48 protein-coding genes, 1 tRNA gene and 1 pseudogene are annotated in these 51,685 nt (G+C 62.1%); 14 read left to right on the forward strand and 36 right to left on the reverse strand.

Annotated features, from left to right (window positions below):
- Together APH42_RS14550 and APH42_RS14555 are read right to left on the reverse strand one after the other, a co-directional pair.
- Positions 1-1,197 (reverse strand): aryl-sulfate sulfotransferase (locus APH42_RS14550; protein ID WP_060493598.1); only part of this gene is annotated, 1,197 nt, incomplete at its 3' end.
- 17 nt (positions 1,198-1,214) lie between these two features.
- Entirely contained in the window at positions 1,215-3,551 is a 2,337-nt protein-coding gene (locus APH42_RS14555; RefSeq protein ID WP_060493599.1) for a TonB-dependent receptor, read from the reverse strand.
- Positions 3,552-3,743: 192 nt separating this feature from the next.
- On the opposite strand from APH42_RS14555, the gene APH42_RS14560 reads away from it, so the two are divergent.
- Positions 3,744-4,658, forward strand: coding sequence for a LysR family transcriptional regulator (locus APH42_RS14560; protein ID WP_060493600.1), 915 nt, complete (start codon positions 3,744-3,746; stop codon positions 4,656-4,658).
- A gap of 117 nt (positions 4,659-4,775) precedes the next feature.
- Here the strand turns inward: APH42_RS14560 and APH42_RS14565 are convergent, their stop codons facing one another.
- Together APH42_RS14565 and APH42_RS14570 are read right to left on the reverse strand one after the other, a co-directional pair.
- Complete coding sequence (locus tag APH42_RS14565) at positions 4,776-5,681, reverse strand: TauD/TfdA family dioxygenase (RefSeq protein WP_012270016.1); 906 nt, start codon at positions 5,679-5,681, stop codon at positions 4,776-4,778.
- Between the two features lie 40 nt (positions 5,682-5,721).
- Complete coding sequence (locus tag APH42_RS14570; protein WP_060493601.1) at positions 5,722-6,759, reverse strand: ABC transporter substrate-binding protein; 1,038 nt, start codon at positions 6,757-6,759, stop codon at positions 5,722-5,724.
- Positions 6,760-7,056: 297 nt separating this feature from the next.
- Here APH42_RS14570 and APH42_RS14575 point away from each other — a divergent pair, with 297 nt between their 5' ends.
- The 5 genes from APH42_RS14575 to APH42_RS14595 all read left to right on the forward strand — a co-directional run bounded on the left by APH42_RS14575 (position 7,057) and on the right by APH42_RS14595 (position 12,210).
- Complete coding sequence (locus APH42_RS14575) at positions 7,057-8,661, forward strand: ABC transporter permease (RefSeq protein ID WP_012270014.1); 1,605 nt, start codon at positions 7,057-7,059, stop codon at positions 8,659-8,661.
- Positions 8,658-9,521, forward strand: a complete 864-nt coding sequence (locus tag APH42_RS14580) for an ABC transporter ATP-binding protein (RefSeq protein WP_060493602.1) — start codon at positions 8,658-8,660, stop codon at positions 9,519-9,521. Before APH42_RS14575 ends, APH42_RS14580 begins: the two co-directional genes overlap by 4 nt.
- A gap of 112 nt (positions 9,522-9,633) precedes the next feature.
- Positions 9,634-9,710: transfer RNA gene (locus APH42_RS14585), tRNA-Arg, on the forward strand.
- A gap of 161 nt (positions 9,711-9,871) precedes the next feature.
- The gene (locus APH42_RS14590; protein WP_060493603.1) at positions 9,872-11,602 is read left to right on the forward strand and encodes a dipeptidase; all 1,731 of its coding nucleotides are present in this window, start codon (positions 9,872-9,874) and stop codon (positions 11,600-11,602) included.
- Positions 11,603-11,772: 170 nt separating this feature from the next.
- A complete protein-coding gene (locus APH42_RS14595; protein ID WP_012270011.1) occupies positions 11,773-12,210 on the forward strand; it encodes a CBS domain-containing protein in 438 nt (145 codons plus the stop codon).
- Positions 12,211-12,216: 6 nt separating this feature from the next.
- Here the strand turns inward: APH42_RS14595 and APH42_RS14600 are convergent, their stop codons facing one another.
- From APH42_RS14600 to APH42_RS14610, 3 genes are all read right to left on the reverse strand, one after another.
- Positions 12,217-12,855 (reverse strand): hypothetical protein, encoded by a 639-nt coding sequence (locus APH42_RS14600; protein WP_012270010.1) that lies wholly within the window; start codon positions 12,853-12,855, stop codon positions 12,217-12,219.
- A 69-nt stretch (positions 12,856-12,924) separates the two neighbouring features.
- Positions 12,925-13,167 carry a DUF2789 domain-containing protein gene (locus APH42_RS14605; protein ID WP_012270009.1) on the reverse strand — a complete coding sequence of 81 codons (243 nt, stop codon included), beginning with the start codon at positions 13,165-13,167 and terminating at the stop codon, positions 12,925-12,927.
- A 61-nt stretch (positions 13,168-13,228) separates the two neighbouring features.
- On the reverse strand, positions 13,229-13,687 hold the full coding sequence (locus APH42_RS14610; protein WP_012270008.1) for an aminoacyl-tRNA deacylase: 459 nt from the start codon (positions 13,685-13,687) through the stop codon (positions 13,229-13,231).
- Between the two features lie 98 nt (positions 13,688-13,785).
- On the opposite strand from APH42_RS14610, the gene APH42_RS14615 reads away from it, so the two are divergent.
- The gene (locus APH42_RS14615; protein WP_060493604.1) at positions 13,786-15,129 is read left to right on the forward strand and encodes a nodulation protein NfeD; all 1,344 of its coding nucleotides are present in this window, start codon (positions 13,786-13,788) and stop codon (positions 15,127-15,129) included.
- Positions 15,130-15,131: 2 nt separating this feature from the next.
- The gene (locus APH42_RS14620) at positions 15,132-15,887 is read left to right on the forward strand and encodes a slipin family protein (RefSeq protein WP_012270006.1); all 756 of its coding nucleotides are present in this window, start codon (positions 15,132-15,134) and stop codon (positions 15,885-15,887) included.
- Positions 15,888-15,958: 71 nt separating this feature from the next.
- Here the strand turns inward: APH42_RS14620 and APH42_RS14625 are convergent, their stop codons facing one another.
- The 3 genes from APH42_RS14625 to APH42_RS14635 form a co-directional block, all read right to left on the reverse strand.
- Positions 15,959-16,591 (reverse strand): LysE family transporter, encoded by a 633-nt coding sequence (locus tag APH42_RS14625; RefSeq protein WP_060493605.1) that lies wholly within the window; start codon positions 16,589-16,591, stop codon positions 15,959-15,961.
- Positions 16,592-16,725: 134 nt separating this feature from the next.
- Positions 16,726-17,313, reverse strand: coding sequence for a mechanosensitive ion channel family protein (locus tag APH42_RS14630; RefSeq protein ID WP_060493606.1), 588 nt, complete (start codon positions 17,311-17,313; stop codon positions 16,726-16,728).
- Positions 17,313-19,223 carry an ATP-binding cassette domain-containing protein gene (locus APH42_RS14635; protein WP_041166349.1) on the reverse strand — a complete coding sequence of 637 codons (1,911 nt, stop codon included), beginning with the start codon at positions 19,221-19,223 and terminating at the stop codon, positions 17,313-17,315. Before APH42_RS14635 ends, APH42_RS14630 begins: the two co-directional genes overlap by 1 nt.
- Positions 19,224-19,273: 50 nt before the next feature.
- Between APH42_RS14635 and APH42_RS14640 the strand changes: the two genes are divergently transcribed.
- Positions 19,274-19,756: a TIGR02444 family protein gene (locus APH42_RS14640; RefSeq protein ID WP_060493607.1), complete on the forward strand. Its 483-nt coding sequence runs from the start codon at positions 19,274-19,276 to the stop codon at positions 19,754-19,756.
- Here APH42_RS14640 and APH42_RS14645 read toward each other — a convergent pair.
- Positions 19,732-20,841 (reverse strand): AlgP family protein, encoded by a 1,110-nt coding sequence (locus tag APH42_RS14645; RefSeq protein WP_060493608.1) that lies wholly within the window; start codon positions 20,839-20,841, stop codon positions 19,732-19,734. The two genes, APH42_RS14640 and APH42_RS14645, sit on opposite strands and share 25 nt — an antisense overlap.
- Before the next feature lie 178 nt (positions 20,842-21,019).
- On the opposite strand from APH42_RS14645, the gene APH42_RS14650 reads away from it, so the two are divergent.
- Positions 21,020-21,658 (forward strand): FKBP-type peptidyl-prolyl cis-trans isomerase, encoded by a 639-nt coding sequence (locus APH42_RS14650; RefSeq protein ID WP_012270000.1) that lies wholly within the window; start codon positions 21,020-21,022, stop codon positions 21,656-21,658.
- A gap of 9 nt (positions 21,659-21,667) precedes the next feature.
- Here the strand turns inward: APH42_RS14650 and APH42_RS14655 are convergent, their stop codons facing one another.
- The 7 genes from APH42_RS14655 to APH42_RS14685 all read right to left on the reverse strand — a co-directional run bounded on the left by APH42_RS14655 (position 21,668) and on the right by APH42_RS14685 (position 28,103).
- Positions 21,668-22,138, reverse strand: coding sequence for an Rsd/AlgQ family anti-sigma factor (locus APH42_RS14655; RefSeq protein WP_012269999.1), 471 nt, complete (start codon positions 22,136-22,138; stop codon positions 21,668-21,670).
- 231 nt (positions 22,139-22,369) lie between these two features.
- A complete protein-coding gene (locus tag APH42_RS14660) occupies positions 22,370-22,876 on the reverse strand; it encodes a disulfide bond formation protein B (RefSeq protein WP_012269998.1) in 507 nt (168 codons plus the stop codon).
- Positions 22,877-23,097: 221 nt separating this feature from the next.
- Positions 23,098-24,336 (reverse strand): heme biosynthesis protein HemY, encoded by a 1,239-nt coding sequence (locus APH42_RS14665; RefSeq protein WP_012269997.1) that lies wholly within the window; start codon positions 24,334-24,336, stop codon positions 23,098-23,100.
- The gene (locus tag APH42_RS30460) at positions 24,333-25,433 is read right to left on the reverse strand and encodes a uroporphyrinogen-III C-methyltransferase (protein ID WP_012269996.1); all 1,101 of its coding nucleotides are present in this window, start codon (positions 25,431-25,433) and stop codon (positions 24,333-24,335) included. Before APH42_RS30460 ends, APH42_RS14665 begins: the two co-directional genes overlap by 4 nt.
- Before the next feature lie 45 nt (positions 25,434-25,478).
- The gene (locus APH42_RS30465; protein WP_060493609.1) at positions 25,479-26,246 is read right to left on the reverse strand and encodes a uroporphyrinogen-III synthase; all 768 of its coding nucleotides are present in this window, start codon (positions 26,244-26,246) and stop codon (positions 25,479-25,481) included.
- Entirely contained in the window at positions 26,243-27,184 is a 942-nt protein-coding gene (gene hemC / locus APH42_RS14680; protein WP_060493610.1) for a hydroxymethylbilane synthase, read from the reverse strand. The genes APH42_RS30465 and hemC overlap by 4 nt, the downstream gene beginning before the upstream one ends.
- Positions 27,185-27,359: 175 nt before the next feature.
- Complete coding sequence (locus tag APH42_RS14685; protein WP_012269993.1) at positions 27,360-28,103, reverse strand: LytTR family DNA-binding domain-containing protein; 744 nt, start codon at positions 28,101-28,103, stop codon at positions 27,360-27,362.
- Between the two features lie 296 nt (positions 28,104-28,399).
- Here APH42_RS14685 and argH point away from each other — a divergent pair, with 296 nt between their 5' ends.
- Positions 28,400-29,794, forward strand: coding sequence for an argininosuccinate lyase (gene argH, locus APH42_RS14690; RefSeq protein WP_012269992.1), 1,395 nt, complete (start codon positions 28,400-28,402; stop codon positions 29,792-29,794).
- Between the two features lie 34 nt (positions 29,795-29,828).
- Here the strand turns inward: argH and APH42_RS14695 are convergent, their stop codons facing one another.
- Positions 29,829-30,491, reverse strand: a complete 663-nt coding sequence (locus tag APH42_RS14695; RefSeq protein WP_060493611.1) for a glutathione S-transferase — start codon at positions 30,489-30,491, stop codon at positions 29,829-29,831.
- 148 nt (positions 30,492-30,639) lie between these two features.
- Between APH42_RS14695 and APH42_RS14700 the strand changes: the two genes are divergently transcribed.
- A complete protein-coding gene (locus tag APH42_RS14700; protein WP_012269990.1) occupies positions 30,640-30,939 on the forward strand; it encodes a hypothetical protein in 300 nt (99 codons plus the stop codon).
- A gap of 69 nt (positions 30,940-31,008) precedes the next feature.
- Entirely contained in the window at positions 31,009-31,254 is a 246-nt protein-coding gene (locus APH42_RS14705) for a TIGR02647 family protein (protein WP_012269989.1), read from the forward strand.
- Between the two features lie 37 nt (positions 31,255-31,291).
- Here the strand turns inward: APH42_RS14705 and APH42_RS14710 are convergent, their stop codons facing one another.
- From APH42_RS14710 to APH42_RS14740, 7 genes are all read right to left on the reverse strand, one after another.
- Positions 31,292-33,235, reverse strand: coding sequence for a cytochrome c/FTR1 family iron permease (locus APH42_RS14710; RefSeq protein WP_060493612.1), 1,944 nt, complete (start codon positions 33,233-33,235; stop codon positions 31,292-31,294).
- A gap of 108 nt (positions 33,236-33,343) precedes the next feature.
- Positions 33,344-34,762 (reverse strand): efflux transporter outer membrane subunit, encoded by a 1,419-nt coding sequence (locus APH42_RS14715; protein ID WP_060493613.1) that lies wholly within the window; start codon positions 34,760-34,762, stop codon positions 33,344-33,346.
- The gene (locus APH42_RS14720; RefSeq protein ID WP_012269986.1) at positions 34,759-35,634 is read right to left on the reverse strand and encodes an HlyD family secretion protein; all 876 of its coding nucleotides are present in this window, start codon (positions 35,632-35,634) and stop codon (positions 34,759-34,761) included. The genes APH42_RS14715 and APH42_RS14720 overlap by 4 nt, the downstream gene beginning before the upstream one ends.
- Positions 35,631-35,843, reverse strand: a complete 213-nt coding sequence (locus APH42_RS14725; protein ID WP_003255905.1) for a DUF1656 domain-containing protein — start codon at positions 35,841-35,843, stop codon at positions 35,631-35,633. Before APH42_RS14725 ends, APH42_RS14720 begins: the two co-directional genes overlap by 4 nt.
- On the reverse strand, positions 35,840-37,927 hold the full coding sequence (locus APH42_RS14730) for an FUSC family protein (RefSeq protein WP_012269985.1): 2,088 nt from the start codon (positions 37,925-37,927) through the stop codon (positions 35,840-35,842). Before APH42_RS14730 ends, APH42_RS14725 begins: the two co-directional genes overlap by 4 nt.
- Positions 37,924-38,376 (reverse strand): MarR family winged helix-turn-helix transcriptional regulator, encoded by a 453-nt coding sequence (locus tag APH42_RS14735; RefSeq protein ID WP_060493614.1) that lies wholly within the window; start codon positions 38,374-38,376, stop codon positions 37,924-37,926. The genes APH42_RS14730 and APH42_RS14735 overlap by 4 nt, the downstream gene beginning before the upstream one ends.
- A gap of 144 nt (positions 38,377-38,520) precedes the next feature.
- Positions 38,521-39,315, reverse strand: a complete 795-nt coding sequence (locus APH42_RS14740) for a tetratricopeptide repeat protein (RefSeq protein WP_012269983.1) — start codon at positions 39,313-39,315, stop codon at positions 38,521-38,523.
- A 206-nt stretch (positions 39,316-39,521) separates the two neighbouring features.
- On the opposite strand from APH42_RS14740, the gene APH42_RS14745 reads away from it, so the two are divergent.
- Positions 39,522-40,085 (forward strand): WYL domain-containing protein, encoded by a 564-nt coding sequence (locus APH42_RS14745; protein WP_012269982.1) that lies wholly within the window; start codon positions 39,522-39,524, stop codon positions 40,083-40,085.
- 291 nt (positions 40,086-40,376) lie between these two features.
- On the opposite strand, the gene APH42_RS14750 is transcribed toward APH42_RS14745, so the two are convergent.
- The 10 genes and pseudogenes from APH42_RS14750 to APH42_RS14800 all read right to left on the reverse strand — a co-directional run.
- The gene (locus APH42_RS14750) at positions 40,377-40,736 is read right to left on the reverse strand and encodes a hypothetical protein (protein ID WP_223296394.1); all 360 of its coding nucleotides are present in this window, start codon (positions 40,734-40,736) and stop codon (positions 40,377-40,379) included.
- Positions 40,733-41,356, reverse strand: coding sequence for a hypothetical protein (locus APH42_RS14755; protein ID WP_012269980.1), 624 nt, complete (start codon positions 41,354-41,356; stop codon positions 40,733-40,735). The genes APH42_RS14750 and APH42_RS14755 overlap by 4 nt, the downstream gene beginning before the upstream one ends.
- Positions 41,357-41,804: 448 nt before the next feature.
- Positions 41,805-42,788 carry a hypothetical protein gene (locus APH42_RS14765; protein ID WP_060493615.1) on the reverse strand — a complete coding sequence of 328 codons (984 nt, stop codon included), beginning with the start codon at positions 42,786-42,788 and terminating at the stop codon, positions 41,805-41,807.
- Positions 42,789-42,797: 9 nt separating this feature from the next.
- A pseudogene (locus APH42_RS14770) lies at positions 42,798-43,284 on the reverse strand (Hcp family type VI secretion system effector).
- A gap of 210 nt (positions 43,285-43,494) precedes the next feature.
- On the reverse strand, positions 43,495-44,358 hold the full coding sequence (locus APH42_RS14775; protein ID WP_012269977.1) for an ABC transporter permease: 864 nt from the start codon (positions 44,356-44,358) through the stop codon (positions 43,495-43,497).
- 14 nt (positions 44,359-44,372) lie between these two features.
- On the reverse strand, positions 44,373-45,236 hold the full coding sequence (locus APH42_RS14780) for an ABC transporter ATP-binding protein (protein WP_012269976.1): 864 nt from the start codon (positions 45,234-45,236) through the stop codon (positions 44,373-44,375).
- Between the two features lie 6 nt (positions 45,237-45,242).
- Entirely contained in the window at positions 45,243-46,262 is a 1,020-nt protein-coding gene (locus tag APH42_RS14785; RefSeq protein WP_060493616.1) for an ABC transporter substrate-binding protein, read from the reverse strand.
- Positions 46,263-46,280: 18 nt separating this feature from the next.
- Positions 46,281-47,180: a TauD/TfdA family dioxygenase gene (locus APH42_RS14790; RefSeq protein WP_012269974.1), complete on the reverse strand. Its 900-nt coding sequence runs from the start codon at positions 47,178-47,180 to the stop codon at positions 46,281-46,283.
- Between the two features lie 198 nt (positions 47,181-47,378).
- Positions 47,379-47,720, reverse strand: a complete 342-nt coding sequence (locus APH42_RS14795) for a hypothetical protein (protein ID WP_012269973.1) — start codon at positions 47,718-47,720, stop codon at positions 47,379-47,381.
- A gap of 144 nt (positions 47,721-47,864) precedes the next feature.
- Positions 47,865-51,685, reverse strand: a 3,821-nt coding sequence (locus tag APH42_RS14800) for an immunoglobulin-like domain-containing protein (protein WP_256217829.1), incomplete at its 5' end; no start/stop codon positions are given.

The following is a 51,685-nucleotide window of genomic DNA, read 5'->3' on the forward strand; positions in this document are numbered from 1 at the left end:
TTGGGGGGAGGCGAGAATCCATTTCACCTGCTTGTCACGGCCGATCTTCACCACGCCCTGGTGACGTGCTGAAACGATGATGCTGTCGTCATCGGCGTCGTAATCAATGGCATTGACGTGTGCCCAGTTACGCCCGGTGCCCACCCCCGGCGTGTCACCAAAGGGCAAGTCGCCCTCGGCCAATTCGTTGGCCAACCGCTCGTCCTGTTTCTGCACCCCAGGCGGCAGTTGGATCGCCGCCTTGCCGAGGGTTTCCAGCAGATCGCCTCGGTAGGGGTCGAGGATTTGGTTGAGGTCCCAGAAATCGAGCACATCCCCGGCCTCGCTGACCTCGATGATATGGTCACGGATCGAGCGCACGCGCTTGCCGTCAGGGCGGCGGTAGTCGCTGGTGCCAACCCGTAGCAAGTAGGTGCCATTGCTGGTTTCGCGGATTTCATGGGAAAAGTCGGCGAACTTGTCGGGCAGGCTGCGCTGCCAGATGCCTCGGCCCAGCAGGTCATACTTGGAATAGGTCTGGCCCTGGCCCCAGATCAGCTTGCCGTCGCGGGTCTGCTGGAAGCCCATGGTGCCGCCCAGGCTATCGCGGCGGTTGGAGTCGTGGATCTGTTCGATATCCAGGTACCAGCGCACATCGCCATTGCTGTCGGCAATCCAGTTGTTGCCCACCTGGTCCCATTCCGCCGCACCACCCAGGGCATTCCACTTGAAGGCGCGGCCGCCCGGAATGTCGCCCTGCAGATGGTTGAACAGGTACAGGCGCTTTTCGAAGCCCGGCGCCACTTTGACCGGTTCCACCTCTGGCAACGCAGCAGTCTGCTTCGCCACCACGGGCAGACGCACGGCGGGGGCGTAGATCTGGTACTGCTCGCGAATGCGCTCGCCATCGAGCTTGTAGGTCACTTCCACCTGGTTGACGTGGTCCGGGTACAGGCCAAATACCGGGATACCGCCGTAGGTCCACAGCGAACGGTCGGACACGTCATAGACGATGTCCACGCCCCGCTCACCGCGCCCCAGCACACGGACATGCGCGTCACTCAGGCTGCGCCCGCCGTCGCGGATGATCGCGGTCAGCGGCGCCAGGCGGTACGGGTTGACCACCACGTCGCCGAGCAGCGCTTCGTCGCGCTCCGGGACTTTTGCGGTCAGGCAGGCGCCTTCAGGCAGTGCAGGGGTTTGGGTCTTGGCATTCATGGCATAGCTCCTTGTGCTCAGAAGTCGTAACGGGCGGTTGCGCCGAAGGTGCGTGGGGTGCCGAGCACGCCGGCATAACCACCGTTGGCGGAATTCCACAGGCTGGTGAAGTAGGTTTTGTCGCCGGCGTTTTTCACCCACAGCGACAGGTCGACCACGCCGTCGCCCTGGTCCAGGCGCACACCGGCGGAAAGGTTGACCAGCGCGTAGCTGGGGATCTGGCCGAAATCGGAATCGTCAATGGTGCCCACGGCCTTCGAGCGGAAGGCGTAGCTGGCAGTGACGTAGGGCTCGACATGCTCGGTGGCTTGCCACTTGTATTGGGTGTTGAGGTTGGCGATGTACTTGGAGGCGCCGACCACCTGGTGGCCGGACAGATCGCAGGTGGCAGTGGCATTGGCCAGGCTCACCTCCGGCGGGCATGGGGCGTCCTTGTACTCGGTGTAGCGCACGTCGTTCCACGAACCGTTGAAGTTGACCGTGAGGCCACGAATCGGCAGCGCCGTGGCCTCGAACTCCAGGCCGCGCGAGCGCACGCGCCCGGCGTTGGCCAGGTACTGCACGCGGTTGATCTGGTCGTAGACGTTGGCCTGGTAACCATGCACTTCAGCCCAGAACAGATTGCTGTTGAGTTGCAGGCGGCCGTCGAACAAGGTGCTTTTCAAGCCCAGTTCGGCGTTGTTGACCCGCTCGGTGCCCACCAGCAGCGAATCGGTGCCCAGCCGTGGCGCGGCGCCTACAGTCAGGTTTACACCGCCAGATTTCTCACCGTGAGTCAGGGTGGCGTAGCCCAGCAGTTGCTCGCTGAAGCGGTAGCTCAGGCCCAACAGGCCGGAAGGGCTGAAGCTGTATTGGTTGAGGTCGCCCGAATCATAGGCACCTATCCGGGCCTGGCGCGCAGCGGCAGCGGCCCCATCTACCGCGGCACCGCCGCTGGGCGCATCGCGAGTCACCCAGGCGCTCTTTTCTTCGTAGGTTCCGCGAATACCGGCGGTGAAGTCCAGGCGATCGGTGACATGCCAGGTGCCCTGGGCGAACAGCGCGTAGCTGTCGGTATCGATGTGCCCATCACCAATTGTGTTGACGTTGTTCAGCGCACCGGCCGGGGTCAGGTTCCAGATATCCGCCTGCGGCCCGTAATAGGTGAAGGACTTGTTGTCCAGGTCCTGCTTGAAGTAGTAGGCACCCAGCACATAGTCGAATGCACCACCGGTGGGCGATGCCAGGCGGATTTCCTGCGAGTACTGCTTGTCACGCACCGATACACCGGCACTGTAGAACACCGGCACGTTCAGGCCGTCGTCGTTGCGCGGGGTGAAGTCCCACCAGCGGTAGGCGGTGATCGAAGTCAGGGTGAAGTCGTTGGGCAAGGTCCAGTTGGCCTCCACCGAAGTACCGCCCTGGAACACCGTCACCTGTTGGTCGGCGTCGAAATTGACCTTGCGGTCCTTGCCCGACACCAGCGTCGCGCCCGCCTGGGCGGCCAGGCTTTCGTAGCGATTGACGCCATTGATGGTCGGCCCGGTGCTGTACAGGCTGAGAATGCCGTTGTTGGAGTCTTCTTCGTTGTACTCGCCTATCCAGCGCAGGTTGAAGGTGTCGCTGGGCTTGAACAGCAGTTGGGTGCGAAAGCCCTGGCGCTTGCCGCCGTTGAGGTCGTCACCGTTGTGGATGTTCTTCACATAGCCATCGTCTTCGGTGCGATAGGCGCTGATGCGCCCGGCCAGCGTCTCGCTGATCGGCCCCGAGAAACTGCCCTGGGTTTGCAGGTAGCCGTCTTCGCCGAACGACTGCTGGATGCTGCCTTCGCGGTGGAAGGTGGGCTTGCGCGTGGTGATGTTCAGCACACCAGCGGTGGTGTTCTTGCCGAACAACGTGCCCTGCGGGCCGCGCAGCACTTCCAGCTGCTCGACATCCAGCAGGTCGAATACCGCCATGCCGGGGCGGCCGAGGTAGACGTTGTCCAGGTAGATACCAACGCTGCCTTCCAAGCCGTCGCTGGCCGGGTTGTTACCCAGGCCACGGATCGAGATGCTCGACTGGCGCGCATGCACATAAGCGACGTTGGTGCTGGGCACCAACTGTTGCAAATCCTGCACGCGGTAGATGCGCTGAGTTTCCAGGGTTTCGCTGTCCAACACGCTGATCGGCGTGGGCACGCTTTGCGCGGTTTCTTCCCGGCGACGAGCATTGACCGTGACGGTGCCGAGCTTGGCTTCCTGTTCCACCGCCGGGGTGGCACTGACCGGCGCTTCGGCAAAGCTTCCGGAGGACGCCGCCAGCAGCACGCCAGCGGCCAAGGGTTGCAAGGTGAAACGCGACGCGCGCGCAGGCCAACGGGAAAGTCCGGACATGCAAATGCTCCTTGAGGCATGGGCCCTGGCGAGCATTTCCGTTGGCGGAACCGAGTCGCGGTCAGACGGGCTTATATTCTTTTAAGTGATATAAATATTTGTAATTCATATTTAGTGGAATAAGTAACACCCTTTATAAGGGGACTCACCCTTGTCAGCAATTGCATTTGACCGAAGGTTTTAATGTAGAAAATGCATATCGATCTGCGTCAACTGCGCCACTACATTGCCCTTGTCGAGCACCGCAGTTTCGTGGCGGCAGCGGCGGCGGTTAACCTGTCGCAATCGGCTTTCAGCCGCAGCATCCAGACCCTGGAGCACAACATCGGCTGCCGCCTGGTGGACCGCGCCAGCAAGGAACTGGCGCCAACCCGCCAGGGGTTGCTGGTGCTGGAGCATTCGCGGCGGCTGGTGCATGGGGCGCACAACCTGGTCAACGAAATTCACCAATTCAACGGCGCAACCACCGGGGTGGTGCGCTTTGGCTCCGGCCCCGCGCCAGCCGGTGGTTTGGTGCCGCGTGCGGTGGCGCGCTTCGTGGCCGAATTCCCGGCGGCGCGCACCTGCTTCCAGGTGGACAACTGGCAGGCGCTGAACCGCAAGCTGGTAGCCGAGGAGATCGAGTTTTTCGTTGCCGACACCCGCCAGTTCGAGTCTGACCCGGATTACCAAGTGCACAAGCTGACGCCGCAACGCTGGCATTTTTGCTGCCGCGCCGGGCACCCGCTGACCAAGCGGCAGAGCGTGCTGGCACGAGACCTGTTCGACTATCCGATGGCCACCACTTTTCGCCCGCCGAATATCCGCAAGATCCTCAGTGACCTTAGTGGGCGGCAGGACTTCTTGCCTGCGGTGGAGTGCGAGCATGGGTACGCGCTGCTGAATGTGGTGATGCACTCGGACACCATCGGCATTGCCTGCAATGCCAATTTGCGGCCTTATCAACGCGACGGCGGGCTGGTGAAGTTGCAGCTGGCGGACCTGACGCCGGAGCAGGAAGAAGCGTGCCATACACGCTATGGAGTGGTGAGCCGGGTGGGGTATGGCTTGTCGCCGTTGGCGCAAGGGCTGGTGAGGCAGTTGATTGCCTGTGATACCGAGATGTAGCTGGGGGCTTCGCCCCGGATCGCAACACAAGGCCGCTACACATTGGCTCGGCGTGCGCCGTGCTTTTGTGGAAGCGGCCTTGTGTCGCGACAGGGCCGCAAAGCGGCCCCGGCACTCTCAACCTTTACGCGTAGTCCGGCTCAGTTGACCATCCACACCCACCGGCACTTCTCCCGCCAATGTGACCCGGCGCACAACCCGCGGCTGGGTCCCATAATCATCCACCGCATAATGCTGCGTCGCGCGGTTATCCCAAATCGCCACATCCCCCACCTGCCAGCGCCAGCGCACAGTGTTCTCCAGGCGCGTCACATGCCCTTGCAGCACAGCGAACAGGTGCTGCGAATCTGCCAGCGAATAGCCCTTGATGCGTTTAACGAAGTGCCCCAATTGCAGTGCCCGCTCACCACTGATCGGATGCACGCGTACCACCGGGTGCTCGGTTTCGTACACGGTCGATGTGAATACCTTGCGATAACGCTCAAGCTTGGCCGGGTCTACATCTGGCTTGATGCTGGCGTAGTCGTATTCGTTGCTGTGCACCGCCCACAGCTTGTCGGCCAGCTCGCGCAGCGGCTCAGGCAATTCCTGGTAGGCCGCAGCCGTGTTGGCCCACACGGTATCGCCACCGGATGTCGGCGCCACCACGCTGCGCAGGATCGAGGCTTTGGGGTAGGCATCGACGAAGGTCACGTCGGTGTGCCAGGAGTTGGCTCGCTGACCTTCGGCGCCATCCAGTTGCAGCAGGTAGCTGGTGCCATCGACCACCGGTACGGTCGGGTGGGCCACCGGCTCGCCGAGCAGTTTGGCAAAACCTTCCTGGCTCTGGTCATCCAGGTGGGTCTGCTCACGGAAGAAGATCACTTTGTGTTGTACCAGGGCCGCCTGAATAGCCTCGACGGTAGCTGCGTCGAGGTCGGCGGACAGTCTTACCCCGCGGATTTCGGCGCCGATACGGCCGGCAACCGGGTGAATGTCGAGTTCAAGGGCTTGTGGCGCGGTGGCCAGGGCAGCATTGCTCATGGTCGTGGTCCTTGCGGTCATTGTCGGGGTTTTTGAAGGTTCAGCGGGCGGCCTGCACGGCCTGCTCCTGTTTCAGCGCAGCATCGAGGAAACGCGGTTCGATCCAGTCGGCCACCTGAAAGCCACGGCGAATCAAACGCTCCTTGGCAGCCAGGTCGACGCCTTGCTGCAGTTGGCCGACGAATCCGGCGTCCAGGCGTGGGTCGAAGTAGTGGGCGAGGTCTTCCTTGGCCAGGTCATCGCTGAGGATGCTGCGCGGCCAATTGGCGTTGCTGGCCACCAGATCGATGTAGGCCTGACGGTTGTGTTCATCGCGCAGCCAGGCACTGGCCTGCTCCTGGGCATTGACCAGGCGCTGCACCAGCTCGGGGTATTGACGGATGAAATCGCCGGTGCCCAGCAGCACTGCCTGGGTGCTGCCGGCGCCTTCGAGGTCACGCGAATTGACCGGTAGCTCGACCAGCCCGCGCTCACGCAGCGATAGCAGGTTGGACAGGCCCCAGGTGGCATCGATCTGCTTGGCCGCCAGCGCAGCGTTGGCGGCGTTGAAATCGAGGTTTATCACCTTCAGCTCACGCTCGCTCAGCCCCTGGCTGGCCAGGGCGCTGGCGAACGACAACTGGTTGGCAGTGCCGCGGAACACCGCCACACGCTTGCCCTTGAGGTCGTGCAGGGTCTTGATGCCAGAGCCCGGTACCACGCCCAGGTAGCTCTTCACCCCGCGCACGCCCGCCGACAGCACGCGGGTATCCAGGCCATTGGCCTTGCCGACGATTGCCGCCAGGTCGCCGAGGTACGCGAAATCAGCCTGGCCGTTGGCCAATGCCTCGTTCACCACCGGCCCGGCACCCTTGAAAAAGCGCCAGTCGATGCGGATGCCGTCCTTGGCGAATTCCTTCTCCAGCAATTGCTGGTCACGCAGTACATCGACCACACCACCGGCGCTGGCCTTGCTGCCGGCGCTCAGGTCGGGGACGGCGATGCGGATGCTTGCTGGCTTGGCCGGTTCAGCCGCGTGGGCACTTAGGGTGAACGCCAGCCCAAGGGCGGTAATCAGGTGACGCAACGGGATTTTCATGGCAAGGCTCCTTGGCAGGCTGCCACCGGCGATGGCCGGCGCTTTGGCCAGAAGCTAGGCAGGTCTGGTTAGAACCCACAAAGATCAAAACTTCATTTTTTAGTAACTGAAAGGCATAAATCAGGCTGCATGCGGGCCTGAGCGGAGCTTGCGGAAAACGCATGGAAAATATGAGGAAAACGCAACGGCAAGGGGCTTCCCCATGCAGAGGACGCATGCTCTTATCTCTTGAATGCTGATTAAGTTAATTTTTAATTCCATAAGTGAATAACTTAACAACGCTTCGGGAAATGGCCTATGAATGGAGTGCTGAGCAGGAATCGGGGGGGGCCGCTACGCGGCCCATTCGCGGCGCAAGGCCGCTCCCACAGGGACCGCATTCTCTCTGTGGAGCGGGTTCTGCCGTGGTTGCTGCCTGTGCTGATTGCGCTGCTATGGGGGGTGGCCAGCCGGCAGCACTGGATGAGCGAGCAGATACTGCCGGCACCAGCGCTGGTGTGGCAAAGCGCGCTGGAGTTTGGCGCCGGCGAGCTTTGGGGACACCTGTGGATAAGCTTGCAGCGGTTGTTCTGGGGGCTGGCGGTAGGTATCGGCAGCGGCTTGCTGCTGGGTGTATGGCTGGGCGCTTCGCGTCAGGCGCAGACATTGGTGCTGCCAACCTTCGTGGCGCTGGCGCAGATTCCGACCCTGGCCTGGATCCCGTTGTTCATGCTGTTCTTCGGCATCGGCGAGTTGCTCAAGCTGGTGGTGCTGGTGAAAGCCGTGGTGGTCCCCGTCACCTTGCACACGCTGGTCGGTGTGCGCGATGCCCAGCCCAAGCTGCGCGAGGCCGCCGCGGCGCTGCGCCTGCCTCGCCATCTGCTGTTTCTGCGCCTGTTGCTACCGGCGGCCCTGCCCGCCTTTCTGACTGGCGTACGCCTGGCACTGGCCACCGGCTGGACCTCACTGCTGGCGGTCGAGTTGCTGGCTTCCAGCGAGGGGATCGGTTACCTGATGGTCTGGGGGCGGCAGCTGTTCATGCTCGACCTGGTGCTGCTGTGCATCCTGGTGATCGGCCTGGTCGGTGCCGTGCTGGAGCGCAGTTTTTCGGCCCTGGAACATCGCCTGCTTTACTGGCCGCAACCGGCCACCGGGGAACACCAGCGCGGTGCTGTGCCGCGTGGCTGGCAAAGCCTGCTGCTTCCCTTGGCGATACTGGCGTTGTGGCAGGCCAGCAGCAGCTTCGGTTGGGTCGACCCGAATATCTTGACCTCGCCACTGGAGGTACTGCGCACGCTGCTGGTCGGCCTGGCTGATGGTTCGCTACCACAAGCCTTGCTGCTCAGCCTGCAACGCACCCTGACCGGCTTGCTGCTGGGTGGCGGCGCTGGCCTGCTGGCCGGCTTGGTGCTAGGGCTGTCCCGTAATGCCGAGCGCCTGTTCGGGCCGAGCCTGACAGCCTTGCGCCAGGTGGCGCTGTTCGCCTGGGTGCCGCTGCTCACCGCCTGGTTCGGCCTGGGCGAAGGGGCCAAGCATGTATTCGTCGGGCTGGCCGCGTTCTTCCCGTTGCTGATCGCTACCCAGCGCGGTATCGCCGGCCTCTCACCACAGTTGGGCGAAGCCGCCCGCACCCTGCGTCTGGGTCTGTGGCAACGCTTGCGCCTGCTGGTACTGCCCGGTGCGGCCCCGGGCATTTTCGCGGGCCTGCGCCTGTCGCTGATCTATGCCTGGCTGGGCACCATCGGTGCCGAATACTTCATGCCCTCGGACGGCGGCATCGCCAGCCTGATGATCGGTGCCCAGCAGCTGTTCCGTATGGACCAGGTGATGGCCGCCATGCTGTTGATCGGCCTGGTCGGCGCCCTGCTCGGCACCCTTGGACAACGCCTTGAATCGCGCGCCACGCGCTGGAGAACCGCATGAACGCCTTCAACACTTCGCACCTGCACGCGGCCAACCAGCCCGACGCAACCCCGCCCCTGGTCAGTTTCGAAGGGGTGGGCAAAGTGTTCAGCGTCGATGGCCAACCGCTCGAGGCCATCCGCAACTTCAACCTTTCGATCAACCAGGGCGAGTTCATCGCCATCGTCGGCGCTTCCGGCTGCGGCAAGTCCACCCTGCTGCGCCTGCTGGTGGGGTTGGATACCGACTACAGCGGCAGCATTCGCATCGACGGCCACGCCGTCAGCGGTATTGGTGGCGAACGTGGCATCGTGTTCCAGGAGCATCGGCTGTTTCCCTGGTTGAACGTGGAACAGAACATTGCGCTGGGCCTGGCCAACGAGTCGCTCACCCAAGGTGAGCGCGCCCGGCGGGTACATGAATTCGTACAACTGGTGGGGCTGGTCGGCTTCGAGTCGGCCTATCCACACCAGCTGTCCGGTGGTATGGCCCAGCGTGTGGCGATAGCCCGTGGCCTGGTAGCCAGCCCGCGCATCCTGCTGCTCGACGAGCCGTTCGGCGCACTGGATGCGCTGACCCGCCAGCAACTGCAGGACGAATTGCTGGCCATTCGCGAGCGGGCGGGCATCACCACCTTGCTGGTGACCCACGATGCCGAAGAGGCGACGTACCTGGCGGATCGGGTTGTGGTGCTGGAGCCACGGCCGGGTCGCATCAAATCGGTGGTGGGCATAGACCTGCCGCACCCGCGCTTGCGCTCCGGCGTAGCGCTGCACGGCCTGCGCGAAAAGGTGCTGCACCAGATCACCGGCGACGGCGGCTACCTGCCGCCACCGTCACGCCGTGTAGAGGACCTGAGGCCCGAGTTGATCGCCCTCTGAGAAGTCGGCATGCATCCGGCCTGTAGGGATCTGCACAACCAACAAGGTAAAAACAGCTACAGATCAAGGCGATGGACGTCACCGATTCAGATGGGTATCATGCGTGCGCGTTGCACTCGTAGCTCAGCTGGATAGAGTACTGCCCTCCGAAGGCAGGGGTCGTGGGTTCGAATCCCGCCGAGTGCGCCATATCAAAAAAGCCCTGGGCCTGAGCCCGGGGCTTTTTCGTTTGTGCGACAAGTCGCGTTTCTGGCACTCCCGTGCCACGGGTCATTGGTGTTAGCGTGGGCGTCTTCCCGTTTCCGGACGGGTAACCCATAACAATGATTGGCGAAGGAATGCGCGCAACCATGCACCTGAAAAAACTCACCGCCACCACCCTGCTGCTGGCCAGCATCGGCTTGTTCACTCAGCCAGCCCAGGCCAACCTCACCCAGCAGCAGTCCGCTGCCATCGTCAAAGCCTTCGACGGCAGCGACCCAAGCGACTTCAAGCAGTTCCTCGGCAAGCTCAAAGGCAGCGACTTGGCCAAGGCCGATAACCTCGAGGCAACCCTCGACGCCTACCTGGCCAACACACCATTGGCCGCCGAGCAACAGGACGAAATCAACCGCCTGCTCGGCCTGTATACCCGCATCAAGTACGGCAAGGCTGCAACCGAAACCCTGCGCGAACTGGTGGCCATTCCCACCTTCAACGTCGAGGGCACGCCGCAGTACGAAAACCCTGAGTTCCTCAAGATCGCCGACAAGATCAAGGCCCTGGCCGACAGCTTCGGCCTGGCCTTCCGCAACATCGACAACCGGGTGTACGAAATTTCGCTGGGTAGCGGCAAGGAAGTGATCGGCATCCATGCCCACGCCGACGTGGTACCGGTCAACCCGGACAACTGGAAGCTGGCCGACGGTACGCGCTTGGACCCGTTCAAGGTCACCCTGGTCGGTGACCGCATGTACGGCCGCGGCACCGAAGACGACAAGAACGGCATCGTAGTGGCGATGTATGCACTGAAGGTAGCCAAGGATGAAAACTTGCCGCTCGCCCGGCAGTTCAAGCTGCTGATCGACACCACCGAAGAAACCAGCGGTGATGCCATCCCCTACTATTTCGAGCGCAACCCTACACCTGACTACAACCTGGCCCTCGACGGCGGCTACCCAGTGGTCATCGCCGAAAAAGGCTACGGCACGGTCATGGCCAGCTTCAGCAAGCGCCCGGCCACGGGCAAGGGTGCCGAAATCGTCAACCTGACCGGTGGCCTGGCCACCAACCAGATCCCGACCACATCGGTGGCGACCCTGGTGTCCGACAACCCGGCACAGCTGGCCAAACACCTGCAGCAAGCCGGCAGCAAGTATGTGAAGCAGCACGGAAGCGACTTCAGCATCGATGCCAAGGCCGACGGCAAACAGGTGTTGCTCACCGTGACCGGTGTTTCCGCCCACTCTTCGGAGCCGGAGTCCGGGGTGAACCCGGTTGCTCGCATGCTCGACTTCATCAACGGCCTTGGCCAGCAGGTACCACTCAAGCACAACCAGTTCACCGATGCGGCCCGCTACGCGGCCGACAACTGGGGCCTGGACTACCTTGGCAACAAGCTCGGCGTGGCCTTCAAGGACCCGTTCATGGGCCCGCTGACCGCCTCGCTGACCTTTGTCGGCGTGGATGACAAGGGCCTGAAATTGGCGGTGAACCTGCGCATCCCCAAAGGCAAACCCATTGCCACGATCAAGGATGAACTGGCCGACAAACTGGGCAAGTGGACCCGGCAAAGCCACACCTCGGTGGCGTTCGACTATAGCCTGGACGAACCGATGTACCGCAACCCCGAAGGCGAATGGGTGAAAGCTTTGCTTGCTGTGGCCTCCGAGAACCTGGGCATGAAGCATGAGTTCGGCACCTCGGCCGGCGCGACCTCGGTGCACGACTTGCCCAATGGCGTACAGTTCGGCCTGGCCATGCCGGACGTGAAATACACCGGGCACAACGACAACGAGTTCAAGACCGTGGACCAGTTCATGCTGGACCTGCAGGTAGAAAGCGAGATGGTGGCACGGCTCGGGCAAATGCCGAAGCTTTGATTGGCAGTACCGGCCTCTTCGCGGCTAAAGCCACGAGGAGGCCGGCCCAGGCAAACACCCATGCCGTTTTTCAATCGACTCCATGCCGTTTCCTGCATTGCCGTGCAGAGCGCCGTACCGGATGCTTTAGTTACACCGAGACAGCGCTTTTTTCACCCGCAGAGGCCCGTATGAAGACCGTCGAACAAATCCTCAAGACCAAGTCCCAGCACCAGACCGTTTACACCATCGGCCCGGATGACTCGGTGCTCGACGCCCTGAAAATGCTGGCGGAGAAAAACGTCGGTGCGCTGCCCGTGGTCGAGGGCAACCAAGTGGTGGGTATCGTCAGTGAACGGGACTATGCGCGCAAACTCGTACTCAAAGGCCGCTCTTCCGCCGCCACACCGGTGCGCGAAATCATGAGTGCACCGGTGGTCACCGTGGAGCCCAAGCAAAAGCTCGACTTCTGCATGAACCTGATGACCGACCGTCACCTGCGTCATCTGCCGGTGGTCGACAACGGCAAACTGCTCGGCCTGCTGTCGATCGGCGACCTGGTGAAGGAAACCATCGCCGAACAGGCCAGCCTGATTCAACAAATGGAACAGTACATCCGCGGCGAGTGAGCCCCTTCAATGGTAGGCGCGCTCCAGCTCGTCCAGCTGATGGTCGAAGCTGCGCAGGCGCGCCGACCAGGTGTACACCAGCACTTCCAGGTCACGGTTCAGTACTGCCGTATTGCCGTGGCCGCTGTGCGTGGGTTCGCCCAGGTCCAGCTGGTAGCGCTCACGGGCCATGGCCTGGGCCACGCTGGACAGGTCGCGGGCGTTGGCCAGCCAGTGGTGATGATGGTCATGGATTTCGCGATCGAGCACCCGGCACTGGCGCTTCAGCGCATCCAGGCTCTGCTCCAGCGGTGTGCCCTTGAGCTCGCCCATGACTTCTTCGAAGGTGCGCCCCGAATGCCAGTAGCTGCCCCAGAAATACCGGTCGAATACGGTTTCGACGCGGCGCAGCGCCACCTTGGTGTTCCAGATGGTCAGCAACGTTCGCCCCTGGATCACTTCGCGCTTGTTCAGGTGCAACTGCTGCCAGGCGATCCAGGTCAGCGCCACCAGTACAACCGCCACGGTGACTGCGGCAGCGGCATACAGGAAATGCACCGCCTGGTTCATCTGTTGCGTCTGCCTGATGCCATAGAAGTAACTGGCCGTCAGGGTGCCCAGGATCGTCACGGAACACCAGAAACCTGGTGCGTAGGGATCTTTCATCGCGCTATCCCCTTATTGTTTTCCTGAGCATAGCAACGGCCGATCACTCGTCAGGTGCCGCTCGGCGCTTTATTTTCGGGGGCGGCGCAACGCTTCGTTGAGTTGATCGAACGGCACCGCCCAATCGGCATCTTCAATGATGCTCTCCTTGAGAAAAGCACGCTGAGAGTCGGTCCAGAACGGCGCATCCACCAGCTTGGTTTCATTCTTCAGCGGCGAATGGCTGGTGATGAACTGATCGATGCTCTTGGGATCGTCGGGCAAGCCCAACTGCTTGAACAGGTCGGCAAAGGGATGGGTCGGCGCTTCCATGGTTCCTCCTAAGCGCCAGGTAGGCCGTCCACGACGCCCGCCTGGCAGTGGTGTGAAAACATCAGCACAGCTCGCGCACTTCGGCGTGCGGCACCAGCTTCATGTACTGCTCCATGCTCATGTGGATCAAGTGATCGTGATCACCCGCCTCCAGGTAGACATCACCCTGGCGGGTTAGGCTCGGGTCGAGCAGCATTTTTATCTGGTAAGCATCGCCAAGGGCCGGCACTGCGCCGCGCTCGCAGTCATTGAACAAGCTTGGCAGGCCACTTTCACGGGTCAGTTGCCAAGCCCCGGACATGCGAACCTTGCTCATGTCCAGATGCCGGTTGGCCGGCAGCACGGCCATGATGTAGTTGCCATGACGGTCATCGAGCATCACCGACTTGGCGACCCGCTCGGCGGGCACGCCGGCCGTGCGGGCCGACTCCAGGCTGGTGGCCGAATGTGGGTGGGGAATGATGTCGTAGTCGCAGTTGGCCTTGTCCAGGCGGGCCTGCAGGGTCTTTGCCATACGCATGATGCACCTCCGGTTTCGCCCCCCAATCTCCAATTTTAGGCCGGGCCGCGGCAGGCAGGGCTAAACTTGTGTAATACAGGCAAACGAGGTGACGACAGGTGATCGCCCGCAGCTGGTGCTGGGTGTTGCTGCTGTTGTTGCTTGGCATCACGCCAGGTGGCCAGGCAGCGCCTGGTGCAGTGTGGGTGCTGGGCATCGATGACGCCATCGGCCCGGCCAGCGCCGACTACCTGGTGCGCAGCCTCGCTCAGGCTCAGGCGCAGCGCGCGCAACTGGTGGTTATCCGCATGGATACCCCTGGCGGGCTGGACAGCGCCATGCGCCAGATGATCAAGGCGATTCTCGCCAGCCCCGTGCCGGTCGCCACCTACGTCGCACCCAGTGGAGCCCGAGCCGCCAGCGCGGGTACCTACATTCTCTACGCCAGCCACGTCGCCGCGATGGCTCCTGGCACCAACCTGGGCGCCGCCACACCGGTGCAAATCGGCGGTCCGCCAGGCCCGGGCAAGGACGACAAGGGCAAAAACGGCGAAGAGGAAACCCTGGCACGCAAGCAGGTCAATGATGCCGCGGCCTACATCCGCGGCCTTGCCCAGCTGCGAGGGCGCAATGCCGAGTGGGCGGAGAAGGCTGTGCGCGAGGCCGTCAGCCTGTCGGCCAGCGAGGCGTTGCGGCTGAACGTTATCGACCAGGTTGCCGATGACCTGCCCGACCTGTTGCGCAAACTCGACGGCAAAACGTTCATGGTCGCCGGCCAGCCTCAGCAACTGCACACCACAGACGCAAGCCTGGTCGAACACCTGCCGGACTGGCGCACACGGGTACTGGCGGTGATCACCAATCCCAGCGTGGCGCTGATCCTGATCATGATTGGCGTGTACGGCCTGCTGTTCGAATTCATGAACCCTGGCTCTGCGGTGGGCGGCGTAGTCGGCGGCGTCTGCCTGCTGATGGCGCTGTACGCCCTGCAGCTATTGCCGGTGAGTTTCGCCGGCGTGGCACTTATCCTGCTCGGCATTGCCTTCATGATCGCCGAAGCCTTCTTGCCCAGTTTCGGCGTGGTCGGCTTTGGCGGCATCGTTGCCTTCGTGGTCGGCGCATTGATCCTGATCGATACAGACGCCCCCGGTTTTGGCATCCCGCTGGCCTTGATCGGCACCCTGGCACTGCTCTCGGCATTACTGATCGGCGGCGTACTAGGCATGGCCCTCAAGGCCCGCCGACGGGCACTGGTCAGCGGGGACGCCGGCCTGGTCGGCAGCCTGGTCACCGTTACCCAGGTAATGCCAGACAATCCGTTCTGTGGCCTTGTGCTGGCCCAGGGCGAGCAATGGCAAGCGCAGTGCGCAACAGTGCTGCAAGCCGGCCAGAACGTGCGGGTAACCGCGCGCCATGGCGTCATGCTGCAAGTGAGCGCTGCCGCCGCCGCGCAAGGAGAATGACCATGTTCATGCAAATGGGTTTCGGCGCCGTGCTGATCGTGCTGGTGATGCTGTTGCTGTCGGCGTTTCGCATCCTGCGCGAATACGAACGCGGTGTAGTGTTCCAGCTGGGGCGCTTCTGGCAGGTCAAGGGGCCGGGGCTGATCCTGCTGATCCCGGTGATCCAGCAAATGGTGCGGGTCGACCTGCGCACGGTGGTGCTGGATGTGCCGCCGCAGGACGTGATCACCCGCGACAACGTCTCGGTCAAGGTCAACGCGGTGTTGTACTTTCGCGTGCTCGACCCCCAGAAAGCGATCATCCAGGTCGAGGACTTTTTGGTAGCGACCAGCCAGTTGGCCCAGACCACACTGCGTGCGGTACTGGGCAAGCACGAACTGGATGAGCTGCTGGCCGAACGTGAGCAACTGAACGCGGACATTCGCCAGGTGCTGGACGCGCAAACCGATGCCTGGGGCATCAAGGTGGCCAACGTCGAGATCAAGCATGTCGACCTCAACGAATCGATGGTCCGCGCCATCGCCCGGCAGGCCGAGGCCGAACGCGAACGGCGGGCCAAGGTGATCCATGCCGAGGGGGAATTGCAGGCGTCGGAGAAGTTGATGCAGGCAGCACAGATGTTGGGCAAGGAGCCTGGGGCGATGCAGTTGCGCTATATGCAGACGCTGGGGGCGATTGCGGGGGACAGGACCTCGACCATTGTCTTCCCGATGCCGGTGGACTTGCTGACGGGGCTGGTAGACAAGCAGAAACAATAAAGGCCGCTATGCAATTACTGTAGGAGCGGCCTTGTGTCGCGATGGGCTGCAAAGCAGCCCCCGTGGCCCGATCAGAGAGGTGCGCGGCGCAGGGTCGCCAGGAAGGTCGCCGCCCCAATGAACAACCCGGCAAAAGTCCGGTTCAAACGCTTCTGCTGTTTAGGCGTACGCAGCAAGCGCAACACACGCGAAGCCAACCCGGTGTACCCGGCCATCACCAGCATGTCCACAGTGATCATGGTCACGGTGATCGCCACATACTGCGGCAGCAGCGGCGCATGCGGGTTGAGGAACTGCGGCAGCACCGCCAGCATGAACACCAGCGCCTTGGGGTTGCTGACGTTGACCAAGAAGCCACGCAAGACCAGGCTCAGCGGTTTGCCGATCGGGCGCACGCCGGATTCATCGGTCATGTCCATCGGCAAGGCACGCCACTGCTTGTACGCCAGGTACACCAGGTAGGCGACGCCAAACCATTTGATGACCTGAAACGCCGTGGCCGAGGCAGCCAGGATGGCACCGACGCCGGCAGCGATGATGGCGATCTGCAGGATCAGGCCTAGCTGCAGGCCCAGGGCATTCCAGTAACCACGCCAGAAACCATATTGCAGGCCACTGGACATCGAGGCAATCGCCCCGGCACCGGGTGAAAGGCTGATCACCCAACAGGCGGCAAAGAAGCCCAACCATACTTCCATCGACATCACACACCTCGCTCGAACATTTGTTGCAAAACGTTAAGCTAAGGTTTTGGTGAAAAAATAACCAGCGATTTTTGATGGATTTCTATCGCCTGTACCGACCTCTTCGCGGGCAAGCACGCTCCACAAGTACAGGTTCAGTCCGCTTCGCCAGCCGGCTCTTTGTGCATCGTCTGCGCCTCGGCCCCGCGCCAGCGCCGCACCGACTTCTGGAAGAACTGGCTATTGGGCACCTGCACCAAGGCCCCACCCGCTTCGGGCATTTCCAGCAGGGTGGTAAACAGCAGGTTGATGGCGATCACCCGGCCTTTCACGCCCGGCTTGTCCAGGGTGTCGACCAGTTCGACCACATCACCGATGCGAAACGGCCCGACCGTGAAGATCAGCACCGCGCACAGCAGGTTGGACAGCACGCTCCACATGGCGAAAAAGGCCACCGCCGCCACCGCGACAAAGCCGGACAATGCCGTCCACAGCACGGTCGCCGAAACACCCAGGCGCTCCAGCACGAACAGCAGTGCGCTGCCCATGATCAGCCAGCGCAGGCCGCCACGCACCGGGACCAGCAGTTCTGGCGGCAGCGGGTAACGCTGGCCCAGGCGGCTCAACCCGCGAGCAACGATGCGCTGCAGGAGGAAGGCTGCCACCAGGATCAACAGAATCTGCAAGCCCAGCCAGAAGGTGTCCATCCATTGTCCTGGCAGCAGCGACCGCAGTTCTTCCATCAGGACAACGCCTCGAGCTCGGCCTGCATGCTTTCGAGGGTTTCCAGCGCTTCCATCCAGGCCTCTTCCAGCTCACCTTCGCGTTGCTTGAGCTTGGTCTGGCGCGCCAGCAGGTCACGCAATTCGTCCTTGCGCGCCGCTTCGTAGAGGCCACCATCACCCAGCGCGGTCTCGATCTCGGCCAATTGCACGTGCACCTGGTTGAGCTCGGTTTCCAGCTTGTCGGCTGCCTTCTTGTGCGGTGCCAGTTGCTGGCGCAAGGCTGCGGCAGCCTGACGCTGGGCTTTCTTGTCGGTCTTGTCCGGGTTGACCGGGGCGGTACTGGCCGGCGCGCTGCGCTGGCGGTACTCAACCAGCCAGCGGCTGTAATCTTCCAGGTCACCGTCGAAGGTATCGACCTTGCCGTCGGCCACCAGCAGGAAATCGTCGGTGGTGCTCTTGAGCAAATGCCGGTCGTGGGACACCACCACCACGGCACCGGCAAACTCCTGCAGGGCCATGGTCAGCGCCAGGCGCATTTCCAGGTCGAGGTGGTTGGTCGGTTCGTCAAGCAGCAGCAGGTTTGGCCGCTCCCAGGCGATCAGCGCCAACGCCAGGCGGGCCTTTTCACCACCGGAGAAGTTCACCACTGGCTCGTCGCAACGGGCGCCATGGAAGTCGAAGCCGCCAAGGAAGTCGCGCAGGGTCTGCTCACGCTCGGTGGGGGCGATGCGCTGCAGGTGCAGCAGCGGGCTGGCCTTGTCATCCAGCGAGTCCAGCTGGTGCTGGGCGAAGTAGCCTACCGCGAGGTTTTCGCCACGGACCAAACGGCCCGACAAAGGCTCCAGCTCACCGGCGAGGTTCTTGATCAGGGTGGACTTGCCGGCGCCGTTGGGGCCGAGCAGGCCAATACGAGCACCCGGGGTGAGCTGCAGCTTGACCTTTTCAAGGATGGCCTTGTCGCCATAGCCAAGGCAGCCTTCGGACAGGCTCAGCAACGGGCTGGAAATTTTCTGCGATTCGCGGAAGACAAAGTCGAACGGCGAATCGACATGCGCCGCCGACAACTCCTCCATGCGCTCAAGGGCCTTGATCCGGCTTTGCGCCTGGCGGGCCTTGGTGGCCTGAGCCTTGAAGCGGGCGATGTACTTTTCCATGTGCGCGCGCTGCGCCTGCTGCTTTTCGTAGGCCTGCTGCTGCTGCGCCAGGCGTTCGGCACGGGTGCGCTCGAAGGCGGTGTAGCCGCCTTTGTACAGGTTCAACTTGCGCTGCTCGACGTGCAGCACATGGTCGACCACGGCATCGAGGAAGTCACGGTCGTGGGAGATCAGCAACAGCGTACCGGGGTAGCCCTTGAGCCAGTCTTCCAGCCACAGGATGGCGTCCAGGTCGAGGTGGTTGGTGGGTTCGTCGAGCAACAGCAGGTCGGACGGGCACATCAGTGCCTGGGCCAGGTTCAGGCGCATCCGCCAGCCACCGGAGAAGTCGCCGACGCGGCGGTCCATCTGTTCGTTGGTGAAGCCCAGGCCGGCCAGCAACTTGCGCGCGCGGGCGTCGGCGGTGTAGCCGTCGGCGCTTTCCAGTTCACTGTGCAGGCGCGCCAGGGCGGTGCCGTCGTGGGCCTGCTCGGCCGCGGCCAGTTCGGCTTGGACCTTGCGCAGGCGCACGTCGCCGTCGAGCACATAGTCCACGGCCAGGCGGTCGAGGGTGTCGACCTCCTGGCGCATATGGGCGATGCGCCAGTCACCGGGCAGTTGGCAGTCACCGGCATCGGGCGACAGCTCACCGCGCAGCAGGGCGAACAGGCTGGATTTTCCGGCGCCGTTGGCGCCGATCAGGCCGGCCTTGTGACCGGCGTGCAGGGTCATCTCGGCGCCTTCTAGCAAGCGCTGCGGACCACGCTGTAAAGTGAGGTTGGATAGTCTGATCATGATGGTCGCGGAGTCTACCAGCTTCCTCGGCCCATAGCGCGAGTGGAACCATGCACAACGACCTGTGGAGTTACGCCCTGGCCCTGTATGCCAGGCCTGGCGTGGAAGCCGCGTGCCTTGAGCTGCAAGCGCAAGGTAGCGATGTCTGCCTGCTGTTGTGCGCAACCTGGCTGCAGGCACGTGGCGTGGTCATGCTGGACGAGCGCGCGCAAGCGCTGCAGGAAGTTGTCGAGCCCTGGCAGCGTGAAGTGGTGGCCCCGTTACGCAGCCTGCGCCAACAATGGCGGGCGGCAGCGTCGCATGATGCGCAACTGGCTGCGTTGCGTGAGCAGGTGAAGGGGTTGGAGTTGCAGGCAGAAAAAACGTTGCTGGAGCGCTTGCAGGAACGCTCGCGACAGTGGCCCGGGGGCTCCCATGAGCCCTCGGACGACTGGCTGGCCCGGCTGGCGCCGGCCCCTGCCCGGCACCACGACGCGCTGGATCAACTGCGCGTCGCGGCGGCTGCGCTTCAGGACGCCGAAGACGGCGCCTGAGCCGGGGTGCTGGCGGGTGTCGACGCGGCTGCCGAAGTGGCCGGGGTCGCCGAGTTGGTTGTAACGGCCGGGGTGCTGCCGGCTGGCGTAGCGGGTTTGGCTTCGGCTGGCTTGCTGGCAACAGGCTTGGCGGCTGGCTTGGTGGCTGTGCGTGCAGGTGCCTTGGCGGTAGCTGGCTTGGCAGCTGGGGCTTTGGCGGCGGGCTTGGCTGCAGGTTTGGCAGCAGCAGTCACTTTGGCAGCTGGCTTGGCTGCAGGTTTGGCGGCAGCGGTCGCTTTGGCGGCGGGCTTGGCTGCAGGTTTGGCAGCAGCGGTCGCTTTGGCGGCTGGCTTGGCTGCAGGTTTGGCGGCAGCGGTCGCTTTGGCGGCTGGCTTGGCTGCAGGTTTGGCGGCAGCCGTCGCTTTGGCGGCGGGCTTGGCTGCAGGTTTAGCAGCGGCGGTCGCTTTGGCGGCTGGCTTGGCTGCAGGTTTAGCAGCGGCGGTCGCTTTGGCGGCGGGCTTGGCTGCAGGTTTCGCAGCAGCGGTCGCTTTGGCGGCGGGCTTGGTTGCAGGTTTCGCAGCAGCGGTCGCTTTGACGGCTGGCTTGGCCGCAGGTTTGGCAGCAGTAGTCGCTTTGGCAGCGGGCTTGGCCGCAGGTTTGGCAGCAGTAGTCGCTTTGGCAGCGGGCTTGGCCGCAGGTTTGGTAGCACGCAGGTCAAGAGCCTTGGCTGCGGCCTCGCGAACTTTACCTACACCTTGGGCCAGTTTGAGGCTGTCCTGGGCGTCGCGCTTGAGTTGCTGAATGTAAGAACGAGTCTGGGTTTGACGTTCCTTGAGGGCGTCGAGCAACTGTTCAAGTTCGCCAATGGCTTTTTGCGCCTTGGTTTGCGCCTTGGCTTTACCCGCCTTGGCCGCGTCTTGCAGTTTCAGGCGACCGTTGTGCAGTTTTTCCTGCGCCTTGCCACGCTGTTTTTCCAACTTGGCCAACAGTTTTTCCGCATCAGCCAGCGCTTGCGAGCAGGCTTCTTCCAAGTGTTCGAGCAAGCTGCCCGAAAGTTGCTGGAGCAGGTGTAACGGCGTACTTACTGGCTTCTTTTTGGCCGACATGGTTTACCTCCTGGCTGACGAGATTGCGGCTCATACTATGCTTCTGCTGCTACCGCCGCTAGGGCATGTTGACCGTAATATTTACGCCGCGTTGCATGCCTGGGCAAAGTTGTTATCTTGCAGCTGCGTGAAAGTGTAGTTGCTGAATTAATCACTGCTGGTATTTGGGAGTCAGGCGTTGCCTCGATATCTTGTTTTAGGTTTATGCCTGCTGGCCCCCATCGCCTTGGCCGACAGCGACGACCATGACCTGGCCTACAGCCTGGGCGCCAGCCTGGGTGAGCGGCTGCGTCAGGAGATGCCGGGCTTGCAGCTGGATGCACTGGTCGAAGGCCTGAAGCAGTCCTATCAGGGGCAACCCCTCAAGCTCGACAAGGCACGCATGCAGGCGGTGCTCCAGCAGCATGAAGCGCAGGAAGGTGACGCCTCGGTGCAAAAGCTGCAGGCCGCAGAAACACGCTTCATGGCCAACGAGCGTGGGCGTTACGGGGTACACGAACTAGCGGAAGGTGTGCTCTACAGCGAACTGCAAGCAGGTACGGGTGCGCAGCCAAAAGCAGGCGGCAAGGTGCAGGTGCGTTATGTGGGCAGGTTGCCTGATGGTTCGGTGTTCGACCAGAACCAGACGCCCCAGTGGTTCAACCTGGATTCTGTAATCGAGGGCTGGCAGGTGGCCTTGCCGAAGATGCACGCGGGCGCCAAATGGCGCCTGGTGATTCCTTCAGCGCAAGCCTATGGCGCCGAGGGGGCGGGTGATTTGATTGCCCCCTACACCCCCCTGGTGTTCGAGATCGAACTGCTGGCGGTTGGCGACTGACGCCAACCTTCAGGCCTGCACCGCGCCTTCTTCCTTGTGCGCGTTGTGCAGCACCTCGATCAGGCAATCCTCAAGTTCGAAGCGCTCATGCAACAGCCCGCCCAACTTGGCCAGTTTTTCGGCAAAGCGCTCGGTGTCCTTGCACTCACCCTTGGCGCAATGGTCATTGAAGGCCAGTGCGATCTGTGTGCTGTCGTTGATCCGTGGGTTGATTTCTTCGGCCAGCTTCAGCGCCTTCTCGTCCCCGAAAGCCTTGGCCTCGCTGGCCAATTGCTCGCAGACTTCGAAGTGCCACGCCGAAACGTAATCGACCAGGAGCGCGCAAAAGTCCCCGTTGGTGTCCTTGTCGGCAAAGGCTGGCTTCACATCGCGCAGGGCGCGAAAAGCCTGCACCAGTTCCTGGCGCTCCTCCAGCCAACGGTCGATCAGCTTGTGAACCCCACCCCAGCGTTCCTGGGCGTTCTGACAACTATCGAGCATGGCGATCTCTTCCCTTCTGGGTAGATGCCGCTGCACCTCGCACCACGACCGCGCAGCACAAAGGTGTCATCAGCAGGACGGCATCGAGCAGTTGTGTTTTCGGTATGCGTGCTGGGAGATTATTCCCGCGCGTGCTGGCCTTCAAGGTACGCAGCACACAAAGTTCATACAAGTGTTTAATACACTGTTATATCGCCATTGGTCGCGCTAATGGCGCAACCTTGCGCCAAGTCATGTTCTTGCCAGGGTGCGGAAACGATACGCCAGCAGGCAACTCAAGGGCAGCACCGCCAGCAGCAGGAAGGCCAACAGGCTCCACTCCGGAAGTGTCAGGTCGAGAAAGCTCCAGGTAAGCGAGCTGCAATCGGGCCCCCCCAGCAACAGTTGCCGCGCCGCCTCGGCCCAGGAGTGCTCGAACACCCGCCCGATCGGCGCCGGGCACATATGGATGACCCCATGAGCACCCTGCAACCAGACATGCCGCGCGGCCAGCACCGCGCCGGCCAGCGAGCAGCCCAGCGCCACCCGCGCATAACGAAGGGTGCCCCGCGTGCCCGGTGCCTGCAGCACCGCCGCGAGGCACAGCAGCGCGTAAAGGCCAAGCAGTAACCGCTGGCTGAAGCACAAGGGGCAAGGCACCAACCCCAGTGTGTTTTCCAGGTGGAATGAAACAACCAGTACCGCCATTGCAGCCAGGCAGGCAGGAAGAAAAAGGGTGCGCAAATGGGCCGGAAGCATGGGCTGGGTAAGTCCCGGGGAGATGTTGTGGTTTGAAACGGTAGAGGAAAGACACGCTTTGTTTCAAGGCACGACAGCAGCGACAAGTCGCTGAATCGCGTAGGAAATTTCCAGCGATGGAGTGGGAAGCGCCGGAAGGAATGGACTACGGGTCTAACTGACAGCAATCGATAAATTACCCGCTCCCGAAGCCCGCACCTTGGCGCGGGCCTTGGGGTGGGTCAGGCGCGTACACCTTCGGGCAAAGGCAGCGCCAGCAGGCGTTCGTCCAGCAGGCCAAGGCCCTCCTGGAACAGCTGGTTGCTGCGCTCGGTCTCGCCCAGCCCCGCGAGCAAGCGAGCCAGCTCGGCACAGGCCTCGGGGTTGCGCTCCATGCGCAGGCTGCTTTCCAGGTAATCACGCGCCTTGCCCCACAGGCGGTTCTGCAGGCTCAGACGGCCCAAGGTCAGCAGCAGGCTGGCGTCTTGCGGGTGGGCCTTGAGCCAACCTTCTGCGGTTTGCAGCTGACGCGCCGGATCATCACCGCGCACCAAGCCATAAAGGCGGGCCAGGTGGCTTTCGTATTCGCGCTTGAGGGCAGTGCGCAGCACGTGCTCGGCCTCGCTCTGGGCACCTACCTGGCGCAATTGCTCGGCGTACGCCAATACCAGCTGTGGCTCTTGGCGCTGGGCTGCGGTCAGCTGTTGCCAGGCGCGCTCCAGGGCCTGACGTGCAGTTTGCGCGTCCTCGCCACGGGTGGTGGCCAGGCTCAGGTTCTGGCCCCAGGCACGCTGCTCCAGGGCGGCCAGCTCGGCGGGCGGCAACACCTTGCCCTTGCGCAGGTCGGGCAGCAGGCGGATCAGTGCGGACCAGTCGCCGCGCTCCAGGTACAGGCGTTGCAGCAGGCGCAACACCTGGCTGTTGTGCGGGTGGCGCTCCTGCATGGCCAACAGGGTTTCCAGAGCCCCATCGGTTTCACCACGGTCCATCTGCAACTGGGCATGGGTCAGGGCAATGGCCAGTTCCGCTTGCGGCTGGCGCTCCAAGGCACGCTCCAGCAGGTTGTCGCTGTCTTCGGTGCGGCCTTGCTCGTTGGCAGCACGCGCGGCACCGAGGTAATACAGCAGCGGTTGGCGCTCGGCCTCGGCGGCGCGGTGCAGGTGACGCTGAGCGCTGGCCCAGCGACCCTCGGCGAGATCGAGCTGGCCCTGCTCGATGGCCACGCGGATGCGCCGGCTGCGGTTACGCCGCGACCACGGGTTGACCACACCGCTGGAGGTCAGCACCAGGCCGACCAGGTAGCGCAACAGCCACAACAGCGCGACCACGGCCAGCAAGCCGGCCAGGGCCGCCCACAGCCCCGATTGATAGCGGAAACCACCATAGGAAATCAGCACGTAACCGCTGTGCTTGGCGACTGCGATGCCCAGCGCGGCGGCAACCACGATTGCCAGCACGGCCAGCAGGTAGACACGCTTCATGGCTTGCCCCCTTCAGCCTCGGCCGGCAGATGACGCCGCTGAATGTAGGCCTGCACTGCCGCCAGGCTTTCGCTGAGGTCGGGGGTAACCACGGACACGGGCTGATCGGCCAACGCATTGAGGCTGTCGAGCATGGCCTTGCTTTGCGGGTTGTCGGCGTTGAAGTTCGCCAGCAGCACGCTGCGGGCATCATCCAGCGCCTGTGTGTAGACCTTGGCGTCACCATTGAGCGCCGCCCACTGGGCCTGTTCGATGGTCAGGCTCAGGGCCAGGCGCAGCTGGTTCAGCTGCTGCCCGGCCAGCAGTGGCCGCACGTTTTCATCGGCGTTGAAGTCGATCTGGAAGTACTTGGAGATTTCTGCCCACCACTGCGACAGCCGGCTGGCACCATCACCATCGGCGGTCAGGGCGCCAAGCGCATCGGCATTGGTGTCGAATTCGGGCGACTGGGCGCTTAGCTGCTGTACCAGCTCACGCTGTGCTGCCAGTTTCAGGAACAGGCCAGTACGGTCCGGTTGCTGGGTGCTGCCGAGCGTGGCCAGGCTGCGTGCCAGTTGCTCCCGGGCGGCGAAAGCACCCGGGTCGCTCTGCTCGCGCAGAATTTCGTCGGCGCCTTCGACCAAGGCTTTGGCACTGGTGATGTCCTGCAAGGCCGAAAGGCGCAGGGTAGCCAGGCGCAAGAGGTGCTCGGCTTCTGCCAGGCGCCACTCCTTGCGGCTTTCTCCCAGCACGGTTTCCAGGCGCTGGCTGAGGCGCTGCTGGTCGCCCTGCAATTGCGCCACCAGGCGTCGGCGGTCTTCCAGCTCGCTGGCTGCAGGCAAGCTGGCCAGTTGCGCGCTGATCTGCTGTTCGCGCTGCTGCAGGGCTTCGGCGCGCTGGGTCAGCGCCTCGATGTGCTGGCCCTGGTTGAACTCGCTGCCTTGCAGTTGACGCACCTGCCAGACACCCCAGCCACCTACCGCCACCCCGGCCGCGCCAAGCAACAGGGCCAGCGCTGCCAGGCCACTGCCGGAGCGCTTGGCAGGTGGGGCGGTAACGGGTTCCGCCGGCGTCTGTGCCGACGGCTGATCGTTATTGGACAAGACAGTCTCGCTCACGTATCCATCCTTTGCATGGGGGCGCATCGCGTACAGCTTAGCGCCTTAAGAGGCAGGTGCAGCGCTACGCTGCACGGCTGCCAGCAAGGCCGTGGCACTGGCGCCACGGCAATCCACAACCTGTTGGGCCCCGGCGGCCCTGGCCTGCTCGGCGACCCGTGGGCTGGGCACGAACAGCGGCAGGCGTGCCAGCTGCGGCCAATCCGCACCGGCCAGCTGCTGCAAATGTTCAAAACCCTGCCCACTGCTGACCACCAGGCCATTGAGGCGTTCCGCTTCGATGCGGCGCATCAGCGTACCCGCCGGGTATACCGGCAGGCAGCGACGATACATTTCCAGATATTCGACACTAGCACCTTGCTCTGCAAGACGCTCTGCCAGCAGTTCGCGACCTCCGACGCCGCGAACGATCAACACACGCGGTGCCGGCGCGGCAACTGCCTGGCGCAGGGCCGGCAGCGCCAGCAAGGCTTCGCTGTCATCGCCACGCGGCGGAGCGCTCACCTCCAACCCCGCCCCCTGCAGCACCGCAGCGGTTGCCTCGCCCACCGTGAACCAGCCTTGGCGTGGCGGCTGAAGGCTGGCCTTGGCCAGTTGCTCAAGCAACAGGCGGGCGGCCGGCTTGCTAACCACGATGATTGCCTGGAAGCCGTGCAGGCCTTCCAGTAACAATCGCTGCGGGGTCTCTAACGTAACGGGCTCAATCGCCAGCAGTGGCAGGCAACTGCTGCCCACGCCCTCCTCCGCCAGGCTTTGCGCCAGTGCCGCGCAGTCCTCGGCAGGCCGGGTCAGCAACAGGCGCCATTGGCTCACGGGTGGCCGGCCTCGCCATAGACTTCCTTGAGGATGGCCTCGGCGCCCTGGCTCAGTAAGTCCTCGGCTACCTGTACGCCCAAGGTTTCGGCAGCAGCGCGAGGGGCGCGGGCATCGGCCACCAGCAGCGTTCCGCCACTCGGCTGGCCGACCAGGCCACGCAGCCACAGCTGGTCGCCTTCAAGCACCGCATAGCAGGCGATCGGCACCTGGCAGCCGCCATTCAGGTGCTTGTTCAGGGCACGTTCGGCCACCACCCGGTCGGCGGTATCGGCATGGTGCAGTGGCGCCAGCAATGCATGAATCTCAACGTCGGCACTGCGGCACTCGATACCCACGGCACCCTGGCCGCCAGCCGGCAGGCTGTCATCGACGCTGATGGTGGAGGTGATGCGGTCTTCGAAGCCCAGACGGATCAGGCCAGCGGCGGCGAGGATGATGGCGTCGTACTCGCCGGCATCCAGCTTGGCCAGGCGGGTGTTGACGTTGCCCCGCAGAAAGCGGATTTGCAGGTCTGGCCGGCGCGCCAGCAACTGGGCCTGGCGGCGCAGGCTGGAGGTGCCGACGATGCTGCCGGCAGGTAGTGCTTCGAGGCTGTCGAACGTATTGGAAACGAAGGCGTCACGCGGGTCTTCACGCTCGCAGATGCAGTACAGGCCCAGGCCTTCGGGGAAGTCCATGGGCACGTCCTTCATCGAATGCACGGCGATGTCGGCTTCGTTGTCCAGCAGGGCGGTTTCCAGCTCCTTGACGAACAGGCCTTTGCCGCCGATTTTCGCCAGCGGCGCGTCGAGTAGCTTGTCACCACGGCTGACCATGGGCACCAGGGTCACCAGCAGACCCGGGTGAGCCTGCTCGAGACGGGCTTTGACGTATTCGGCCTGCCACAGGGCCAAGGCACTTTTACGGGTGGCAATGCGGATTTCGCGAGTGGACATGGAACGCCCCGATCCAGAGAAATACCACCGATGATAACAGCATCGCCGGTATCGCTTGCAGATACGGATCAACAGGTCATGTGCGGCTTTGTGTGAAAGCGGCCTTGCGGCCCTTTCGCGACACAAGGCCGCTCCCACAAGAGCAGAACCAGGCCACAGGTTTGCGCAGACGGCCTCAGAGCGTCTGCATCATCTTGCGCACCCCAGCCACATGCCGGCGGCTGACGGTCAGGGCGTCGCCGTCCAGGCCTTTCAGGTACAGCTGAAAGTGCCCCAGCGGGGTGCGCTGCAGGCGTTCGATGCGCTCGCGGGCGACCAACGCATTGCGGTGGATGCGCACGAAGCGTTCGCCAAACTCGTCTTCCAGGGCCTTGAGTGGCTCATCGAGCAGTACTTCCCCGGCTTCGTGGCGCAAGGTCACGTACTTGTGGTCGGCGATGAAATAGATCACCTGGGGTATAGGGATCAATTCGATGCCTTTACGTGTACGGGCACTGATGTGGCTGCGTGGGCCACCACCTTCGTTGGCTGGCCGGGTAAGCGCCGCCAATTGGGCACGGTTGGGTTTTTCGGCCTTGCGCAAGGCATCGCGCAACGCCTGGGGCTGGAAAGGCTTGGTCACATGGCTGAGGGTACTGTCCTTGAATGCCTCGGCACCGTATTCATCGTCCCCGGTGCAAAACACCACCGCCGGCGGCGCCTCGCGTTCGCACAGGCGAGCGGCGACCTGCAGGCCATCCAGGCCTGGCATGCCGATGTCCAGCAGGACCACATCGGGCTTGAGGCTTTCGATCAGCGCCAGGGCCTCCTCGCCGTTGGTGGCGCTGGGCTCCAGCACGGTGTAACCCTCCAGTTCGCCGAGCAGCCGGGTGAGGCGTTCACGGCCTTGGGGTTCGTCATCAACGATCAGGACATTCATAATTGCGCTGGATTCCTGAATGAGTCTCGCACAGGTATAGCGTAGACAGGTGTGGTTCGAGCGACACTGCGGTCACGCTCTAGACCGGTGCGATGGCCAAAGATTCACTCGGACGGCAGATTCACCGCCAGTCCCTTGTCCAACTGTAGACGGTCCGTGGAACACTGCCGTTCATTCCTTAAAATCCTTCTCTGCCATTTTCCGGGCATTTCTCTCGACCGGCGTCCTGCGGCAGCCAGCCCAACCCTGCTATTATCGGCGCCACTTTTTCGTTCACGCCTGCAATGAGTGAATCCATGAGCACCGACAAGACCAATCAGTCCTGGGGCGGCCGCTTCAGTGAGCCCGTCGACGCCTTCGTCGCCCGTTTCACCGCCTCGGTCGATTTCGACAAGCGCCTGTACCGCCACGACATCATGGGTTCGATCGCCCATGCCACCATGCTGGCGCAGGTCGGCGTGCTCAGCGATGCCGAGCGCGACACCATCATCGATGGCCTGAAAACCATCCAGGGCGAGATCGAAGCCGGTAACTTCGACTGGCGCGTCGACCTCGAAGACGTGCACATGAACATCGAAGCACGCCTGACTGACCGCATCGGCATCACCGGTAAGAAGCTGCACACAGGCCGTAGCCGCAACGACCAGGTGGCCACCGACATCCGCCTGTGGCTGCGCGACGAAATCGACCTGATCCTGGCCGAAATAACCCGCCTGCAGCAGGGCCTGCTGGAGCAGGCCGAGCGCGAAGCCGAAACCATCATGCCCGGCTTCACTCACCTGCAAACCGCGCAGCCGGTCACCTTCGGCCACCACCTGCTGGCCTGGTTCGAAATGCTCAGCCGCGACTACGAGCGCCTGGTCGACTGCCGCAAGCGCGCCAATCGCATGCCACTGGGCAGCGCGGCGTTGGCTGGCACCACCTACCCGATCGACCGCGAGCTCACCTGCAAGCTGCTGGGCTTCGAAGCCGTGGCCGGCAACTCGCTGGACGGCGTATCGGACCGTGACTTCGCCATCGAATTCTGCGCTGCTGCCAGCGTGGCGATGATGCACCTGTCGCGCTTCTCCGAAGAGCTGGTGCTGTGGACCAGCGCGCAGTTCCAGTTCATCGACCTGCCCGACCGCTTCTGCACCGGCAGCTCGATCATGCCGCAGAAAAAGAACCCGGACGTGCCAGAGCTGGTGCGCGGCAAGACCGGCCGCGTGTTTGGCGCTTTGACCGGCCTGCTGACCCTGATGAAAGGCCAGCCGTTGGCCTACAACAAGGACAACCAGGAAGACAAGGAACCGCTGTTCGACGCCGCCGACACCCTGCGCGACTCGCTGCGTGCCTTTGCCGACATGATCCCGGCGATCAAGCCCAAGCACGCCATCATGCGTGAAGCGGCCCTGCGCGGCTTCTCCACCGCCACCGACCTGGCCGACTACCTGGTACGCCGTGGCCTGCCGTTCCGTGACTGCCACGAAATCGTTGGCCACGCGGTGAAGTATGGTGTGGACACCGGCAAGGACCTGGCCGAGATGAGCCTGGACGAACTGCGCCAGTTCAGCGACCAGATCGAGCAAGACGTGTTTGCCGTGCTCACTCTGGAAGGCTCGGTGAATGCCCGTAACCACATTGGTGGTACGGCGCCGGCGCAAGTGCGTGCGGCGGTTGTTCGCGGCAAGGCGCTGCTGGCTTCGCGCTGATCAGAGCCTGGGGCCGCTTTGCGGCCCCCGGCCGTTAGCGTTTACCGCTACGAATCATCTCCATGAAGGCTGGCATCGCCGCCTCTTTGTCCGCCACGACCCGCGCCATGTGCGGGTTCTCGCTCATCAGCTGCAGCAACGCCTTGGCCTGCGGGAAGTCCGCCAGGAAGTCGATGTTCAGCACCTTCTTGCCCACGGCATACGCCAGGTCGACCGAGAAGCAGAACATCAGGTCTGCCAGCGTCAGTTGCTCACCCGCTACATAAGGTGCGAAACGCCCATTGCGTTTGAGGGTGGCAAAGCCAGCCAGCAGGTCGGCACGGGCTTTCTCCTTGATCAGTGGCTCCACCGACATGCCAAAGAACGCCTCGGCATAGCAGGTTCGTGCCGGCAGTTCGATATACAACTCGATTTCCTTGCGCAGCTCACGCACCTTGGCCTGCCCGAATGGGTCGGCCGGCAACAGCGCCTTGCCCCCCTGGGTCTGCTCGATGTAGTCGAGGATCACACTGGTTTCGCTGAGGAAGCCATGTTCGGTTTCAAGCACCGGCACCTTGCCACGTGGGCTCACTTTCAGTGCCTGTGGCGCCTGGCCGCCATAGAATGTGACTTCCTCGAAGGGCAGGCCTTTTTCCAGCAGGGCCAGTTTGACCATGTTGTAGTAGTTGCTGACCGAGAATCCATAAAGCTTGAGCATGAGGTAACAGCCTCCAGGCCGTAAGGGGTTGGCCCGGCTTTTATAGACCGTACGCCCGCCCCTGACTAGCGTCATGCACCCCATCAATGCCCAGGCATTGCCGCCACGGGCGTGGCACACTGTCGTATCCCATCACAGGAGTACCGCCATGAGCGAGCCCACCGACCTCGACAATGACGACGAAGCCTTCGCCGAGGCAACGCTGACCCAGGCCATCGAAAACCAGATCGAAAGCGGCGAACCGCCAGCGGCCAAAGCCACTTACAACAAGCTGACCCTGGTCGGCTATGAGCGTGAAGACATTCTCAACCTGATGGCCCATGTGCTGGCCTTCGAGATCGACAACATGCTGGTAGAGGACCGCGCGTTCAACGGCGAGTGGTATGAAAACGCTTTGCGGGCGCTGCCGGAGCTGCCGCCTGAGATGGATCAAGGCGAGGACGAATAACCCGACTACACTCGAAGATCAGGCACCGCTGACGGTGCCGCCATCCTTGTCTGGAAGTCAGGAGCTGCCATGCCTTTTACCCCCGATCTGATCGACGAACTGGAAGTACTCGCGCTGTTCAAACACGACAGCAGCCAGGAAGGCATCAAGATTAACAGTACCGCCGCCCCTGCCCTGATCGCGGCAGCGCAACGCCTGCATGAAAAGGGGCTGACCGATCAACCTGATGGCGGCTACCTGACCAGCCTGGGTCATGACGCCGTTGAAAGCGTGCAATTGCTGCAGAACATTCTCAAGGCGCCACAGCCGGCCTGAGCCGAGATTGAAAAGGGGCTGCCATGCAGCCCCTCGCTCAGTTTGCAGTTGCCCTGCGCTTTTCCGCCAGACGCGAACGCCCGTACAGGAACACGATGGCCATCAAGGCCACCGCCTGCGCCGACAACGAGTAGGCGTCGGCATGAATCCCCAACCAGTCGAACTCGAAGAACGCTACCGGCCGCGTGCCCAGCACCCCGGCCTCTTGCAGCGCCTTCACGCCATGCCCGGCGAACACCACCGACAGCGCGCACAGCAGCGCGGCGTTGATGCTGAAGAACAGCGAAAGCGGCAGCTTCGCAGAGCCACGCAGAATCACCCAAGCCAAGCCCACCAACAGCACCAGTGCCGTGGCGCCACCCGCCAGCACAGCCTGATGCCCAGCAGGGCCTGCCTGCAACCACAGGGTTTCGTAGAACAGGATCACTTCGAACAGTTCGCGGTACACCGAGAAAAACGCCAGTAGGGCGAAGCCGAAACGCCCGCCGCCGCTAACCAGGCTGCTCTTGATGTAGTTCTGCCAGGCAGCGGCGTGTCGACGGTCGTGCATCCATACCCCTAGCCACAACACCATCACCGCAGCGAACAAGGCCGTGCAGCCTTCCAGCAGCTCGCGCTGAGCCCCACCCACATCGATCACATAGGCCGCCAGCGCCCAGGTGGCGAAGCCGGCAACCAGCGCCAGGCCCCAGCCTATGTTGACGCTGCGTACCGCCGACTGCTGCCCGGTGTTACGCAGGAAGGCCAGAATTGCCGCCAGCACCAGAATCGCTTCCAGCCCTTCGCGCAACAGGATCAGCAAACCGGAGATATAGCTAAGCGACCAGCTCAGGCCATCGCTGCCCAACAGCTTGGCGGCCTGGTCCAGCTTGCGCTTGGCTTCGGCCAGCCGTTGCTCGGCCTGAGCCACGGGCAACCCGTCCTGCAGCGATTGGCGGTAGGCCATGAGGGATTTTTCGGTGTCCTTGCGCGCCTGGGTGTCGATATTGTCCAGTGAGCTTTCCACCAACTCGAAACCTTCCAGGTAGGCCGCCACCGACAGGTCATAGGCCTGGTCATGGTCACCTGCGCGGTAGGCCGCCAGGCTCTTGTCCAGCGTGCTGGCGGTGTATTCGAGCAGTTGCGCCGGGCCACGTTTGACCTGCGGCGGCTGGGCACGCTGCGCGCGGAATGCTTCCAGCACCGCCGCGCCTTCATTGGCAGCGACCTCAGCCGGGGTCTGGCGGGCCAGGTCGGCGATGTTCCAGGTCTTGTCACCTTTGCCAGCTTCTGGCTTGGCGGTGAAGCTGGCGATATAAGCGGCCACATCCCAGCGCTGGCGGTCGTCCAACTGGTCGGCAAAGGACGGCATTTCGGTGCCGTCGATGCCCAGGGCCAGTGTGTTGTACAGGTCGAACAAGCTCAACTGGTCGAGGCGTGCCGCATCACGCAAGTTGGCTGGGGCAGGCTCCAGGCCCACGCCAGCCGGTCCGTCGCCAGCCCCCGTGTCACCGTGGCAGATGGCGCAGTTTTGCGCATACAGCGCCGCGCCACGGGCGGGGTCCGGGGTGATCACCGGGGCCTGACTGACCTCGTAGGCTACAGCCAGGCGCGCGCCCAGCTGGCGGGCCTGCTTGGCGACCGCTGTGCCCTCTTGGCGCTGATCGATGGCCTGGCGCAATGCCTGGACGCCCTGCTCCAGTGCCGCTTGCTCGGCATTTGCGGGAAGGCCTTTGACCAGGTCGCCCAATACCGCGCCAAACTCCTGTTGCTCGCGGTATTCACCCTCGTCGATCACCTTGCCTTCTTGAACGGTCGGTGGGTAATCGGCGCCAATGTAGTCCAGCAGGTGCAAGGCTTTTGCGGCCTCGGCGGGCGACTCGGCCAGCGCCAAGGTGCTACACAGCGCCAGCACCGGGCCGAGCAATAGAGCCGGCAGCCAGGTGAGCAGACGGGAACGGGTATTCATGGCCAGTCTCGAAGGGAATGCGAAAGAGAACATTGTTCACTCCGACTTGGCTTCCCTCAAGGGTGCAGGGCGGATTTCATGAAAAATCTTGGTACAAATCAGATGAAGTGGGGCATGAACATCCACCCCACAAGGATCTCATCAGTGCTTGGCGGTGTCCTTCCAGCCCCCGCCCAACGCCAGGAATACCCCGATTTGCCCCATCGCCACCTGGCTATTGGCCGCCGCCAGCTGAGCACGCATATCAGTGTAAGTCCGCGTCGCCTGCAAATCCGCCAGGAACGACTCACGCCCTGCCTGGTAATAGCGGTGCGTCTGGTCCGCCGCTTCCTTGGCCGATTTCTCCGCCTCGGCCAGCGCATCACGCCGGTCCAGTAAGGCGCTGTACTGCGCCAGGCGCGTCTGAGTTTCGCGAATGGCGTTCAGCACCACCCCATCGAAGTTCGCCAAGGCTGCCTGGGTAGAAGCTTCGGCCATGCGAATGCGCGCGCGGGTACCGTTGGTGGGGATACTCCAGCTGATCTGCGGGCCGAAGCCCCAGCGGTTGGTTGCAGGCTCGCCGAGGTTTTCCAGGATACCGATAGTGCCCACCTGAGCGCCGATGCTGATGTCCGGGTACAGTGCGCCCGTGGCGACGCCGATGGAGGCCGTGGCAGCAGCCAGCTGACGCTCGGCCTGGCGCACGTCGGGGCGGCGCTTGAGCAACGCGGCGCCATCGCCTACCGGAACCAGCTGGTTCAGGTGCGGCAGTTCGGCACAATCAGCGGTGCCCGCAGGCAGCTGGCCGACGGGTTTGGCCAACAGAGCCGCCAGGGTATACATGCCGGTCTCGCGCTCGGCTTTGAAACGTGGCAGTTCGGCGCGCAGGGATTTGAACTGAGTCTGCGAGCGGGTGACCTGGGTTTCATCACCACGCCCGGCATCACGCAGGCGCTGGTTGAGCGTCACGCTCTGTTCCTGCAAGTCGAGCGACTCGCGGGCAATGTGGTACTCCTCGTTGGCCGAGCACACCTGGGTGTAGGCCTTGACCACGTCTGCCACCAAGGTAATACGAGCAGTATCGGCAGCGGCCTGCACTGCGTCGGCGTTGGCCTTGGCCGCTTCGGTGCCGCGCTTGAAGGTGCCCCACAAGTCGAACTGGTACGAGGCGCTGATGATGGCCTCACCGATGTTGGCCACCGGTACTTTTTCCGGCAACAGGAAGGCTTCGCCCGACTCCTGCAGGCGCTGGGCGCCAAGCTTGACGCCACCGTTGAAGCCGCCTTGCGATTCGGCCACCTCCACTTGGGCCCGGGCCTTGGCGATGTTGGCCGCGGCCACGCGCAGCTCGGTGTTGGCACTCAGTGCCTGACGCACCAGCTCGTTCAGCCGTTGGTCCTGATACAGCTGCCACCAGTCTTCGGGCACCGGTGCCGAAACCACGCTGTCGGCATCCTGGCGCAGCGGGCCGTTCAGGTCGCTGCGTTGCACCGCCGCATCCTTCGGCACCTCATAGTCGGGCCCCACCATCATGCAGGCCCCCAACGACAGGCACAGGCCAGCCAGGATCAGCTGTTTCATGGGCGCTGGCCCTCGATAATCGACACCGTGGCAGTACGCCCGGCGATCATGCGGAAGTCTTGCGGCACTTCGTCAAAGGCGATGCGCACCGGAATGCGCTGAGCCAGGCGCACCCAGCTGAAGGCCGGGTTGACGTTGGGCAGCAGGTTGGCACCGCTGCTGCGGTCACGGTCTTCGATGCCAGCGGCAAAGCTCTGTACGTGGCCGCGCAGCCGGGTGTTGTCGCCCATGACGCGGATGTCCACGGCGTCGCCGATTTGGATGCCACCCAGCTTGGTTTCTTCGAAATAACCGTCGACGTGGTATGAGGCACTGTCGACCACCGACAGCACCGGGCGGCCAGCGGTGACGAACTCGTGGTTACGCGGCGCGCGGTCGTTGAGGTAGCCATCCACCGGGCTGCGCACGACCGAACGGTCAAGGTTGAGCTGGGCAGTATCGACCGCCACCTGCGCCTCGCTGACGGCCGAACGGGCGCGGGCCTCGCGAGACTGGCTTTCTTCCAATTGCTCGGCGGCCACCAGGTTGCCCAGCTTGCGGTTGCGCTGCGCTTCGCGCGAAGCCTGGGCCAGGGTTTCCTGGCGTTCGCCGAGGGTTGCCTTGGCCTGGCGCAGGGCCAGGCTGAAGCGGTCCTGGTCGATGGTGAACAGCACGTCGCCGCGCTTGACGGTCTGGTTGTCGCGCACCTCGACCTTCTGGATCAACCCCGACACGTCCGGGGCGATCTGGATCACGTCGGCGCGGATGTGGCCGTCGCGGGTCCAGGGGGCAAACATGTAGTACACCACCATCTGCCACACGAGCACGGCGGCGAAGGTCACTACCAGCAAGGTCAGGACCACACGGCCCAGGGTCAGCAAAGGTTTTTTCATGGCAGCATCAAGTTTCGGCAAAAGTGGTCCACCGCGCCAAGCAGCACGGCATACAGGGCAACGTTGAACAACGCCCGGTGCCAGACCAGGCGGTAGAAGTGCAGGCGCACCAGCACCGCATGCACCCCCAGGAACAGCAGGTAGGTGCCAAACATCATCACCAGCAGCGTAGGCAGGAACACCCCGCTGATATCCAGTTCACCAATCACAGGGGTGCTCCGTCGAGGCCGGGGGGCAGTTGCGGTTGTTCGGCGGGTTCGAGCATCACCTCCACACCTGGCAGCAACGCCAGGCGCAGGCCGCTCAGGGCATGCAGCAGGTGGGTGCGGGCATCGCCGCGCTCGTACAGCTCATCCAGGTTCAGCGCCAGCCGGGCGCGCTCCATGTTGCGCAGCAGCGCGGCTGGTGCGTGCAGGCGCTCGCCGGCACGCAGGCAGGCGGCATAGTGCGCGCCGACTTCCTCGACCACCGTGCTCAGGCGCTCGCGGGCCTGCTGGCCGGCGCGCGGCATATAGGCCAGCAGGTCGAGCAGGTTCAGCCCCACACGCAGGTCACGCAGTGCCACACCACTGTCCTGGCCGGTTTGCGACAGGCGCGGCAGGTGCTGCATCAGGCGGTCGAGCATCTGCACGCCAACCTGGCGGTGTTCGGCCAGGGTCGCCGGCTCGGTCATTTCGACGATGTCACGCCAGGCGAAGCGGGTCATGCGCTTGGCCGCCAGCTCCACGCCGAACGGGCGCATCACCAGGGTCCAGATGAAGGCGAACAACAAGCCAACGGGACCGGCAAGGTTGGAGTTGAGGAAGGTGAAGAAGTCGGCGTCGTAGGCGCCCTGGATGCTGATGAAGGTCGAGGTGTTGACGATGGTCAGCAAGGTGCCCAGGTAAAACCTCGGCTGCACGGTGAGGGTGCCGATGCAGATGAACGGCACGGCGAAAGCCAGCACCAGCATCGGGAAATCGTGCAGGTTGGGCAACACCAGGAACAGGTACAGGCTGGAGAAGATGACCGACATCAGCGTCCAGAAGAAAAACCGGTAGATCTGCGGCGCCGGGTCGTCCATGGCGGCGAAGAAGCTGCACGACACGGCCGCGAGGATCACCGCGCTGGCGCCGTCGTTCCAGCCCAGGCCGATCCACAGGCCGCAAGCGACGACGATCGCCAATACGGTGGAGGCCACCGAATACAGCATCAGGCCACGGTCGAAGAAGGCCGTCAGGCGGCCCAGGCGCCAGTGGCGGTACACCGCGCGCCAGGGCTTGGCATCATCGGTACGCAGGGCGTGCTGCAGGGTGCAGCAGTCCTGCCACAGGTCAGCCCATTCGGTCAGGCGGTACAGGGCGTTGGACAGCAGCAGCTCGGCGCGCTGGTCTAGGGCCGCAGCACCTGGCTGCAGGCGGTCGATCTGCTCGTGCAGCGTGGTCCAGCGTGCGACCGAGGGGCTGTCGGCAGTGCCTTTCAGCCATTCGCGAGCGGCCTCAAGCACAGGTTGAAGCTGAGCGAACTGGGCCGGGGCGCGGCCTTCCAGGGCCACCAGGGCGTCGTCGAGCGCGTCGATCACCGGCAGCAGGTGAATCATCCGCCCACGCAACTCGCGGGCGTTCTTCACGGTATGCGGGCCGGCACCTTCGTGGCCGAGCTGACCGATCATCAGCTCCAGCGAGTTGAAGGTAGCAACCATCGCCCCACGCATACCGCCGATCTTGTCGGCGCTGACCTCACGGGCCAGGTAGATGTCGCTGTAGCGGATCGCCTCGGTGAACCAGTTACTGGTGGCGCCGACCACCACCGGCGCCAGCCGGCGCGGCCAGAAAATGGCCCCGACCACCGCCGCGCAGACGATACCCAGGCAGATTTCCTGGGCGCGAGAAGACGCTACGTCGAACACCGCCAACGGGTTATCCACTACCGCCAGCGCGATCATCGGCAGGGTGTAGCCGGCCAGCATCAGCACGTAGTTGTTGGCCGTGCGCAGGTTCAGCGAAAGGAACAGCAAGGTGCCTGTCCACAGGGCAATGGCGATGCTCAGCAGCAACGGTGACTGCACCAGCGGCGGCACCAGGAAAATGGCCCCACCGGCGCCAAGCAACGTGCCCACGGCGCGGTACAGCGCCTTTGAGCTGGTCGGGCCGACGAACGGGCTGGAGACGATGTACACCGTGGCCATCGCCCAATAGGGGCGCGGCAGCTGCATGAGCAACGCGATGTACAAGGCGATCATGGAGGCAGCGAAAGTACGCACGCCGTAGAACCAGTCGCGGGCCGGGGGAACCGAGCTGAAGAAGCCGTTCATGCCGCCCCGCCCGAGCTGCCCAGGCCTGCAGCCTCGAAGGCGCGCAGCACGCGCAAGGCGGCTTCCAGGTCGGCCTGGTCGATACCGTGCAGCACATCGCGGCGCAGGCGCACCAGTTCGGCCTCGATGGCTTCGGCCAAGGCACGGCCTTCGGCGGTCAGGCTCAGGGCCTTGGCGCGGCGATCCAGTGGATCCTCGCTGCGGCACACCAGGCCGGCCTTGCACAGTTGATCGAGCAGACGCACCAGAGAAGGGCTTTCCAGGCCGGCAGCCTGTGCCACGGCCACCTGGTGCACACCGTCACCCAGGCGCACGATCATCAGCAGCGGCGCGGCGCAGGCCTCGGAAATGCCGTAACCGGTCAGGGCGGTATGGCAGATGCGCCGCCAGTGGCGGGCCGCAACCACCATGCCACTGCTGACTTGCAGGCGCAGTAGATCAAGGGACATGAGGGGAACCAAGCATATTCATAGTTTGCTAACTATCAATATACGCCTTGCCCTCCCCCCGCCGTCAACAGGGGGTGACGAGGGGTATGGATGAATTGTTGTTCATGCTGGAGCTTTTTACCTGCCGGCACAGGCTGCAGACGATCAGGATTGGATCTGATCTTCCAACTTCATGGTCAAAGCCAAGGTGCTACCCATTTGCACTGCCCGGTCCCGCCACTCCTGGTAGCGCACCACGTCACGGCTGCTGAAATGCACTGCCAATTCCTCTGCCGCCTGCACGACTCCCGCCGCTGCCGCCAGCTCCAGCCAGTACAGCGCCGCCTTGAGGTCGGCCTCTACATACAGCCCGTGCATCAACCGGTAGCCCACCTCGAAACGGCAACGCGCCTCGCCCCGCTCGGCCCCGCGCAGGAACCACTGGTAGGCCTGCACCAGGTCTACCTGCCAATCCAGGTCGCCATCGCACACCTCCTCCTCATACAGGTCTCCCAGCGCCGCCGCGGCATGCAGCATCCCGCGCTCGAAGGCCTGGCGGTAGCACTCCGCCGCCTGCACGTAGGAAGGCTCGATGCCCTTGCCGAAGTAGTGCTGCTGCCCAAGGTTGAACCAGGCAGCAGCATTGCCCTGCAGGGCCGCCATGCGCAACAGGTGCCCGGCCAATTCGGTATCGGCGCGCCAGTACTTGCCGTTGAGCCAGATCCAGCCAAGGTCATTCAGTGCCGCCACACTGCCTTGCAACGCCTGACGGCGAAGGTCGACATACACTGCCTGCAGGTCGCTGGCCTCATCCAGGCGGTTGACCAGCAGCGACCGCTGGCTGGGCAAGCCCACACCGGCAAACAGCCGCTGTCGCCTCCCGACGGGAGCCGGTGGGGCGATGACCCGCTCGGGTAGAAGGCGGGCAAGCAGCGAATGGATATTGCTGGCAGCAGACATGTTCATCCTCATTGAACGACGCACAACCCAACCTTCGGTTGTGATGAGGCGTGATTCTGCGTGACGTCACGTCAAAACCTGTCGCGAACGATTCGGCACGAGGCAACCAAATGCGACTTCCTTGATCTGAGCGGGCTGTGGCCAATTGCCACGCCCCTCGCGTGCCGCCATCCTATTGCGGCAAGCCTAGACAAGGACGTTATCTTTTGCCGTTCGCCACCACTCGCGCCACCCTCAGCCGACAGTGGGCGCTGCTGCGCCAGCTGCCCAGCCGCTCTCCAGGCATTACCAGCGCCGAGTTGGTGTGGCGCCTGCGTGACGTGGGCTTTACGGTCAGCAAACGCACCGTCGAGCGCGACCTCAATGAGCTGTCGCTGATCTTTCCGCTGGAACGTAATGACAAGAGTATTCCGTTTGGCTGGCACTGGTCGGCCAGTGCCGTGGGCGAGTTGCGCGGTAACTTCGACTTGCTCACGCATCTGCGAGGGGATGCGTTGCAACCGGCGCAGGGAGAAGGCATGGAGTTGGTGGCACGGATCAGCGATGCACTGGCGCGGCAGTTGCGGGTTGCCCCCTTGAGCAGCGATATGCAGCTGACAGCGCTGGAGCATGGGCATCGGTTACGCGCCACGGTGAGCGATGGTTGGCCATTGCGCTGGTGGCTGTTGAGCCATGGGGATGGGGTGGTGGTGGAGCAGCCTGCTGACTTGCGTGAAGAGATTGGCAAGATCCTGAGCAGTGCGGCGGCTCAGTACCAGAGTAGCCTCTGAGATAGCGCACTGCCCGAGCGGAATGTTGCACGCACTCCCTCAGTACCCGTCTAAAACCGTGCCAGCCCGACATTCCGTACCTAACCGGATAACTGCAGCGCAATCAGCGATTAAAAAGGCAAACCGAAAAACTTCATCACACCATTGAAAAAAGAAACAAGATTGTGAAAATCAACCCGTGGGGAGTGTCACATCCAACGCAACCCCGCTATAGGCACGTGTTTTGGTCTGAACCGCAGTCTTCCACCTCCATGTTTGCGTCACGAGTTCCTTCAAATTATTACCGCCCTTCTAAAAAGAACCGAGAAACAGGAAGACCATAGAAGAGATAAACATTGTGCACCATGCCCCGACCAAAACCCTTTTTATCGAATTTGGAAAATCTCGCAACTGATCCACATCAACCAATCTTCTACGCGCAAATACACCCGGCATCGTCAATACTGTTGATATGGTACAGATACGCATTATTTTTCCTATAACTCCTGCTGGCGCATAGAGTTTTTTGTTCCCGGAAACATAAACACTCTTCGACAGTAACTCTTCAATCTCATCAAGATACCGCACAGCCACGAACACAAGCACCAACAGCGCTGCCATACCCAAGAAGAAGAAACCCACAGCAACTAAGTTCATCTCAAATTGATTCACGATTTTTTATTCTCGTAGATAATTTCCCCGAGCCACTCGCCGCCCTCTTTACCTTTGTCACCGCCTACTTCACCTCCAACAACTCCACCGACAACGGCGCATACTAGAGCACCAGGCCCGCCAGTCGGTAGTCCGAATACTACCGTGCATATCAGGGACGCTGTGGCACCTCCCAAAGCACCCAGCATAGCGCTTCCACCTAGGCCCCCGATTAAGCCACTCCCCTCTATATACTTGGCTTTTCTGCATTCTTCCTCACGCCCAATGGTGCACGCCTTATGAATGGATAAACCTGTCGCGGCCACATCCAATGCAATGCCAATATAGGCTCCTTTCTTGATCAGACTCGCAGCCTTCGCCACTCCCGTTACCTTCTCGGCATATCCGGAAATCTCCCCGGTACTCAGATAGCGCTTGGTGGATAGCTGCAGCATCCGCTTGATCGATCCCTGATTGCGTAGACCAGAACCGTAAGCGGCAGTCTTCCCCAGCTGCTCATCCAACGTCCTGAACAGCGCCGCACGTTTGGCGTAGAACTCTTCTCGTACCCTGAACGCACCACCACTCATATGCACGTGGTGCAGTTGCTCGATCTGCTCCAGCGGTAATCGGCTGTTCATCGATTGCTGATCAGGAATGCTTTGCTGCAGCCGGCAGGGGTCGATACTTTTGGGGCGACTCTTGCTATGTGCAGCACCGGCCAGTGTAAGCTAACGCAAGTACAGCCAGGCGCGGAACACTAACATGGATAGGATTTCGATAGTCAAAGCCAGCCAGAGCCCAATGAGTGTCCGTTTCATTTTTAGTGGGAAATTGTTTACTTCCTTCATGTTGATGAGCCCGCGACGGGCATAAATAGCCGGCATTGTCATCATGCAAGCAATACAGCATGTGCGTAAGACTTTCCCTGGTAGTCCAGCCCGGAGAAAGGTGCTCCTTATTCCTTGTATATAGCTTGATTTTTCTAGTAAGGATTCAATTCGTTCAACGTAAAAATGAGCAATATAAATAAGCAAAATTAGGATTATCAGCCCTGGGCTAAAAACAAGCAGCGCCACCCAACCGGGCTCAATTGGTATCATCTGAGACCTTGCGATAAATCAGATCGCCAATAAATTCTCCACCCGCATTTCCTATTTCGCCTCCAACGGCACCCCCTACTGCTCCGCCCACAACCCCACAGACTAGAGCACCAGGTCCGGTCACTGCACCAAGGACAACTGCGCAACCGGTCGTGGCAATTGCGCCACCGAATGCACCGCCTAGACTGCCTCCCGTCAAGCCTAATACTAATGAGCTACCTTCGACATATTTTGCTCTGGTGCATTCTTCTTCTCGCCCAAGTATACAAGCTTTGTGAATTTCCAACCCCGTAGCGGCGACATCCAATGCGACCCCGAGGTATCCCCCTTTCTTGATCATATCCGCAGCCCTAGCGACTCCGGCTACCTTGTCGGCATATTTTGAAATTTCCCCGGTACTCAAGTAGCTTTTGCTAGAGAGCTGCAACATCCGCTTGATCGACCCATGATTCTTTAGCCCTGTGCCGTATGCAGCGGCCCGCCCGAGCTGTTCATCCAGGGTTCCGAACAACACCGCGCGCTTTGCATAAAACTCTTCGCGCTCCCTGAATGCACCCCCGCTCATATGCGCGCGGTGCAGTTGCTCGATCTGCTCCAGCGTCTTCTTGATCGCATCCAGATGCCTGGCCCAGCCATCGCTCGCTGCCCCTGCCCCTATCGACGCATGGGCCAGTAGACTCTGTAGCATCTCGAAGTTTTCCAGCAAGAACCCGTCGACACCGCCACCGTTGAGCATGATGTCGCGGTGGATGCCCGCCGCCTTGGCCATTAGAAAGGCTTCATGGCTGGTGCAGGAGGCAGTGTCGGGATCACCGACGATTACCAGTTCACCGGCCAAGACCACCGTATTGACGATATGCGCATTGAGCACATCGAACTTGGCCTGCTGGTTGGCGCTCATGGGCGTGCCATTTTTCAGGGTCGCGTAGTTCTGCGCCCTTGGATTTATAAAGCTGCGTGCCTCGGACATGGTCGTTCCTCACGCAAACTTCTTGTTGGCAATTCGGTCCCAGCCACCGGTCACATTGCCGCCGGCACTGCCGTCGACGCGCTGCTGCCGGGTGTAGGTAGTCTTGATACGGCCGTAGTTGAGCTGGATGATTTCGGTCGGCACACCGGCATGCGCGCTTTGTGCGTAGTCGGCGATGATCACCTCTTCGAGCACCACTTCGTAGTACTTGAGCTTGTCGCTACCGGCGCGGCAGACGACCAGCTTCACTTCCTTCAGGTGCTGCCCCGCGCAACTGGCTTCGAGCAGTTTACAACTGGCGTTGTCCAGATACTTGGTGAAGGTCAGATTGCTCAGCGTGGTGCGCCCGGAAGTGGCGCCGCCTGCAGAACTCGCGGTGACGGAGGTGCTTTGGCTGGCACCAAATGTGTAACCGAGGATCTCGATCCAGTTGCTGTATTGCTCGTCTTTTGCTTCCAGCGATTTCCGCGATTTGAATATAGGCATCGAAAGCCATGATTACTGTTCCTTGTAAATGACGGAGCGGAACAGGCTAGGCTCGGGAAAGAACGGCCGCAATCTTTCTATGGAGATCGATGCAAGATTCAGAAGTTTCCTACGAATTTCACGATCTTTTTGGATAACAGATGTTTGAAAGTATTTCTGGATTTGGTTAGCGGCCCGCACGCCGCAACAAACCTGCGTACGGCCGCCATGACAATACCGTTTACCGCTGCATCCCCCAACGCCGCACGGTCAGCCGCTCCAGTGTATTGAACACCAACCCTTCCACCAGCAAACCAATCAGGATCACCACCGCCAACCCGGCAAACACCTTGTCGGTATACAGCTCGTTGCGGTTCTGGAAGATGTACCAGCCCAGCCCGCCTTTGCCGCTGCTGGCACCAAACACCAACTCGGCAGCGATCAGCGTGCGCCAGGCGAACGCCCAGCCGATCTTCAACCCCGACAAGATCGACGGCAAGGCTGCCGGCACCAGGATGTGCAGCACTAGCCGCAACCCTTTGAGGCCATAGTTACGCCCAGCCATGCGCAGCGTTTCCGACACACCAAGGAAACCGGCATAGGTATTCAGCGCCAGCGCCCACAGCACCGAATGCACCAGCACGAAGATCAGGCTGTTATCACCCAGCCCAAACCACAGCAAGGCCAACGGCAACAGGGCAATGGCCGGCAATGGGTTGAACATCGAGGTTAACGTGCCCAGCAAGTCCCGCCCCAGTTGGGTCGAAACCGCCAGGCTAGTCAAGCCGAAAGCCAGGACGATACCCAGCACATAGCCCTTGAGCAGTATCACCAGCGAAACCCCGACCTTGGCGGGCAGCTCGCCACTCACAAGGCCGTCCCACAGGGCCGCGGCGGTTTGCAGGAAGCTCGGCAACAGCAGGTCATTATCCTGATAGCGAGCAACGGCCTCCCATAGCACAGCGATTACCAGCAGGATCAGCGCCTTGCGCAGCCAGCCTTGCTGCCACAGGCGTTGGGCCAAGGGGAGTTGGCGTTCCAGGGGCACACTGAGCAGGGGCTCCAGCTGCACCTCGTATTCCTGGCGTACAGGTGTAGTGGTCATGGCTGAAGCTCCTGTCAGTAGGCGATGCGGATATCGTTGAAACCAAGGTCGTCGGGCTGTTCCGGGACGTCTGCCTCATCGAACAGCAAGCGGTGGATACGCCTTGCACTGGCCTGGAAATCGCTGCCGCCCAGGCTGCCCAGATCATATTGATGGCTGTGCACTTCCGCCCTCACCCGCCCCGGGTGCGGCGACAGCAGCAGGATGCGGTTGCCCACTACCAGCGCTTCTTCGATGGAATGGGTAACGAACAACAGGGTGAAACGCACCTCTTCCCACAGCAGCAGCAGTTCTTCCTGCATCTTGCGCCGGGTCAGCGCATCCAGTGCAGCGAACGGCTCATCCATCAGCAGGATCTTCGGCTGGGTGGCCAACGCCCTGGCAATCGCCACACGTGCCTTCATACCACCCGACAGGGTGTGCGGATAAGCATCGGCAAAGGCGGCCAGACCAACCTTTTCCAGGTAATGCAGCGCCCGCTCTTCGGCTTCGGCGCGCTTGAGCTGGCCTGCCACCAGCAACGGGAACATGACGTTCTGCTTCACCGTTTTCCACGGCGGCAGTTGGTCGAACTCCTGAAACACCACGATGCGGTCTGGACCTGGGCCATGCACCGCTTGGCCCTGCAGCAGAATCTGCCCTTCCTGCGGTTGAATGAAACCGGCGACGGCTTTGAGCAAGGTGGACTTGCCGCAACCAGAAGGCCCGAGCAGCACGAAACGGTCGGCACGGTCGACTTCGAAGCTGACCTGGTGGGTGGCCCGCACCACGCGCTGCGCGGTGCGGTATTCGAGGCTGAGGTTATCCACCTTGAGCAAAGGCGGCGTGGCGACACGGCTCAGGTTGCTGGCCGTGTGGCCTGGCAAAGGGGCGGTCATGATCGGTCAGCTCCCCTGCAGCGGGCGTTCGTCCTGGAAGAAGTAGTCCTTCCACGATGCCGGCTTGTTCTTGATAGCGCCTACCCGATAGAGGAAGTCGGCCAGCTTGTAGGTGTTCTTTGGCGTGACGGTGAACTCGTACTGCGGGTTGTCGATCAGCTTGATCAGCGCGTCGCGGTCGATCTTGGCCTTGGTCACGCGGATGTAGGTATCGGCTGCGGCGGCTTTGTCCTTCTGAGCGAAGTCTGCGGCTTCGGCCAGGGCGTCGACAAAGGCCTTGTAGGTTTTGGGGTTGTCCTTGCGGAATTTCTCGGTAGCGAACAGCAAGGTCGGCGAGTTGGGGCCAAGCAGGTCGTAGCTGTTGAGCACCACATGCACGTCCTTGTTGGCCAGCACCTGGTCCTGGAACGGTGGGTTGGAGAAGTGCCCGTTCAGCTCAGTGCCACCGGCCAGCAGCGCGGCAGTGGCATCCGGGTGCGGTACGGCCAGGGTGTATTTGTCGAGGCGGTTGTATTCCTTGTCGCCCCACTGCTGGGCGGCGGCGTACTGCAGGAAGCGCGACTGCACCGAAACACCTACCGCGGGCACGGCGATGCGGTCCTTGTCGGAGATGTCGGCGATGGTCTTCACGTTAGGGTTGCTGCTAACCAGGTAGTACGGGAAGTTGCCCAGCGAGGCCACGGCCTTGACGTTCTGCCGCCCTTTGGTGCGGTCCCAGACGGTCAGCAGAGGGCCGACACCGGCGCCGGCGATGTCCACAGAGCCGGACAGCAGTGCATCGTTGATGGCCGAACCACCCGACAACTGCGCCCAGTCGACATCGATGTCGATGCCCTGCTCCTTGCCGTGCTTCTCGATCAGGTGCTGGTCACGCACCACGTTGAGCAGCAGGTAAACGATGCCGAACTGCTCGGCGATGCGGATTTTGCCTTCGGCCTGGGCCGCAGCGGGGGCGGCCAGGCTGCCGATGACCAGGCTCGCGCCGAGGCCGATGCTTGCCGCCAGGCGGCTGATGGAATTGCGCATGATGGGGTTCCTCAGTCGTCAGAACGGGGCATCGCCCTGGATGGTGGTGCGGTACAGCTTGCGCCGCAGGTGTGCGGGGCAGCCGGTGGCCAGGTGGATCAGCGAGCGGTTGTCCCAGAAGACCAGGTCGTGGGGCTGCCACTGGTGGCGGTAGATGTTCTTCTCCAGCACGCTCAAGGCGTACAGCTGTTGCAGCACGTCGCGGCTTTCGTCGTCTGGCAGGCCGACGATGCGGGTGGTGAAGCCTTCGCTGACGAACAGGGCCTTGCGGCCGTTTTCCGGGTGGGTGCGGACCACCGGGTGGATGACTTCCTGTACCTGCGCCAATTGCTCGGCGGTCAGGGTCGGGCGCCAGTTGCCTTCGAATTTGGTCTCGGCGTAACGGGCGGTGTAGGAGTGAGCAGCGCTGCGGCCCTCAACCACTTTGCGCAAGGCGTCGGGTACGGCGTCCCAGGCTTTGTGCATGTCCGCGAACAGGGTGTCGCCGCCTTCGCTGGGCAGCTCCTGGGCATGCAGCATGGAGCCGAGGCTGGGCAGCGCTTTGTACGACAGGTCCGAGTGCCAGAACTTGCCGGCATCACCCAGACCAATGTTTTGACCGTTTTCGACGATGTTGGAAACGATCAGGATCTCGGGATGGCCTGTCAGCAGGAACTGCTTGAGCACATGGATCTGCAACTCACCGAAGCGGCGGCTGAACGTAATCTGCTGTTGCGGGCTGATGCGCTGGTCGCGGAACACCAGTACATGGTGGTCGAGGTGGGCGCGATGAATACGGGCGAAATCCTCGACGTTGACCGGTCTGGCCAGGTCCAGGCCGATGATCTCGGCGCCGACGGCACCGGAGAACGGGCGGATTTCGAAGCATTGCGGCTGGGCGCTGTCGATGGTCGACAAGGCGTTCGAGGCGGCTGACATTTTTCACTCCCACGCAGTGCGCGACTTCAACGGCGCGCAACGATCAGAAACGCACGGGGATTTCCCGTGTGGGTTCAAGTCGTGCGGCGCATCGATTGGTCGACGGGTACGCAGTGGAAGTGACTATAAAGTCATAAGAGCTATATTTTAAATACCTTTAAAGAATAACCATAGCACTGGGATTTGCTCGGTTCGCGATCAGATCAGCCCGCCCTGCTCTTCTTCATCGATGAGGTTGTTCAGGCTGCTGAGTGCCTTGCGCGCCGTGGAGCGGTTGAGCAGCTTGGCCTGGGCACCGGCGGGTAGGTCAGTGATCTTGAATACGCCTTTGGCGGTCAGCACATCGATCAGGTCCTCAAGCACGCGGATCATGTCCAGGTCACTTTGCTTGAGCTGGTTGAGGCTGTTTTCCACGACGTCGTCGGCAAACCACTCCTGGATATCGGCATGGTCGGCAGGGAGCATTTCGGTGAACTGGTCAAAGGCGGCTGCTTCTACCCGCAGCAACTGGCCGGCAGCGTCGCGTTGCACGTAGAACATGGCGGTGTCCCTCGTCACGTTGGTTCCTTGTTGGTAGACAGCAGCATAGGCAAAGATCGCCGGGCACGCAGGCCCGGCGCCAGAGTATGCGCTGTTGGCGAAAGGCAGGAAAGAGCCGGGGCCGCTACGCGGCCCCGGGGTCCATCAGTTGTCCTTGTTGTGAATGATGATGGTCGGGTCAGCACCGCTGATCAACGAATTGATCGTGGTGTTGGACCAGTTCACCCCTTCCAGCTTGATGGTCACATCGGCATTTGCCAGGCCACCGGCGGCGTTGAGCTTGCCTTCGCTGCTGACCTGCAGCGTCGTCGTGCCGTCCACCGTAGTGAGCTTCAGGTAATTGTCGATGGTGCTGCCTTTCTCACCCTGCAGCAGATCGCTCAAGTCGATCTTGTCCTTGTCGCTCAGCTTGAAGTCCTTGATAACGTCGTTGCCGAAGTCGCCAGCCTTCCAAACGAAGGTGTCGGCACCGCTGCCACCGATCAGGATATCGTCGCCGTGGCCACCGATGAGGGTGTCATTGCCACTACCGCCCAGCAGGATGTCGTTACCTCTGCCACCATCGAGGGTGTCGTTACCACCTTGGCCGAAGAGGATATCGTTGCCGTTGCCGCCGGACAGAATGTCATTGCCGTCTTTGGCACCGGAGATATCGAACTCGGTGTAGTGCTCGGTGATGTACTGGTGGACATTGCTGGTGGTGACGGAGCTGACCTCGACACCGCTCTTCTGCGCAACGTAGGTCTGCAGGGCCTGGTAGCCCTCGCTGACAACGCCGTTGAGGGTGATCAAGTCACCGAAGATGATGTCGTTGCCGTTGCCACCGTCGATGGTGTCGGCACCTGGCACCGTTGCTTCGGAGTGGCCAAGAATCGCCTTCGCCAAGTCGGACGGATCGATGTTGGTCTGTGGCTTGCCAGCGCTGTCGTAAGGTTTCAGGTCGTTCAGCGTGACATCGCTGTTCAGGCCGATGGCCTGCACCTTACTCAAGCCGTTGGTGCCGCCCAGCACTGCGAAACTCGCAGTGGAACCCGCCGCCGAATCCACGTAGTTCCAGTAGTCGGCGTAGCCAGTACCACCCAGGCTGGAGAATTCATAGGTGCCATCCCCCTGTGCATGCAAGGTGCCAACCGTCTTGGTGGAGTCATACACCAACTCGCCTTTTTTCTCGGTGTAGGTCAGCACTTTGACTACGCCACTGCTACTGATCTCGACCTTGTGAGTGCTGTCGGCCCAGGCACTGAAGGTATCGCCCATCTTGTAGTTGTTGACGTTGACCACATCATCCAGGTTCTTGCCATTCTTCCACAGGCTAGGGTTGGTGGACTCCCCGCTCTGGTAATAGGTTGGCTTACCGTCGGTGATGAAGTAGGTCAGGTTCTCCGCACCTTTGTTGCTGGTGGCCATGGTGCTGTTGAAGAAGTTGGACGTGGTCTTGAACGCGTCTTCATAGTTGGTGCCGCCACCGTAGTAGCCACCCACCATCGAGTTCAATACCGCCTGCAGCTTGCTCAAGGCATCAGGGTCGGCAAGGTTGACCGCCACGTTCTTGTTCACCTGGGTATCGAAGTCCACCAGGAAGATGTTCACGGTACCGGAGGTGTCGGAACCCAGGCTGGCCTTGAGCGAATTGAACACCGAGGCCAACTGCGTCTTCGCATCGGCAATCGACTTGTCACTCATACTGCCCGAGCTGTCGACCATGAAGGCAATGTTGTAGTTCTTGCCCTGCACCACGTTCAGGCCCGACACGTCGGCGACGATGATGTCGTTGCCTTCGCTGCCGATCATGGTGTCATTGCCCGTGGTACCCACGCTGGCCTTGTAGGTCGCAGCGTATACCGTCACCGGAATGTTGCCGGTGGTGATGGCTGACCCGCCCAGGCTTTCGGTGGCCGTCGAGGTGACAGTGATGTCGAACGAGCCTTTGTAGTAGGCCGGCGGCGTGAGGGTCAATCCGCTGAGTTTCCAGCCAGTCACATCGACCGGGGTGCTGCCTACTGTGACGGTATGGCCTGCACCGTCACTCAGCACGGTACCTTTCGGAATACCGCTGAGGGTCACGTTCAGGGTTTCGGAGCCATCGGTATCGGTCAGGGCGGTGGTAATGCCGACCAGTTTCACCGAGCCACCTTCCGGCCCTTCGTTGAGTTTGTAGCCGTCGTAGTAGCTCTGACCATTGACGGTATGCAGGTCGGACACGCCCAGGCCAGCGTTGGCCATCTCGGTCACGTTCTGGTACATCTTGACGTTCGAGCTGCTCAGGTCGGTGACAGCACCCGAGCCTACCTGGATGTTCAGGTCATAGCTGCCTGGACCAGACTGGTTGGCATGGTAGACCTCGATCGGGTAGTAGCCGCTGGTGTTCGGAGTGAAGGTGCCCGAAACCTGGCCACCCGCGCCCCAGGTGGCCGTGACCACAGTCTTGCCACCGATGGTGACCACGAAGCTGTCGTCAGCCGTACCGCTGAAGGTGTAGGTCTTGCCGGCTTCCAGGTAGATCAGGCCCGACGTTTTCGAGCCGGTGCCAGCGGTGACGCTGCCATCGGACTGCACATTGGTGGTGGTGCTACTGGAGTTGGCATTGCCAGAGTTGGCAAATACTGCCTTCAGGTCCTCGCCGGTTATGCCATTGCCGCCCGTACCCAGGCCTTTGAGGCTGGTCCAGACTTCCTTGGTCAGGCCTTTGGAGTCGATATCCGCACTGCCGAAGCTCAGGGTCGGTTTATCGGCAACCGGGCTGATGTCGACCTTCATGGTCACTTCGCTGCCCAGGTTGGTGCCATCGTTCGGCTTGAACTTGAACTGCGCGTAGTCAGCCTGTTGGTTACCTACACCATTACCACCGTAGTTGTCCGCACCCGACTGGTTGAGGGCCGGGACGAACTTGAGGTTATTGGCAGTAATGTCAGCCTGGCTGATCACCTGGTTGACGGCCACATTCACCCACGCAGTACCGTTGAAGAACTGCAGGCTGCCAGCGGCCGGGAGTGAGGTAATGGTCACGAACAGGCCAGTGTTGCCATCGGCATCAGTGACTTTGAAATCGCTCCAGGCGAACACGTAGTCGGTGTCCTCCACGCCAAATACCGCACCGCCAGGCGAAACAGGCAGGTGGTCGTTGTCGAGGATGGTGGTCGTCACGCTCGACTTGCTGCTATCGACCTGCAGGTTCTCGAAGTTGCCACCGGTGGCAGTTTCGATTTTCACCACGAAGTTCTCGGTACCTTCGACCAGCTTGTCGTCGATGGTAGCGATGTTGAACGTCGTACCGGTGCTGTTGGCCGGGATCTTCACGGTGGTGACACCGCTGAAGTCCTCACCGTTTTTGGCGGTGCCGCTGTAGCTGAGGGTGATGGTGACTTCGGCCTTGGACGCGTTGCTCAGGGTCAGCGTGTACTGGCCGGTTTCGCCTTCGGTCAGCGAAGAGGTGCCAGTGATGCCAACTGTGGTGACGTCGCCCTGGTTGCCGGTACCCGGAGTACCCGAACCTGGCTCGTCGGTGACGCTGGTCGTGACCGAAGTCTTGTCCAGGGTCAGCTTCTCGAACTTGTCCACATCCGTCCCACTGACCGTAGCAATCGACTTGATCACAGGGTCGTTGGCACCGACGTAGACGTTGTCCGGGGCAATCACGGTGGCAGTGCCCACGGTACCGTTGGCCGGCACGGTGATGGTGGTCTTGCCATCGCTCAGCGTGAAAGTCAGCGCCGAGTGGTTGTTGATCGGCAGGCCGTCCTTATTGGTCAGCGTCACGGTGTAGGTGATCACGCCGCCTTCGGTGACCGATGGGGTCGCGGTCAGTTTCGCGATCACTTCGTCGGTGGTGTCGGTGACACTGACCTTCGCCGCGTCGCCCAGTTGCAGGTTCTCGAACGGACGGTTGCCGATGTCAGCGGCCGACTTGATGCCCAGGCTGATTTCACCGGCATCTTTGTAGACGTCGTCGCCCTGCGCCGCGTGCT

It is taken from the genome of Pseudomonas sp. NBRC 111140 (assembly GCF_001320885.1).
Taxonomy (GTDB): domain Bacteria; phylum Pseudomonadota; class Gammaproteobacteria; order Pseudomonadales; family Pseudomonadaceae; genus Aquipseudomonas; species Aquipseudomonas putida_P.

What these genes read in the sequence shown, in the direction of transcription:
- APH42_RS14555 (WP_060493599.1), bottom strand. Translation starts at nt 3,551, where the DNA reads ATGTCCGGACTTTCCCGTTGGCCTGCGCGCGCGTCGCGTTTCACCTTG.
- APH42_RS14560 (WP_060493600.1), top strand. Translation starts at nt 3,744, where the DNA reads ATGCATATCGATCTGCGTCAACTGCGCCACTACATTGCCCTTGTCGAG.
- APH42_RS14565 (WP_012270016.1), bottom strand. Translation starts at nt 5,681, where the DNA reads ATGAGCAATGCTGCCCTGGCCACCGCGCCACAAGCCCTTGAACTCGAC.
- APH42_RS14570 (WP_060493601.1), bottom strand. Translation starts at nt 6,759, where the DNA reads ATGAAAATCCCGTTGCGTCACCTGATTACCGCCCTTGGGCTGGCGTTC.
- APH42_RS14575 (WP_012270014.1), top strand. Translation starts at nt 7,057, where the DNA reads ATGAATGGAGTGCTGAGCAGGAATCGGGGGGGGCCGCTACGCGGCCCA.
- APH42_RS14580 (WP_060493602.1), top strand. Translation starts at nt 8,658, where the DNA reads ATGAACGCCTTCAACACTTCGCACCTGCACGCGGCCAACCAGCCCGAC.
- APH42_RS14590 (WP_060493603.1), top strand. Translation starts at nt 9,872, where the DNA reads ATGCACCTGAAAAAACTCACCGCCACCACCCTGCTGCTGGCCAGCATC.
- APH42_RS14595 (WP_012270011.1), top strand. Translation starts at nt 11,773, where the DNA reads ATGAAGACCGTCGAACAAATCCTCAAGACCAAGTCCCAGCACCAGACC.
- APH42_RS14600 (WP_012270010.1), bottom strand. Translation starts at nt 12,855, where the DNA reads ATGAAAGATCCCTACGCACCAGGTTTCTGGTGTTCCGTGACGATCCTG.
- APH42_RS14605 (WP_012270009.1), bottom strand. Translation starts at nt 13,167, where the DNA reads ATGGAAGCGCCGACCCATCCCTTTGCCGACCTGTTCAAGCAGTTGGGC.
- APH42_RS14610 (WP_012270008.1), bottom strand. Translation starts at nt 13,687, where the DNA reads ATGCGTATGGCAAAGACCCTGCAGGCCCGCCTGGACAAGGCCAACTGC.
- APH42_RS14620 (WP_012270006.1), top strand. Translation starts at nt 15,132, where the DNA reads ATGTTCATGCAAATGGGTTTCGGCGCCGTGCTGATCGTGCTGGTGATG.
- APH42_RS14625 (WP_060493605.1), bottom strand. Translation starts at nt 16,591, where the DNA reads ATGTCGATGGAAGTATGGTTGGGCTTCTTTGCCGCCTGTTGGGTGATC.
- APH42_RS14630 (WP_060493606.1), bottom strand. Translation starts at nt 17,313, where the DNA reads ATGGAAGAACTGCGGTCGCTGCTGCCAGGACAATGGATGGACACCTTC.
- APH42_RS14635 (WP_041166349.1), bottom strand. Translation starts at nt 19,223, where the DNA reads ATGATCAGACTATCCAACCTCACTTTACAGCGTGGTCCGCAGCGCTTG.
- APH42_RS14640 (WP_060493607.1), top strand. Translation starts at nt 19,274, where the DNA reads ATGCACAACGACCTGTGGAGTTACGCCCTGGCCCTGTATGCCAGGCCT.
- APH42_RS14645 (WP_060493608.1), bottom strand. Translation starts at nt 20,841, where the DNA reads ATGTCGGCCAAAAAGAAGCCAGTAAGTACGCCGTTACACCTGCTCCAG.
- APH42_RS14655 (WP_012269999.1), bottom strand. Translation starts at nt 22,138, where the DNA reads ATGCTCGATAGTTGTCAGAACGCCCAGGAACGCTGGGGTGGGGTTCAC.
- APH42_RS14660 (WP_012269998.1), bottom strand. Translation starts at nt 22,876, where the DNA reads ATGCTTCCGGCCCATTTGCGCACCCTTTTTCTTCCTGCCTGCCTGGCT.
- APH42_RS14665 (WP_012269997.1), bottom strand. Translation starts at nt 24,336, where the DNA reads ATGAAGCGTGTCTACCTGCTGGCCGTGCTGGCAATCGTGGTTGCCGCC.
- hemC (WP_060493610.1), bottom strand. Translation starts at nt 27,184, where the DNA reads ATGTCCACTCGCGAAATCCGCATTGCCACCCGTAAAAGTGCCTTGGCC.
- APH42_RS14685 (WP_012269993.1), bottom strand. Translation starts at nt 28,103, where the DNA reads ATGAATGTCCTGATCGTTGATGACGAACCCCAAGGCCGTGAACGCCTC.
- argH (WP_012269992.1), top strand. Translation starts at nt 28,400, where the DNA reads ATGAGCACCGACAAGACCAATCAGTCCTGGGGCGGCCGCTTCAGTGAG.
- APH42_RS14695 (WP_060493611.1), bottom strand. Translation starts at nt 30,491, where the DNA reads ATGCTCAAGCTTTATGGATTCTCGGTCAGCAACTACTACAACATGGTC.
- APH42_RS14700 (WP_012269990.1), top strand. Translation starts at nt 30,640, where the DNA reads ATGAGCGAGCCCACCGACCTCGACAATGACGACGAAGCCTTCGCCGAG.
- APH42_RS14705 (WP_012269989.1), top strand. Translation starts at nt 31,009, where the DNA reads ATGCCTTTTACCCCCGATCTGATCGACGAACTGGAAGTACTCGCGCTG.
- APH42_RS14710 (WP_060493612.1), bottom strand. Translation starts at nt 33,235, where the DNA reads ATGTTCTCTTTCGCATTCCCTTCGAGACTGGCCATGAATACCCGTTCC.
- APH42_RS14715 (WP_060493613.1), bottom strand. Translation starts at nt 34,762, where the DNA reads ATGAAACAGCTGATCCTGGCTGGCCTGTGCCTGTCGTTGGGGGCCTGC.
- APH42_RS14720 (WP_012269986.1), bottom strand. Translation starts at nt 35,634, where the DNA reads ATGAAAAAACCTTTGCTGACCCTGGGCCGTGTGGTCCTGACCTTGCTG.
- APH42_RS14730 (WP_012269985.1), bottom strand. Translation starts at nt 37,927, where the DNA reads ATGAACGGCTTCTTCAGCTCGGTTCCCCCGGCCCGCGACTGGTTCTAC.
- APH42_RS14735 (WP_060493614.1), bottom strand. Translation starts at nt 38,376, where the DNA reads ATGTCCCTTGATCTACTGCGCCTGCAAGTCAGCAGTGGCATGGTGGTT.
- APH42_RS14740 (WP_012269983.1), bottom strand. Translation starts at nt 39,315, where the DNA reads ATGTCTGCTGCCAGCAATATCCATTCGCTGCTTGCCCGCCTTCTACCC.
- APH42_RS14755 (WP_012269980.1), bottom strand. Translation starts at nt 41,356, where the DNA reads ATGAACAGCCGATTACCGCTGGAGCAGATCGAGCAACTGCACCACGTG.
- APH42_RS14765 (WP_060493615.1), bottom strand. Translation starts at nt 42,788, where the DNA reads ATGTCCGAGGCACGCAGCTTTATAAATCCAAGGGCGCAGAACTACGCG.
- APH42_RS14775 (WP_012269977.1), bottom strand. Translation starts at nt 44,358, where the DNA reads ATGACCACTACACCTGTACGCCAGGAATACGAGGTGCAGCTGGAGCCC.
- APH42_RS14780 (WP_012269976.1), bottom strand. Translation starts at nt 45,236, where the DNA reads ATGACCGCCCCTTTGCCAGGCCACACGGCCAGCAACCTGAGCCGTGTC.
- APH42_RS14785 (WP_060493616.1), bottom strand. Translation starts at nt 46,262, where the DNA reads ATGCGCAATTCCATCAGCCGCCTGGCGGCAAGCATCGGCCTCGGCGCG.
- APH42_RS14790 (WP_012269974.1), bottom strand. Translation starts at nt 47,180, where the DNA reads ATGTCAGCCGCCTCGAACGCCTTGTCGACCATCGACAGCGCCCAGCCG.
- APH42_RS14795 (WP_012269973.1), bottom strand. Translation starts at nt 47,720, where the DNA reads ATGTTCTACGTGCAACGCGACGCTGCCGGCCAGTTGCTGCGGGTAGAA.